We start from the raw sequence: 56,971 nt of genomic DNA, 5'->3' as shown, positions 1-56,971 counted from the left end.
GGATTTTACGAATGACTGGTCGACCTTGATGATGGAAACCGGCAGGGCATCAAGGTATTGCAGCGAAGAATAGCCGGTGCCGAAATCATCGATGGACAGGGTTATATTGGCGTTGGGCAGGCGTGTCAGTTCGCGTACGGTGCGTTCAATGTCGAGCATGAAGGCGCCTTCGGTGATTTCAAGCTCCAGCAGGGCACCGTCGATCTGATGCTTTTCCAGCAGGGCCAATACCCTATCGGCAAAGTCGGGGGACAGCAGGTTGCGGGGCGATATGTTGACGGCGACGCTTAATTGAATGCCCATGGACTGCCAGTGGGTAATCTGTGTCAGGGCGCTGTCGATGGCCCAGGCCGTCAGCTCGTCAATGAGGGTGCTGTGTTCGGTGCGGGGAATGAATTTCCCTGGCGGGATGAAGCCGCGTTCGGGGTGTTGCCAGCGCATCAGTGCCTCCACGCCGAGCACCGCATTGCTGAGCAGGCAGACTTTAGGCTGGTAGTGCAGTGTCAGCTGGCTGGATGCCAGGGCTGTCTTGAGTTCGGCCAGCAGCTCGAGGGTGTCCTGATTGTGGATAACATCCAGCTCCGGGCTAAAGCGTGCCCAGCGCTGTGAGCGTTCGGCGGCACGGCGCAGTGCGATTTCGGCCTGGCGCAGACAGGTTTCCGGATTTTCATTCCGGCTCGCAAGCGTGGTATAGCCTGTGCTGATATCAGCGTGAATCAGCAGGGTGTCGAAACGAAACGGCAGGTTAAATTCCTCGCCCATTCGAGTCAGGCGTTTTTCGATACTGCAGGCGGGTGTCGAGGTCAGGATGATCGCCAACTGATGGCTATTGATTCGATAGGGTCCGGTCTCTATGTCTTTCAGGGTCTGCAGGCGATAGGACAGCTGCTGGATGATTTCATCGCTGACGCCCAGGCCATAGGCGGCTTCCATTTCCAGCATGTTTTCCACGGAAATCACCGCCAGGTAGCTATGTCTGAAGTTCTGATTGCTGCAAGTGGTTGCGTTCAGGTGGGTGATCAATGCCTGACGGTTAGGCAGCTCGCTGCTGCGGTCGTGGTGCATGAGCCACTGGATGTGGCCCATGTAGCGCTGCACACAGTCCCTGGCGGTGCCGCAGAAGAGTCCCGCCAGGACGAAAAAGCCGCTGCGGTAAAGCCAGTTGATGGTTTTCTGGGCTTCACCTGTTGTGACATCAATGGGCATCAGTGGGCCCAGTACAAGCCCCGCCAGAGCGCCGGTAAGAGCGCCGATAGGGGCGCCGTAGATAAAGCCGCCCAGCAGAATCACCAGATACATGGAGTGTGCGTAGACGTACTTTACACCGCCGGTAAGGTACACAAGGGCATAGACAGCGGTCATGAGCAGTGCCAGCAACGGGATCGCGGCGAGTCGGATCTGTGCCTGATGTTGCTGCATCCAGGTGAGTAGTCTGGGGGGTGGGGGAGCACCCTGCTCGCGCTCGGAGAGGGCGTGATTTGATCGGTCAGTTGGCGGGTTAGTGAAAAAGCGGTGGCTGACGTTCATAACTTCCTGTTATCGCGCTAAGTGCGGGGCAATCTGAGCTAATTCCAAGTTGGGTTAGGGTTATGGGCATGCAGTGTAGTCGATTTGAACGGCCGGCGCCGAATGCCTGGCCAGCGGTATCCTGTATCCGCGGGCTTGTCAGTCGTCATCCTTGTCGGACTGCTGTTCATAGTAGCTGTCTTCGTAATAAATGCCGCGGATTTGCAGGCGGCGTTCGACCCAGCGGTTATACAGCTTCCAGATAAAGAAGCCCGGTATCATGACCGTTGCTATGCCGAGCATCAGTCCGGCACCGGCGTGGGAGGGTGGCACCAGGTTGATGACCCAGTCGAGGACGCCGAGCTGTTTGAACAGGACGTACCAGAGGCCGAGGAACAGCAGGCCCAGGGCGGTGGCGATGTGGTGCAGCAGTTTGGTTCTGGCTGGGGACATGGTTGGCCTGATCGGTGGCGTTAATGCTGGTAGCGATGAATGCGCAGACTGGCAAGAAAGGGTTCGGGGTCTATACGTGCATCCGAGCGTTCGGCGCGCTGGCGACCGTGGGGCGGCTCAAGCTCTGGTCTGTTGTGCTCCGGCAGGGCAGCGTCCGGCGCCAGCGGGAACAGTAGCGGCAGTGGACAGTTGCGGGCCTGGCGCTGCCAGCCCTGATCGGTTTTCCAGCCGATATTGGCGCGCATCACCGGTACCTGGGTCTGGAGTTGCGCCAGCGGCGTCTCCGGGCTCAGGGGCGACAGGCGTGCCAGCTGAATTTGCACATGGGGCTGGCTTTGATCGAGCTTGAGCAGCAACTGCATCGCATCGCCCGCTGTCAGGCGGCGTATGCTGCGCCCGCTACTGTACCAGTTGAAGCCGATGCGAGTGGGCGTGCGCTCCAGTATGGGCACCTGGCGATAGCACTGTTTGAGATGAATACGGCCCAGCCCCTGGTTGTTGAGCAGTTCGCCCAGCAGGCTGCTGCGATGGGCCAGTTGGGTTGGCAGCTGGCGCAGATGCTCTGCGTTCAGGCGGCTGGCGGCCAGCTGGAAGGCGGCCTTGTGCTGGTTCAGTGCATGGGCGCTGGCGAGCAGCGCCTCATCGGCACCGATCAGGCCATGGCGACTGCGGGTGCAGCGCCCGTCCTGGCCATCCTTGTACCAGATATCCGCCATCAGGGAGCAGGCGAAATCCCGCTCGCTGATACTGTGCTCAGTGTCGCGCCGGGGTATCCACAGGGCTCGATCACTCTGGCGCAGCTGGGTGCAGAATCGGGCCAGGCTAGTGTTCAGCTGGTCGAATGCCTCCAGCAGTTCGCTGGCGAGGGGCTGGCTGACGGGGACGGGTGTTTCAGTCATCGACGTTGAGCTGGCGCTGACGTTCCCGCGCCTGGGCTTCCAGAATGAAGCGGGCCAGCAGGGTGCGGCAGCTTTCCGGCATCTTGAAGAACTCGATACCTATCTGGTAACCGCCGTCGATGGCTTCGTTGCGCTGTACGCTGGCGTAAAGCAGCAGGCCCAGCAGGCTTTCCGGGAAGACCAGCTTGAGTGCCAGGTACTGCCCCAGCGGCAGGTTGTCGTCGCAGTCGAAGGACAAGCCGCCTTCACTGAGATTGATATTGTGCATGCGCAGCGAGCCGGTGTCCTTGAGCTCCTCTGATACCAGGCTGCGGGCGATGCGATTGATCTTGGTGTCCAGCAGCTTGAGGTAGGCCGATACTTCGGGCTGTTTTTCGCCGATCTTGCGTAGCAGGTGGCCGGTATCGGTATCCATGGCCTGCAGTTCGCTGAGCAGCAGAAAGTGGGACGACACGTCGAACTGGTAGGGGCGGGCACTGTCCACGACTTCGGCTTCGGGTACCAGCTTGTACTCGATTGCGACCTGGTGCTCGATACGATAAAACTGGCGCCGATCCTGGTCCATGCAAGGCTCTCCTCGGGTTTTTTCTGCTTCGCAGAATAACAACATTGCGCTGATTTTGTTAGAGTAAATCCCCCCTCTATGGTTTAATCCCGCGCATGTTCAGACCATTCTCTCTTTACGTTGGCCTGCGTTATACCGGCGCCAAGCGTAGCAATCATTTTATATCTTTTATCTCCCTGGTTTCGATGCTCGGGCTGATGCTCGGTGTCGCCGCGCTGATCCTGGTGCTGTCCGTGATGAACGGATTTGACCGCGAGCTCAAACAGCGCATCCTGGGGATGGTGCCCCACGCCACCATTGCCGGCTACGGCGAGTCGCTGCAGTCCTGGCGCACAGTTGCCGACGATATTGCGCGCCAGCCCGGAGTGCTGGGTACTGCGCCCTACATTCAGGCCCAGGGCATGCTGACCCAGGGTGGCAGCGTGCACGGTGTTCAGGTGACCGGCATCGATCCGGTACGTGAGAATCAGGTATCGATTATTGGCGATCATATGCGCGAGGGCAGCCTGGCGGCGCTGGGCAATCAGCGTTTTGGCATCGTTCTCGGTGCCATACTGGCACGATCCCTGGGCGTAGGTAGCGGCGACAAGGTGACTCTGGTATTGCCGGAAGCCTCGGTCAGCGTGGCCGGTGTCGTGCCGCGCATGAAGCGCTTTACGGTGGTGGGCGTGTTCGAGGTGGGTGCTGAGCTGGATGCGAATCTCGCCTATATCAGCCTTGAGGATGCCGCCGTCATCACGCGTCAGGGGGATGGCGTGGATGGTATCCGACTGCGGTTTGACGATCTGTTCGATGCTCCGACCGCCGTGCGCCAGATTGCGTCCGGCCTTAACGGACCCTATCTGGTCAGCGACTGGACCCGTTCCCACGGCAATCTGTTCCAGGCCATTCAGATGGAAAAGCGCATGATCGGCCTGCTGCTGTTTCTGATCGTGTTTGTGGCGGCGTTCAATATAGTGTCAACCCTGGTTATGGTGGTGACAGACAAGAAGGCGGATATCGCCATTTTGCGCACCCTGGGGGCGACGTCCGGGCGCATCATGCGCATATTCATGGTGCAGGGCTGCCTTATAGGCGCCATCGGTACCCTGCTGGGTACGGGACTTGGGGTTTTGCTGGCTCTGACCGTCACAGATCTGGTGGCCTGGATGGAGCGCGTGCTGGGCATTCAGTTTCTTTCCGCCGATGTCTATTTCATCAGCTATCTGCCCTCGCAGCTGCAGTGGGACGATGTCACGCTGATCTGCAGTGCGGCACTGACCATCGGTTTTCTCGCGACCCTGTATCCGGCCTGGCGCGCGTCCCGTACCGAGCCTGCGGAGGCACTGCGCTATGAGTAACTGGGTGATGAGCGCACAGAATATCGCCAAGGCGTACAGCGAGGGCGGTACTTCCTTGCAGGTGCTCGAGAATGTGCAGCTGCAGATCGCGCGCGGCGAACGGGTGGCGATTATCGGCAGCTCGGGTTCTGGCAAGAGTACGCTGATGAATATACTGGGCGGCCTTGACCGTCCGAGCAGCGGCAGTGTCGAGGTGGGCGGAGAGGATCTCTACGCCGTGGCGGAACGTCAGCGCTGCGATATCCGCAATCGGGTGCTGGGCTTTGTCTATCAGTTCCACCATTTGCTGCCGGAATTCAATGCGCTGGAAAATACCGCCATGCCGCTGCTGATCCGTGGCACGCCGGTGCGCGAAGCCGCCGCCGCGGCTGCCCGGGTGCTGCAGGCTGTGGGTCTGGGCAAGCGTTTGAAGCATCGCCCGGCGCAGCTCAGTGGTGGCGAGCGTCAGCGCGTTGCTATCGCCCGGGCGCTGGTGGCGGAGCCCGCCTGCGTGCTGATGGATGAGCCGACGGGCAACCTGGATCGTAATACGGCGGCGGAAGTGCAGGCGCTGATGGATGAGATGAATCAGCGGACCGGCGTGTCCTTTATCGTGGTAACCCACGACCTGGAGCTGGCCTCGCGCATGGATCGCAAGCTGGAACTGCGTGACGGCAGCCTTTTTCCCGCCTGATTGCCTGGCATCTCGTCGGGCTCTGTGCCCGGCATAAAAAACGACAGCCTGTGCTGTCGTTTTTTATGCGCGCTCGGTAGCGCTCTGCGATCGGATGAGGGGGCGGTTACTTGCGGTTCTTGCGTTCCTGGCGGCGTTTTTTCCAGCTATGGAGAACATGGCGAATCCAGAACAGCTGTACCGCGGCATAACCCAGTAAGGAAAACACCAGGCCGCAGAGCAGCGAGCCGAGCAGCAGTGGCCACCACACAGCGGATATTTCGGCACCCAGGCTGTGCAGGGAAAACTCGAACACTACCGGCTTTAGCGGTGCGCCCAGTATCTGCGAGCCGACCAGGTAGGTGAAATAGAACACCGGTGGCATGGTCAGCGGGTTGGTCAGCCAGACAAGGCCGACGGATATCGGCAGGTTCGAGCGGGCCAGAACCGCGATGATGGCCGCGACGAGCATTTGCAGTGGAATGGGCAGGAAGGCGCAGAAAATACCCACCATGGCGGCGCGTGAAACGGACTTGCGGGTCAGGTGAAACAGGTTGGGGTCATGAATATGGTCGCCGAGCCAGCTCAAGGTTCGGTGGGTGCGAAACCGGTGCTCGTCGGGCATGTACTTCTTGATCAGCTTGCGAGGCATAGGTGTCGCACTTTGGTTGCAGTCTCTGAGGGGTTCTATTATGCATTCAGGTCTAACGTAAGCCAACCCGACAGGATCAAGGATGATCTACTACGTCACGGGAATTTTGCTCGCGGCCCTGTTGCCGCAACTGCCCGCTGGTTATCTGCTGGTGGTTTTGTGTCCGTTGCTGCTGTACCACCGCTGGCGCAGGCAAATCCTGCCGCTCTGGCTGGGCTTTTTGCTGGCCGTTACCTATGGTCACTGGCAGCTGTGGCACCGTCTGGATGTGCAGCAGGCAGGCGCCGATCTGCGCCTTGGCGGCGAGGTGGTCGGGCTGCCGGACGTCGCGGGCGAGGTGCAGCGGTTTGAGCTGCGGGTGTTGTCGCAGCAGGGTACCCGGCTGCGCCGCGTGCGCCTGAGTGCCTACGGCACGCTGCCACTGTTGCTGCCGGGTGACCGGGTGACGCTCAGTGTGCGCCTGAAGCCGCCTCACAGTCTGTGGAATCCGGGTGGCTTTGATTATGAACTCTGGGCGCTAATGCGCGATGTCGATGCTGTCGGCTATGTGCGTGAGTTGCATGGGCAGCAGCCGCGGCGCTGGACGCTTGACCGGGTGCGGGCAAATCTGGGTGCGCAGCTGTCCGAGGGCTTGCCCGATCCGGCGGTCGCGGCGCTGGCCCGGGCTTTTCTTATTGGTGACGGCTCTATGCTGTCGGTGTCGGACTGGGAGCGGCTGCGTCTTACCGGTACGGTTCATCTGGTGGTTGTCAGTGGGCTGCACATTGCCATAGTGGTGGCGCTGGGCTGGGTGCTGGGACGCGGTCTGCTCTGGCTTTGTCCTGCGGGCCGGTTGAGCGCACCGGTATTGCGTCTGTTTCCGGTACTGCTGGCGCTGCTGCTCAGCGGTGGCTATGTGCTGCTGGCAGGCGCCGGCATTGCCACCCTGCGGGCCTGGATTATGGCCGCCGCACTGTTGCTGTCGGCTTTTTGTCTGCGTCAGCTGAGTCTGTGGCAACGCTGGTGGCTGGCGCTAGCCGTGGTGTTGAGTCTGCAGCCGCTGGCGGTACATGCGCCGGGGCTCTGGCTGTCGTTTGGTGCTGTAGCCATGCTACTGATCCTGGCGTCCGTGCGTGGTACTCAGGCGTTGTGGCGGCGTCTGCTGGTGGCGCAGCTGGCCATTTTCTGCCTGATGACGCCCTTCCTGCTGGGTTGGTTTGGTCAGATCTCCCTGGTGGCCCCCTTGGTTAACCTGCTTGCCATTCCACTCTTGCCGGTTCTGGTGCTGGGGCTGCTACCGGTACTGCTCGGGCTCTGGTGCGCTGTGGCGTTCCCTGGGCTCATATACTCGGCGGTGCTGGGTGGGTTGTGGCAGGGGCTGGGTGTAGTGGAGCAGGCGGTGCTGGCGCAGCGTCTGGCCGCCAGCGGGCCCATGCCGGTGCCCGCGGCGGTATTGTTGCTGCCGGCCCTGCTGGCCTCCCTGGCGCTGGTGTTGCCACTGGGATGGCGGGTGCGCGTACTGGCAGCGATGGTGTGGTCGCTGGCGCTCTTTGGCAGTGCACCTGCATCGCCTCCCGTGGGGTTTCGGGCCTGGGTGTTTGATGTCGGCCAGGGTCTCTCTGTCTGGGTGCAGGCGGGTGATCGCAGTCTGCTGTATGACACAGGCCCTGGCTATCGCAGTGGCACAGCCGCATTCGAGCGCACTGTGCTGCCCTATCTGCAACGCCGTGGCGTGCCGGCACTGGACCGGCTGGTGGTCAGTCATGCGGATAACGATCATGCCGGCGGGCGGGCGCAGGTGCTGCGCGAGCTGGCGGTTGGGCGTCTAGACTCCGGCAGTCTGCGGCTACAGCGCGAGGAAGGCTACAGTGCCTGCAGGGCGGGGCAGCAGTGGCGCTGGTCGGGGGTGATGTTTCGCTATCTTCATGGCAGTGAGGGGGCGAGCGAGAATGACCGCTCCTGCGTGTTGCTGATTGAGGTTGCGGGCTGTCGCCTGCTGCTGACCGGCGATATTGAGGCGGATGTGGAGCGGGCACTGGTGCAGGGCGGATCTCTGGCGCCGGTGACCTGGCTGGTGGCGTCTCACCATGGCAGTCGCAGTTCGTCGACTGACGCCTTTCTGACGGTGCTGCAGCCGCAGTACGGGCTCTTTAGCGCGGGCTTTCTGAATCAATACGGCCATCCGGCGCCGGAGGTGGTGGCGCGCTTTGAGCACCAGGGCGCGCGGCTGCTCAATACCGCTGATTCCGGGGCTCTGGAGCTGGTCGCGAATGCTGCCGGGGAGTGCCGTACCAGGGCCTGGCGCGGGGTGAAAAAGCGTTATTGGTCAGCGGGTTAATGACCTACTTTTGGCAGGGGAGCTATGCTAAAGTAGCCAGCATTCGAGCGGAGGGTACAGGGTGTTTGAACTTCTGAAAGCCGGTGGCTGGTTGATGATTCCGATCGTGGCATGTTCGGTGCTTTCGCTGGCGATTTGCCTGGAAAGGCTGTGGGTGTTGCGAACCTCGCGTATTGCGCCGGGTGGCTTGCTGGGCGATATCTGGGAGCAGATTCAGGGCAAAACGCTGACGCCCGCCCAAATGCGCGAAATCAAGCAGCAGAGTCCGCTGGGGCGTATCATGGTGGCCGGGCTGAATAATGCCAGGCACGGCCGCGAGGTGATGAAGGAAAGCATTCTGGAGGCTGCCAGTCAGGTGATTCACGAGCTGGAACGCTTCCTCAATCCGCTGGGAACCATTGCGGCGGTCACGCCGCTGCTGGGTTTGCTGGGCACCGTGATTGGCATGATCAAGGTATTCACCGAAATCATGGTACAGGGTACGGGGAATGCCTCGGTGCTGGCCGGTGGTATCTCCGAGGCGCTCATCACCACGGCGGCCGGTCTCTCGGTGGCAATTCCAACCCTGATTTTTCACCGCTTCTTTCAGCGCAAGGTCGATTCCCTGGTCAAGGAAATGGAGCAGGAGGCGGTCAAGCTGGTGGAAGTGGTGCATGGCGAGCGTGAAATTGATCATGTCTGATACCGCTGCCGCATTGGCCATGCCCCAACCGGAGTGCAGCGCGTGAAGTTTCAGCGACGCAGCCAGGAAGAGGTCAGTGTCAATCTGACGCCGCTCATCGATGTGGTGTTTCTGCTGCTGATCTTTTTTATGGTATCCACTACTTTTACCCGCGAAACCCATCTGCAGGTGGACCTGCCTGAAGCCAGTGGTGAACCTGGCGAGGCGTCTGAGCAGTTGCTGGAAGTGCTGATCGATGCCCAGGGGCGCTACAGCATCAACGGTCAGCCGCTGGTCAATTCCAAGCCCGATACGCTGCGCCAGGCATTGCGTCAGAGTGCCGGTGAAGAGCGTGATCGCCCGCTGCTGATTACTGCCGATGGCACCACGCCGCATCAGGCGGTGGTCACCGTCATGGATGTGGCCGGTCAACTGGGTTTTGTGCAGCTGAGCATTACCACCCGCGAACCGGGTTCTCCCTGATTGATGAATGCTTTGGTGCGGGGCTGGTATCAGGGAAGTCGCTGGCTGTGCGTGCTGCGCCCGCTGGAGTGGCTGTTCCGCCGTCTTGTGTTGCGCCGTCGGGCACAATATCTGTCCCATCCCGAGCTTGTCTGGCAGCCGCCGGTACCGCTGATCATCGTGGGTAATATTTCTGTCGGTGGTACCGGCAAAACGCCGCTGGTGCTGGCGCTGTTGCAGTGGGCGCAGGCGGCGGGCTACAGGCCCGGTGTGGTGAGTCGTGGCTACGGCTCCAATGCATCGCAGTATCCCTGTCTGGTGGTTGCGGGTACGAACGCGGCCGAGGTCGGGGATGAGCCGCTGCTGATTGTTGAGCGCAGTGGCTGCCCGCTGGTGATAGACCCGGACCGCGTTGCGGCGGCGAAGCACCTGCTGCAACAGACCGACTGTGATCTGATTATCAGTGATGATGGTCTGCAGCATTACCGCCTTGGGCGCAGCCTCGAGATCCTGGTGCTGGACAGTGAGCGCGGCCTTGGCAATGGGCGCTGTCTGCCGGAGGGGCCTTTGCGTGAGCCGCCAGAGCGTATGGATTCGGTCGATCTTGTTGTGGTGAATGGTGAAGGGGCTTTCCGGCCGGCCGGTGCCCATGTGATGCAATTGATACCGGGCGCGTTGCGGGCGCTCGATGGCAGCGCGCGGCTGCAGGCTGCAGGCTGGCCGGGTGCGCGGCGGGTACATGCGCTGGCCGGTATCGGCAATCCGCAGCGCTTCTTCGACAGTCTGCGCCGGCTGGGCTTTGATCCCATTCCCCACAGTTTTTCCGACCATCATGCTTTCAGTGCCGAGGACCTTGAGTTCGGGGATGATCTGGCGCTGATCATGACGGAAAAGGATGCGGTGAAGTGCCGTAATCTGGCACCGGCGAACAGCTGGTATCTGCCGGTGGAGGCACAGCTGGATGCGGCATTTGAATCTGCACTGGCGACGCAGTTAAATAGACAAGACTCCTCAGGGCCCGGACTCCGGGTGTCTGATGCTATTTCAGGTGAGAGACAATGATGGATAAGAAACTGCTCGATATTCTGGTGTGTCCGGTGTCCAAGGCGTCGCTGCATTATCACAGGGAAACGGACGAGCTGTTCTGCAGTGCAAGCGGCCTGGCGTACCCGATTCGTGATGGCATTCCGGTGATGCTGGAAACCGAAGCGCGCAAGCTGACCGAAGCGGAGCGCGATGCACTGAAAAAGCAGGTGCGCCCATGAGCTTCACAGTTATCATTCCGGCCCGTTTCGGCTCCACCCGTTTCCCCGGTAAGCCGCTGGCCGCTATCGCCGGCAAATCGATGATTCAGCATGTCTATGAACGCGCCTGTTTAAGCGATGCCACACGGGTGCTGGTAGCCACTGATGATGCGCGTATTGCTGATGCGGCCCGCGGCTTTGGTGCTGAGGTGTGCATGACCTCGCCGGATCATCCCTCCGGCACCGACCGTTTGCAGGAAGTGGTGGCGAGCCTTGGCATGGCGGATGACGAGATCGTCGTCAATGTGCAGGGTGATGAGCCGCTGATTCCACCTGCAATCATCAACCAGGTGGCGGCCAACCTGGCGGCCAACCCCCAGGCGGGTATCGCGACCCTGTCGGAGCCGGTGGAGGACATCGCCGGGCTGCTGAACCCCAATGTGGTCAAGGTGGTGACGGATCGCTTTGGTATGGCGCTCTATTTCAGCCGTGCGACCATACCCTGGCCGCGGGATGCCTTCGCCACTGTTGCCGGCCGTGAGCAGGTGCCGGCGGGATTCGAGTGGCAGCGCCATATCGGTATCTATGGTTACCGGGTGCAGCTGCTGAATGATTTTGTGCAGTGGCCCCCGGCTGCGGTGGAAAACACCGAATGCCTGGAGCAGTTGCGGGCATTGTGGAACGGGGCGCGCATTCATGTGGCCGTGGCTGCAGAATTGCCGCCGCCGGGCGTGGATACGCCCGAGGATCTTGAACGCTTGCGAACCTTGCTCGGGGTCTGATCCGTCTGGATCGTCGGGGCTAGTCCTTCTGTGGGTGCGGCTGCATCAGCGGTGCCTGCATCAGGGGTAGCAGCAGCAGGGCGGCCAGGGTCACCCAGATCATGATCTGGAAATCCTGCAGGTAGGCCAGTATCTGTGCCTCGCGTGTTACGGTGGCGTTCAGGGCGCTGAGCCCAGTCGGGCTCTCAAGGCTCCAGATGCCGCTGTCGATGGCCTGCTGCAATGGCAGGCTGAAGTCCGTGATATAGGATGCGAAGGCGGCGTGATTGGCCTGGGTGTTGTGGGCCAGCAGGGTGACCATCCAGGCAATGCCGATACTGCTGCCGATGTTGCGCATCAGGCTGAACAGCGCCGTGCCCTCGTTGCGAAATGCCGGCGCCAGGGTGGCGAAGGCCAGGGTGCTGAGCGGGACAAACACAAAGCCCAGTCCCAGTCCCTGAACGATGCCCGTGCGCACCAGTTCCCACTGGCTTATGTCCGGCGTAAAGAACGTCATTTCCCACAGCGAATAGCTGATCAACACCAGTCCCAGCGCAATTTTGTAGCGATTGTCCGTGCCCTGCAGGCGCCCGGCCAGCAGCATGGCAAGCATGGTGCCTATGCCCCGTGGCGCCAGCAGCAGCCCGGTGGTCATGACCGGGTAGCCTGACAGGTGCTGCAAAAAGGGTGGCAGCAGCGCCATGGTTGCCAGCAGGATAATGCCGACGGCGAAGATCATGATCAGCCCGACGCTGAAATTGCGATCGCGAAAAATGCCGGGGCTGATGAAGGGCTGTGCCGCCGTGCAGCTGTGGACCACAAACAGGTAGCCGCAGAGCGCTGCCAGCGAAAGTTCGAGCATGATTTCGGGCGAGCTGAGCCAGCCAAGGAGTTCGCCCCGATCAAGGGCCATCTGCAGTGCGGCTATGGCGAGGCCGAGAAAGGCAAATCCCAGCAGGTCGAAGCGACGCTTGCGATCGATTGGGGATTCGTCGAGAAACAGTAGCAGGCCCAACCAGGCCAGAATGCCGAACGGCAGGTTGATATAGAACACCCAGCGCCAGCTGTAGTATTCGGTGAGATAACCGCCAAGCGTCGGTCCCAGTATGGGGCCGACCATCACGCCGACCCCCCACATGGCCATGGCTGAACCGTGCTTTTGGGGTGGGTGGCTGTCCAGCAGTACCGCCTGGGACAGTGGTACCAGGGCGGCGCCGAAAATTCCCTGCAGCAGGCGGAACAGCACCATCTGATCCAGGTTCTGGGCAGCACCGCAGAGCATGGAGGTCAGGGTAAAGCCGATGATCGAGCCACTGAACAGGCGTTTGCGCCCAAAGCGTGCAGCCATGAAGCCGGTCAGCGGCATGAAGATCGCCGCACCCACGATGTAGGACGTCAGTACCCAGGAAATCTGGTCCTGGGTCGCCGACAGGCTGCCCTGCATATTGGGCAGGGCGACGTTGGCGATGGTCGTGTCCAGTGCCTGCATGATGGTGGCGAGCATCACCGTCAGGGTAATCAGGCCAGTGCGTTGTCCGACTGGACTCAAGAGCAGGCCCCTTGCAGTCGGCAGGTGCCGGTGTCCACCTGGATCAGGGCGCTGAGTCCGGCGCGCAGTTCGTCGCCGGGATTCTCGAGCTGGATGCGCACCGGCACGCGCTGGGGAATCTTGACCCAGTTGCCGGTGGCATTCTGTGCCGGAATGACGGCAAACTCGGCACCGGTTGCCGGGCTCAGGCTGTCGACCGAGCCCTGCCATTGCTGGTCGGGGAAACTGTCGAAATTGATGCGTACCGGCTGTCCGGGGGCAATCTTGGCCAGATCAGCCTCGATGAAGTTGGCTTCAATCCAGAGTCTGTTACCGATCAGAATCGCGGCTATTTTTCCACGCTCCAGAAATTGTCCGGGCTTGGGCAGCTGGCTGATATGACCGTCCATTGGGGCACGGATGGCGGTCTGTTCCAGGGCGCGCTGTGCCTGCTGCAGCTCGGCCTTGGCAATCCGATAGTCGGGGTGGTCCTCGATCGGGGTATCGGGCCCGCCAGCCAGTTCATCGGCAATACGCTGCAGCTCGAGTTTCAGTGCCACCTCGCGCTGACGCGCCATGTCGGCATTGTGACGTGCTTCATCCAGGCGGGCGCGGGATATCGCCCCCTTGCGGGCCAGGTCCTCCTGGCGGTCGGCTTCGCGCTGCCAGTAATCAAGGTCCGTGCGGGCCAGGTTGATTTGAGCCTGTTTTTCGGCATGGCCGCTGCGCCTTGCCTGGATGTCGGCGGTGACGGCGGCCAGCTGTGCCTGGGCGCGGTGCAGCGAGGTCTGAAATTCTGTGGCATCCAGTTGAAACAGCAGATCGCCTTTGCTGACGGCGGCGTTGTCGCGAACGTTCAGTTCGAGCACCGTGCCCGAAACTTCGCTGCTGATCGGGGCCTTGTCGGCCTTGAGGTAAGCGTTGTCTGTTTCGAGGTAGCGGCCGCCGCGCAGATAAAGCAGGCTGGCGATGGCGACGGCCAGCAGCGGTATGACCACCATCAGCAGGGTTCGCAGGCTGATGCCGGCAAATCGGCGGCGCGGTGGTGGGGTGTTGTCGGTTTGGGGGAGCCTTGTGGTCACAGGTTCAGTCTCTCAGGTTGGCTGGGGCTCTGCGGTAGCGCTGGCGGCTGTCTGGCCGCCGGACAGGTTGCTGCGTATCCGTGCCAGGGATGACGCCAGTTCCTCACGCTGGGGAGCGTCCAGGTCTTCCATCATCTGTTCGTAAATGACGGCGCCAATCTGGAGAATCTGCTGCAGTGGGCTTTGTGCGGCAGCGGTTGTGTGCAGCCGGTAGGCGCGTCTGTCTGCGGGGTCAGCGCGTCGCTCTACCAGTTGCTGTTGCTGCAGCTGGTCGATCAGTCGGGCCAGGGTAATAGGCTGGATCTCCATCAGTTCGGCCAGCTCGACCTGGCGTAATCCCGGATAGCGGCTGATGTTGATCAGTGCCCGGGCCTGGGCGTAGGTCAGCTCGCTGTGATCAAGCTGTTGCTGAAAGCGCTGGCGCATCAGGCGGCCGATGTCGGCGAGCAAAAAGCACGGGTTGGTGTCGTGATTCATGGTAAGTACTGCATATAGTAAGTAATGCTTATTATATGTATCGGGTATCGATCTGCAAGGGGAGGCCGGGTTTGTGTCCCGGCGTGGCGCCGGTGAACACCTGGCTGTGCCTCGGTGCCCGGGTTAAAGGCCGTCGTTGTGCTGGCGTGGCGGGGCCTCAGCCGGTAGCATAGGCGCCTGTAATATTCAGTCGTAATCAGGGTCGCAATGAGCTATCAGGTGCTGGCGCGCAAATGGCGCCCGAAGCGTTTTCAGGAAATGGTGGGTCAGGAGCATGTGCTGAAGGCGCTGGTCAATGCGCTGGATGATGACCGCCTGCATCATGCCTACCTTTTTACCGGCACGCGGGGTGTGGGCAAGACCTCCATAGCACGGCTCTTTGCCAAATCGCTGAACTGCGAAAAGGGTGTATCGTCCGACCCCTGCGGCCAGTGCAGTGCCTGTCGCGAGATTGCCGAAGGGCGTTTCGTAGATCTGATTGAAGTCGACGCGGCCTCTCGTACCAAGGTGGAGGATACCCGCGAACTGCTTGAAAATGTGCAGTACGCGCCGACCCACGGGCGCTACAAGGTGTATCTCATCGATGAGGTGCACATGCTGTCGACCCACTCTTTCAATGCCTTGCTGAAAACGCTGGAAGAGCCGCCTCCCCATGTGAAATTCCTGCTGGCCACGACCGACCCGCAAAAACTGCCGGTCACCATCCTGTCGCGCTGCCTGCAGTTCAATCTCAAGAATATGATTCCCGAGCGCATCGTCGAGCACTTGCGCTTTGTGCTGGGGGAAGAAAAGATCCCGTTCGAGGAGGCTGCGCTCTGGCTGCTGGCGCGCTCCGCCGACGGATCCATGCGCGATGGCATGAGCCTGACCGATCAGGCGATCGCCTTCGGTGCCGGCAAAATTACCACGCTTGATGTCCAGACCATGCTCGGCAGCATCGATCAGCTGCTGGTGAGCCGGCTGGTGGAATGCCTGTCGGCCCGGGATGCGAAGGCGTTGCTGGCGGCGGTGGCGGATCTGGCGCAGTTCTCACCCGATTATGCCAGTGTGCTCGGGGACATGATCAGCCTGTTGCACCGTGTTGCCATCGCCCAGGTGCTGCCCGATGCGGCGGATAACAGCCTGGGGGATCGCGAGCAGATACTGGCGCTGTCCCGCACCTTGACGGCTGAAGATGTGCAGCTGTATTACCAGATTGCCTTGCTGGGGCGGCGAGATCTGCCTTATGTGCCGGACGCCCGGGAAGGCCTGGAAATGGTGTTGTTGCGCATGCTGGCTTTCCGACCGGCGGATGCGCCTGCGGGGCCAGGGCCTGTTTCCAGTGCGACCGCGAATGCCGGTGTAAATGCCAGTGCCAGTGCCGGGGCGTCGCCGACGTCGCCTGTAGCGGACGCTCAGGTTGCCAGTGTGCCGGCCGTTCGGCCTGCTGTCCGGGATGCGGCCAGTGAGTCTGTGGTTGTGCGCGCTGAGCAGGTTTCCGTTGCGCCGCTGGTTGCCGCTCCAGCGCAGGCACCAGAGCCCCCAAGGGCTGCTGCTGTTGATCCTGTAGCTGCACCTGCGTCTGAAAGTTCACCGCAGCAGGCATCTGCCATGTCGGCTGCGGTGATGCCGGATGGGCCGCCCGAGTACGACGAGTCGGATATTCCCGGCGGATACGATCAGGAAGATGCGGATCTGGCGTTCATGGGAGTAGCGCCGCCAAAAAAGCCTGAATCCGCTGCTGCCACAGGGCCGCAGTCGGCGGCTCAGAGCGCTGTCGCGCCTGTTGCTGCATCTGGGGCTGGCATTGCGCGATCTGAGCCTGCATCCTTGCAGGCACCGAGCCCCGCTGCGCCGCAGGCGTCTGTCCAGCCTCAGTCTCCCTCTGCGTCAGTGCCGGTGCCGGCGTTGCTGCCAGTTCAGGTTGCTCCGGTGCAGGCCAGACCGCCCGTCGCGGCGCAGGAGGGGGCTCAGTTATTGACGCTGGATTCGCTAGAGCCCGATGACTGGGTTGTGCTCTGCGCCGGTCTTGGGCTGGGGGGGATGACTGAGAGTCTGGCGGTGAATTTGTCGCTAGAGTCGGTGCAGGGGCAAAGTCTGCGGTTTTACTATACCGCGCAGCAGCAGGCGCTGCTGAATGAAATCCAGCGCGAGCGTATCACCAAGGCGCTGTGTGATTATTTTGGGATGCCGCTTGAGGTAGAATTCGAATGTGCCGCCCAGGGGCGCGAAACGCCGCATCAGTTCGCCCAGCGCCAGCGCGAGTTGCGCCAGGCGCGGGCTGTTGAGGCGATTGAGCAGGATCCGCTGGTGCAGGACATTCTGAAACAGTTTGATGCTCAGATTGAAATCGATACCGTAGTACCGCTCGAACCGAATTGATTTGCAGAGGCGAAATACGATGATGAAGAACATGGGTGGCCTGATGAAGCAGGCGCAGAAAATGCAGGAAGACATGCAGCGCGTGCAGGAAGAGGTGGCGCGTGCAGAGGTGGCCGGTGAGTCCGGCGCAGGTCTGGTCAAGATCGTCATGAATGGTCGCCACGACGTCAAGTCGGTTGCCATTGATGACAGCCTGATGGAAGAAGAGAAAGAGATCCTGGAAGATCTGATCGCGGCGGCCGTCAACGACGCCGTGCGCAAGGTTGAGACCAATACCAAGGATCAGATGTCCAAAGTCACGGCCGGCATGCAGTTGCCGCCGGGCTTCAAGATGCCGTTCTAACTGCAATGTCGTTCAGTCCCCTGATACAGCAGTTGATCAAATCCTTGCGCTGTTTGCCCGGTGTCGGCCCCAAGTCAGCGCAGCGCATGGCCCTGTATCTGCTTGAGCATGATCGCCCGGCAGCCCTGGGGCTGGCCGCTTCGCTGCAGGAAGCGGTGGAGCGGGTCGGTGAATGCCAGTGCTGCCGGACCCTGTCGGAAGAATCCCCCTGTGGTATCTGTGCGTCGAGCAGTCGTGATCGCTCGGTGCTCTGTGTGCTTGAGTCGCCGGTCGATATGCTGGCTATCGAGCAGACGGGTGGCTTCGGGGGCTATTATTTTGTCCTCAAGGGGCATCTGTCGCCTATCGATGGCGTCGGTCCCGATGATCTGGGTATCGATGCACTTGTCGAGCGGCTGCGTGGCGGTGAGGTGCAGGAAGTGATACTGGCCACCAATCCCACGGTTGAAGGTGAGGCGACGGCGCACTATATCGCCGAACAGGTGCGCGAGCTGGGTGTCCGGGTGAGCCGTATTGCCCATGGTGTGCCTGTGGGTGGAGAGCTTGAGTTTATCGATGGCGGTACTCTGGCGCATGCGCTGGCGGGTCGACGTTCCCTGAATTGAGGTAGGCATGGCGCACGAAAATGGATATGACTGGCAGGAGCTCGAGCGTGCTGCGCAGGAGCCGGTGTGGGTCTGTAGCGATGAGTCGCTGGCGCAGCTGTGCGAGTACTGGCGCACGCTGCCCATGGTCGCGCTGGATACCGAGTTTCAGCGGGTGGATACCTTTTATCCGATAGCCGGGCTGATTCAGCTGGCGGATGATCGTGGCTGTTATCTGATTGACCCGCTGGCCATTACGGATTTCTCGCCGTTGCTGGCGCTCTTTGTTGAGCCTTCGGTGCTCAAGGTGCTGCACGCCAGTACGGAAGATCTGGAGTTGTTTCAGTATCTGTTTGGCGTTTTGCCCAGTCCGTTGTTCGATACCCAGGTTGCCGGCGGCTTTGTCGGCTGGGGCTTTACTGTCGGTCTGCAGCGCATGCTGGAGAATGCTCTCGGTGTGCAGGTAGGCAAGGGCGAAACTACATCGGACTGGCTGCAGCGTCCGCTGACACAACGCCAGGAGCAGTACGCGGCGCTGGATGTGGCTTATTTGCCGGCAATCTGTCGCATGCAGATGGCGGAGCTTGAGCGGCGGGGCATGACGTCCTGGTTGCAGGAAGAAATGCTGGCGTTGCTGGCCAACGCGCCTGATGCCGATGTAACCGGCACGCGGTACTATTTGCGCTTTAGTCAGATGGCGGCGCTGCCTCCCTACAAGGTGGCGGCCTTGCGTGATTTGACTGCCTGGCGTGAGCAGCAGTGCCGCTTGCGCAATGTGCCCCGTAACCGGGTGCTGCGCAATCAGACATTGCTCGATATTATTAGCCGCTGGCCGCGCACCACGCTTGAGCTGTCCCGTGTACCGGAGCTGAAGCGGCGGATTCTGCGTGAAGACGGCGAAACCATGCTGGATTTTTTGCGCGATGCCGCCGCCGCCCCCCAGGCGCAATCGGTTGAGCCGATCCCAAGGCCGCTGCCTGTGATCTGGAATACGCGCCTCAAGCGTTTGAAGCTTCTGGGGCGTGAACGTGCCGAAGCGCTGGATATGGCGCCTGAGTTGTTGTTGCGCAGGCGTGACATTGAGGCACTGATACGTACCGGCAGTGATGAGGGTGCAAACTATGCGCTACCGCCGGGGCTGCAGGGATGGCGCCAGGAAGTGATAGGCGACGACCTGCTGGCGCAGTTGCGTCGGTTTGAGCAATAGCGCCAGTTTGAACAGAGATGAGAGTTGATATGAAGATTTGCAGTATTTACAAAAGTTCGCGCAAGGACGAGATGTACCTTTACGTCGAAAAGCGTGAGCTGCTCACGCGTGTGCCTGAGGCGCTTATCACAATGTTTGGTACGCCGGTGCATCTGATGGATATGCCGGTCAAGCCCGGGCGCAAGCTGGCGCGTATCGATGTCGAGAAGATGCTGGCGGGCATCGCGGAAAATGGTTACTACCTGCAGATGCCGCCGCCCAGGGAAGACTACATGCTTGATCTGTATCCGGATCGTCCTGAAACCGGAGTGCGCTAGGTGGCTCAGGAAGTTTTCTGGCGCAGCAAGTCACTGGAAGAGATGACGTCCGATGAGTGGGAGTCGCTCTGCGACGGCTGCGCGCTCTGCTGTCTGCACAAGATCGAGGATGAGGATACCCATGAGGTGTTCTACACCTCAGTCGTCTGTCATCTGCTTGATCTGGAAACACGGCGCTGCACCCAGTATGAGAAGCGCTGCTCGCTGGTGCCATCCTGCGTCAAACTGCGCCCGGAGGATGTGAAGGAGTTTCACTGGCTGCCCAGAACCTGTGCCTACCGGCTGGTTCATGAAGGCAAGGATCTGCCGGACTGGCATCCGCTGATCAGCGGTCGGGCTGAATCCGTGGCCGAGGCTGAAGCGTCTGTGCTGAGTTGGTATGAGGTTAAGGATAATCAGATCAGTGAAGATGACTTTGTCGACTACGTTATTGAATAGACGTTATCGAATAGTCTGGCGGTGACGGGCTTGTTAACGGAAAGGGGCGCTGCGGCGCTCTTTTTTGTGGCTGCTGTTTGAGGTTGGTGTCTGAAGTTGATGTTTGGGGGTGTTGCGAAAGCAGCAGCTGCTCGAGGGTTTGTGTGGGCACTCGCGAACGGGTTTGATGGGCATAAAAAAGGAGCGCCGAAGCGCTCCTTTTTTGCCAAACGATAGAGTATCGCTTAGTTGTTTTTCAGCATCTGCTGTTTGATCAGCTCACCGATGGTGGTCGGACCAGCGACTTCAACTTCCTGGTTGCGCACAGAGTTGATGGCTGCTTTTTCTTCAGCCTGATCTTTGGCGCGGATAGAAAGGTTGATGGCGCGGTTGCGACGGTCAACGTTGGTGATCTTGGCCTCAACCTTGTCACCGACTTTCAGTACGGTAGTGGCGTCGTCGATGCGCTCAGCGCTCAGCTCGGACACTTTCAGTACTGCGTCGATACCTTCAGCCAGCTCGATAACGGCAGCTTTGGCTTCAACAGACTTGACGACACCGTTGACGATGGTGCCCTTGTCATTGGCTGCCACGTATTCGCTGAACGGATCGCTTTCCAGCTGCTTGATACCCAGCGAGATGCGTTCTTTTTCTGCGTCGATGGACAGGATGACAGCTTCAACCTCTTCGCCTTTCTTGAACTGGCGCAGGGCGGCTTCAGCATCGGCTTCCCAGGTGATGTCAGACATGTGAACCAGGCCATCAAGGTCGTTATCCAGACCTACGAAGATACCGAAGTCAGTGATGGTCTTGATGGTACCGGAAGCGCGGTCGCCAGCAGCGTGCTGCTCAGCGAAGGAAACCCACGGATTGCCGGTGCACTGCTTGATGCCCAGGGAGATGCGGCGACGCTCTTCGTCCACATCCAGTATCATCACTTCGACTTCGTCGCCGATCTGCACGACTTTGGACGGGTGGATGTTCTTGTTGGTCCAGGACATTTCGGAAACGTGTACCAGGCCTTCAACACCGTCTTCGATCGAGGCAAAGCAGCCGTAATCGGTGAGGTTGGTGATGCGTGCAGGTACTTTGCTGCCGGACGGGTAGCGGGACTTGATAGCTTCCCACGGATCTTCGCTCAGCTGTTTCAGACCCAGCGAGATACGGCCAGTTTCCTGGTCGAACTTGATGATCTTGACAGAGATCTCGTCGCCCGGGTTCAGCATTTCGCTCGGGTGAGAGATGCGCTTCCACGCCATGTCAGTGATGTGCAGCAGGCCATCAACGCCGCCCAGATCAATGAAGGCGCCGTAGTTGGTCAGGTTCTTGACGTAACCCTTAACCACCTGGCCTTCTTGCAGTGCAGCCAGCAGCTCGTCGCGTTGAGCGCTGTTGGCTTCCTGCAGGACCGCACGACGCGAAACAACGATGTTGTTGCGCTTGGGATCCAGCTTGATCAGTTTGAATTCAAGTTCCTTGCCTTCCAGGTGGTCGACATCGCGTACGGGACGCACGTCAACCAGGGAGCCCGGCAGGAAGCCCTGAATGTTGTTGATGCTGACAGTGAAGCCGCCCTTGACCTTGCCGCTGATGTAACCGGTAACGGTTTCTTCGGCTTCGAATTTGGTCTGCAGTACTTCCCAGGCTTCAGCGCGTTTGGCTTTTTCACGGGACAGGCGGGTTTCACCGAAACCGTCTTCTACCGCTTCCAGAGCGACCTTAACCGTGTCACCGATCTTGATTTCAAGTTCGTTGTTATCGTTAAGAAACTGTACGCGCGGGATAACGGCTTCGGATTTGAGACCTGCGTTAACAGTAACCCAGTCGCTGTCGATGTCGACAACTTCACCCATTACGAGGGTGCCCGGAGTCATATCTACGTTTAGCAGGGATTCTTCAAATAGTTCAGCAAAGCTTTCGCTCATGAATAGGTCCTATGGTAAGTCGGCGACCCGTTTAGGAATAGGGCGGCGCGAACTTTCTATACCGTCAGCTGTATAGGTCAGATTAATCATAAAGCGGCGACGGTCTCCGTTGCTGACGGGACACCGATTTGCCGCAATAAGGGAGCCATATTGTACAGCTAATGTGCCTGTTAAGATAGCGTTCGGGTGCCTGTTGTCGTTATAATTGGTTTCAGTTTCAAACCCCAGCAGAGTGCTTACCAGGATTACATGACAAAAACCGATATAGAAGCTCAGATCGCAAAGTTGCAAGAGCTAGAAGCCAGCATTACCGAAAGCAAGCGCGAGCGCATTGAAGAACTTGCCAGCGAGCGTGCCCGCAAGTCTGAAGAATTTGCCGCAGAGCTGCGCGAAAAAGCGCGCCTCAAGCAGGAACGCGAGCAGCAGCGCCAGGAAGACCTTGCCCGTATTCAGGAAGAGCAGAAAGCCGAAGCGGCGCGCAAGCGCGAAGCCAAGGAAGCTGCCAAGCGCGAGCGTGTTGAAGCTCAGCGTGCTGAAGCGCGTGCGCGTCTGGCCAAGAAAAGCTGAAGCGGCTCGTCTAGAGCAGGGTGTCGAGTGACTGGCGTAGCGCCAGCTGACACGGCTTGATGACCGTTAAAAGATCCTGGCGCAGTGCTGTCGAAAGCAGGGATCTGTCGTTCGTCCTCAGATACTGTGCCAGCATGCGCTCTTCGAGGCTGCTGTTTGCAGCAACCTCGACGGCATCCCCGGTACAGAAAGCGTAGCCCGGCAAATAGTCGTTCATGATGCGGTCATGCTCAGCCTGATCCAGCATGAGTCTTTTTTGCTGTGCAAAACGCCGGTATTCCTGCGCGGATGCTATCGCCATGATGTCTATTTGCAGGTCGGAGAAGCGATCTGCGTCAGGCAGTCTTCTCAGGTATGATCTCAGGTCGGTCTCGACCTGAGAGATCTTCTGGTCGAAATTTTTTGGTGCGAAATACTCGTTGAGTTGCCTGTATTCCTGCAGCGACTTGACCTGTTCCTGCGCTGAGTCCAGCTGTGCCTGCAAGGTCTGATTGGCTAGCGTCAGCTTTTCCTTTTCTTCAGTCAGGTTGTAGATCAGCTGCTGTACCGGTGTGGGCGTAGAGCTTTGCATGCGTGCCTTGAGCTGTTCGCTGCTCGGTGCCTGGTTCAGGCCAGTGCCAGGGGTGCCGGCATTGGAATAGCCGAGTTGCTCAAGCTCTAGCTGGGTGGACGCATGTTGTGACTGGATTTTGCGGTAGGTGAAATAGCCGCCACTCGCCAGTGCTGCAATCAGCACTGACGCGCCGGTCAGGATCAGTATCTGGCGGCTGGGTTTGGCCATGGTGGAGTCTTATTCCTTGGCGGAGGCCGTATAGCGGAACGTCAGATCTACCATGTCCAGCAGGATGCGGCCGGTTTCTTCCAGCTGTGCTGTGGATTCTGGGCTGATGGGGCGTCCCTGCTCATCTTTTTTCAGTTCGTCTTCCAGTTCCGTCAGTGCGGTGAGCGGCGGCTGCTGCTTGAGGGTGCGGCGCCGGTTCTGAGCATCAAGCTGCCACTGTTCGGCTTCGTCGCGCTCCCTGCGCAGGACAGTTTCGTTCAGCGGGATGGTCTTGTCCTTGGCGGCTTCCGCCAGGTGTTCGACTTGTTCGCGCATGAAAATGAAGTCCGGATCGGTCTGGACCCGTTTCAGGTGGCGCTGGTTGAGTTCATCGAGGAAGTTGTCGACGCCAATGAACTTGCCATGGCGTACTTCCCGCACCTGATCCCAGGGCAGGGCGCCTTCGAGTGCGCTTTCGCCGATATCCTTTTCGTTATACAGGCTTGGCAGCGTGATGTCGGGCACGACGCCCTTGTGCTGGGTACTGTCGCCGGAAATGCGGTAGAACTTGGCGTGCGTCATTTTGAGCTGGCCGTGACGCAGGGCGTGCAGCGACTGCACGGTGCCCTTGCCGAAGGTCTGGCTGCCGACGACAGCGCCGCGGCGATAGTCCTGAATAGCACCGGCAAAAATTTCCGATGCCGAAGCGCTGAGGCGGTTGACCAGAACGGCCAGTGGGCCGTTGTAGGCCACGTCGGCATCATAATCGCCGAGGATGTCGATGCGACCATTGGGGTCGCGAATCTGTACCGTGGGGCCGCGGCTGATAAAGAGGCCGACCAGTTCGTTGGCTTCACGCAGCGAGCCGCCACCGTTATCACGCAGGTCGATCACTAGCCCCTGAATGCCTTCCTCGGTGAGTTCCTTGATGAGTTTCTCGACATCGCGGGTGGTGCTTTTGTAATTTGGGTCGCCGCTTTGCAGGGCGGCAAAATCAATATAGAAAGCCGGAATCTCGATCACGCCAAGACGATAGTTCTGACCCTGGTAGTCGAGTTCCATGATGCGTTTCTGGGCGGCCTGTTCTTCAAGTTTGACCTTGCTGCGCACGATACGCACTTCCTTGCGCTTCTGGCGGTCGTTGCTGCCGGCGGGGTCGACCTGCAGGCGCACAACGGTATCGGCCGGACCGCGTATCTTGTCGACAACGTCGTCCAGGCGCCAGCCGACGATATCGACCATTTCGCCATCATCGCCCTGGGCCACGGCCACGATGGTATCGGAGGCCTTCAGCTGGCCGGTCTTGTCGGCAGGCCCGGACGGTACCAGGCGTACGATCTTGGTGAATTCGTCATCGCTTTGCAGTACCGCACCGATGCCTTCCAGTGACAGACTCATGTTGATCTGAAAGTTTTCCGAGTTGCGCGGCGAGAAATACTGGGTGTGAGGGTCATAACCCTTGGATACGGCATTGATGTAAGTCTGGAAGACGTCTTCACTTTTCATCTGTTCGGCGCGGTGCAGCTGGTAGCGGTAGCGCTTGAGCAGGGTTTCGGTCGTATCGGCCAGATTCTTGTCCGCCAGTTTCAGGCTAAGGGCGGCATTTTTGAGGCGTTTGCGCCACAGCTTGTCCATTTCCTCCTGGGTCTTGATCCAGTTGGCGTTGGTGCGATCTATGTCCAGGGTTTCATCAAAGTCGAACTGTACGCCGTCCAGGCCGCTTTCCAGTTCGGCGATCATGAAGGTCAGGCGTTCATGCATGCGCTGCTGGTAGCGGTTGAAGATGTCGTAGGCGTCCTTGAGTTCTCCGGCCTGGATGCTGTCATCCAGGGTGGTGCTCAGGGGCTTGAATTCGGCAACATCGCTGGCGTAAAAATAGCTTTTGCTGGGGTCGAGGTCTTCGAGATACTGATCCAGCAGCTGGCTGGAGAAGCTGTCGTCTATGGTGACCTTGTTGTAATGTTCGCGCGTAAGAGAGTCGAGAATATCGAGTGTGGTTTGTCGATGAATCGCCTCGGGCGCAAGTACTTCGGGCGCGGTGCTGCTGGCGTTCGCGCTTTGCAGCAGAAATGACAGCGCCAGGGTCGGAAGCAGAAAAAGAGTTCGATTGAGCATATCGGTTCGGTGCGTCCCAGTAGGCCAGGTAGTTGAGTCTTCAGACAGGCTAATAGCCTGGCAAGTTCAACCAGTACAGGTTACAGAGTGTAGTCATCGCGTGTCCTAATGTAAAATCAAGCGTTTACGGCGCTAGCAGGGTGAGTTTCAGATGCAAATAAGAGCAGTAAGGTTGGCGCTTTTGGTCGTGATGGGGGCTGCGCTGATAGGGTGTGGCGATGACTCTGAGGAGGCAGCATTTCGCGCCGAGTTGGTCGACAAGGCACGTAATGATGACAATCAGCGCGCCGGTCAGTCATTTCTGGCGAGCAACGCTCAGGTTGAGGGGGTTGTGACGCTGCCCTCGGGCTTGCAGTATCGCGTACTGGTGCCGGGCTCCGGCGCTATGCCGGGTGCTACCAGTACGGTGCGGGTAAATTATGAAGGCATGCTCATCGATGGCACTGTGTTTGACAGCTCCTATGCCAGGGGCGAGCCGGTGAGTTTTCCGCTGAACCGGGTTATACCGGGCTGGACCCAGGGGTTGCAGCTGATGCGCGAGGGCGCGCAGTGGATGCTTTATTTGCCGTCTGAGCTGGCGTACGGCATGTCGAGCCCGACGCCGAGCATAGCGCCGAATTCGGCGTTGATATTCAAGGTCGAACTGCTTGCGGTTGAGTCGTCGCAGTAGTCGTAATCGCATTAAGCAGGGGTAGAAGGATGCAGCAATTTAATCAGCAGCTGATGGATTTTCTGGGCGCCTCACGCACGCCCTATCATGCGGTGGCGCAGATGGTTGAGCGTCTTGAGCATGCGGGCTTTGCAGGTTTGCAGGAGCGGGATGCCTGGAGTCTCGAGCAGGGCGGGCGCTATTTTACCACCCGTAATGGCTCATCCATTATTGCCTGGGTTATGCCGAATGCGGCCAAGCTTGAGGAGTCAGGTCTGCGCATGGTGGGGGCGCACACGGATTCTCCCTGTCTCAAGGTCAAGCCTGCGCCTGAGCTGCACCGCAACGGATACCTGCAGCTGGGTGTCGAGGTCTATGGCGGTGCTCTGCTGAATCCCTGGTTTGATCGCGATCTGTCGATTGCAGGGCGGGTCAGTTACCGTCGGGCTGACGGGGTGCTGGATCAGGCGTTGCTGGATTTCGACCGTCCGGTTGCAGTGATACCCAGTCTGGCCATTCATCTGGACAGGGAGGTGCATACCGCTCGCACCATTAATGCGCAGACCTATCTGCCGGTGATACTGGGGCAGGCGGGGGATAAACTGGATTTCAGGGGGCTGCTCAAGCGGGAGCTGGAGGCGCAGGGAGTATCCGGGATTGATCAGGTACTGGATTATGACCTGTCACTTTATGATACCCAGGCGCCGGCTTTGCTGGGGCTTGATTCTGAATTCCTGTTGTCGGCGCGTCTGGATAATCTGTTAAGCTGCTTTGTTGGTCTGGATGCATTGCTGGGCAGTAATACCGAACAGGGCGCTCTGCTGGTCTGTAACGATCATGAAGAGGTGGGCAGTATGAGCGCGGCGGGCGCTCAGGGCCCCATGCTGGCCCACGTGCTCGAACGCTTGCTGCCAGAGCCCGAGGCGCGGCAGCGGATGCTGGCTCGCTCCATGCTGATTTCTGCGGACAATGCCCACGGGGTGCACCCCAACTTTGCCGACCGTCACGATGGTAATCACGGGCCCTTGCTTAACGCAGGCCCTGTTATCAAGGTCAATGCCAACCAGCGTTACGCGACGACCAGCGAGACGAGTTCGATATTCCGTGATCTGGCGGCACAGGAAGAGGTTCCGGTGCAGTCCTTTGTCGTGCGTACCGACATGGCCTGCGGCAGTACCATTGGTCCAATTACTGCGGCGGAAATTGGAGTCAGGGCGCTGGATATAGGCGTGCCGCAGTTTGCCATGCACTCTATCCGGGAAATGGCGGGTGCGAGGGACTCCTGGAACCTGTCGCGGGTGCTGCGCCGCTTTTATGTGCAGACGTCGCTGGGTGGCTGAGGCAATAATGACGGCGTCAATTGCCAGGCAGGGGCTTCGGCATTTGGCCTGGCAAATTCGCCGATGTCTGCGATAGGGTATGCCGCATTAAGTGGATTCAGTTTGCCCGTGATGGTCAGGATTTGTGAGGTGCTGCGCGTTATTGCTGGGGGCTTGTGTGGAGGGCTTGCGGTGCAGGCAATGCGTTGTAAGGATGCGACGCGGTCACAGTGAGTTACTGCGTGCGTTATTGCATGGCTGTGCATATTTATGAAAATGTGCAGTGAGAGGCTGCACAAATAACGAGCTTTAGAGCTGGGGTGTCTGCAGTCCGGGGTGTCCGGATCGAGTGTGTTGCGTTTTCATGCAGCGCCGCCCGGTGTTTCTGTCTTGGGGCTTTGCTGCATGATTGCTGACATCGGATTAACGTCCGAGCAGGGATTCGAGGTTCTGAGTGCGCTTGAACTTGAACAGGTTCAGTGCGGCAGTGAAGACGGCCTTGATCTTCTGCTTGGTTTCTTCGCGGCTCTTCAGGGCGCGGGCGGCTTCGAATTCGCGCGCCATGCGCATGAAGTATTCCTGTTCGCTTTCGCGACGGTTCTTGTTCTGGCTGGTGGAGAAGTCGAACGGATAGTATTGAATCTGCATGATGTTTCCTTCTGTATGGTATGCACCTTGGTGGTGCTTGATCTGTCTGTGCGCACTGTTTTGGCGCGCATCTGTTTAGGCGTGCAGATTATCCAGAGTTGGTCCCGGCGGCAAACGATGCTTTCTCAGCTCATTGATGAAATATTCTGTTCAATCTATGTTATTCAGGGCGGCGGCTAGTTGCCGGAGCTACTTCGCCTGCGCGGTAATGGTTGTCCTGGGCGTTTTCTGTGCTCAATTTTTGTGCTGAGGGTATTTCATGGACGGAATTATGAATCTGGCGGTGCTCGCGATCTTTATTCCAACCTTTTTCTTTGTCTCTATTACGCCGGGCATGTGCATGACGCTGGCGCTGACCATGGGGATGAGTATTGGGTTGCGCCGCACCCTCTGGATGATGCTGGGTGAGCTCATGGGTGTGGGTTTGGTGGCCGGTGCTTCGGTGCTGGGCGTCGCAGCCATCCTGCTGCAGTATCCGGCGTTGTTCGATTTGCTGCGCCTGGGTGGCGGTGCCTATCTGGCCTATATAGGCGTGCAGATGTGGCGCTCGAAAGGGCGAATGGCGCTATCTGCGTCGGGTGCGACCCATGACGTGACGGCAATTGAGCTTGCGCTGCAGGGCTTTGTCACGGCCATATCCAACCCCAAGGGCTGGGCGTTTTTTATCGCGCTGCTGCCACCCTTTGTTGATCCTAACTACCGGATGGTGCCGCAACTGGCGGTGCTGCTGTGCATTATTCTGCTGATCGAGTTCTGCTGTCTGCTGATGTATGCCGCGGGCGGAAAAACTCTCAGCCGCTTTTTGCAGCGCAGCTCGAATATTCGCCTGATGAACCGTGTGGCGGGGTCGCTCATGCTCGGTGTTGCGGTATGGCTGGCGTTTGGCTAGGCCGTCCGAGAATGCGGGCCGTAGCGAATGTTCACCGGCGTTGTGGCGAAGGGGGGCGCCGGGCCGGGGCATCACCTGCGATCGCTTATCGGCGGTAGGCATCCAGCCGGGAGTCAAACTCCCGTAAGCCTTGTCCGAGCAGGTTATTGGACGGGCGGCAGGCGACCCCATAGGCCCACTGTCTGAGCTTTTCCCGCAGGGACTGCTGCCTGGGGGTTATTTCGCTGCTGCTGTAGGGGTGATCATAGAATATGACCTGACTGAACCTCTTGTCGGGATAAGTTGCCAGCTGCAGTCCGGCTTCACTGATCTGTATTTCGACCTGACGCTCCTGGGCGGGCAGTGGCGCAGGTCGGACCCGGGACCAATCCATTGACAGCGACTGGTGATAGAAGATCACCAGGGAGCGGGTGGACCAGAATGAACTGGCCGGGCCACTGTAGGGGTCCAGCCATCTCAGGTCATCGTCAAAAACCCCCTGGGTCGGTCGCCCCAGACGTACCCCTCCCTGCTGGATGAAGTAACGCCAGCAACTGTCCAGAGCAGTTAGTGCCATGCCGGAGGGGAACTCAAGGGGGTTGAGTTCGGCGGCCATCAGCAGTGGGGCTGGGGTGGCCATGCGGTAACATAGGCTGCGGCCGAAAAGGACGACCCCATGGTCGCTAAAGAGGTATTGGTACCAAGCCCCGTATTGCCGGACTGAATCGTGGATGAAGTGCGGATCAAACTGGGGGTCGATCTTGTCCAGCCAATAGAGGCTGTAGTGGAAAGCCCAGGCATTGTACAGGTCGACCATACCGCCCTCGCCATCGACAAAGCAGCCGTTGCCCCGGTAGAACGATTTGATCCTCCGGTAGCGGCTGGCACTGGTAAAACGGTGGCTGGCGTCGAGTGCTTCGACGATCTTGTCCACCAGGATTACGAACAGGTGCCAATTGTTGTCGGCGGTCTGTTTGCCGATGACCTGTTTCAGCCAGGCCAGGACCCGTTGTCGTTGTGTATCGGCAAGTTGCTGCCACAGACTGTCCCGTATAAGCCAGACGGCCAGGGCTATATCCCCCGCCTCGCAGATCAGGGTGGAGCGGTGGCCTATATCCCCCCAATAGCCGGAGTGATCCGGATCAGTACCGTTGACCAGCGCGCGAAGAATCTGCACGTCCATTGCCGCTCGCAGCTTTGAGTCAGCCAGGGGGGCGTTACGGTAGGCCGCCCAGAGCGGCAGCAGCCGCGTCACTCCCTCGATACCGTCGTTGCGTGCCCCGTAGATGCTGCCGGCACCCGGGTAGTAAGCCAGGGTGCCGGTATTGTGCAGATAGTGCTGGTGGGCGTCCCAGAAGTAATGAATCAGGGTTTCGAAGCTTGAGCAGGGATCACTGCTCGGGCCGGCAAAGTGGGTTTTCAGCAGATCATCCTGACCACGGAAAGGGGATTTGCCGAACAGCTTTCGATGCCAGAGCTGCTTGTGCATGCGGGCGATCTTCTCCAGGTCGCGCCTGTGGATCATGCCGGTGAGCGATCCTGGTGCAGTTTCACCAGGCAGCGGACGATGAACTTGTAGCTACTGAAGCTCAAGGGGGCCTTTCGCCGGGCGATATTGAAGGCTTTCAGCGCCCTGCGATACCACCCGGCCAGGAAAAGTTCATAGCCGTATTCGAACCAGACATTGTAAAACAGCCGGTTGAGTTTGCCCTGACTGATGGAGCGGCCATCACGGCTGCTTGTCCCGTGGGTACACAGGTTGTGCTCCATAATTTCGGCCCGGTAATTACGCAGGTGGGGCTTGTGAGAGATGCTTTCCTCGTTCTTGCGGTAATAGGCGTAGTTACTCTCCAGTTGGGCGATACGGGTGTGGTGCGCCAGTTGCAGCCAGAAGTCGTAATCCTGCCCGCGCCTGAAGTCGGGATTGAAACGGACCTTTTCGAGCACCTCAACGCGAACGAGGGCGGCAATGATGTGGTACCAGGAACACTCGAACAGGGTATGGTAAACCCACCCGGACATTGCCTCGTTGATCACCGGCTCAGAAGTACTGTCCACAGGAACGGCCGATTTCAGTTTGAAGTGCTGGTCCACGTGTTGGAAGCGGCCAGTCGCGACCCCGTACTCCGGATGCTCCTCCAGAAAACGGACTTGCTGGTGCAGCCGGTCAGGGGACCACAGATCATCGCCGTCATTGAACGCTATGTAACGCCCTTTGGCCTGTTCGATGCCGGTATTGCGAGCCACTGCCGACCCCGAATTCGGTTGGTAAAAATAATGGACCTGGCCACCGAAGCTTTCCACTACCTGCCGGGAATGGTCACTGCTGCCGTCATCGACAACGATAATCTCCTTGTTCGGGTAGCTTTGGTCAACGACGCTCTGAATGCATTCGCCAATGTACTTCTCACCGTTGTACACGGGAATGATGATCGAAACCAAGGGGAGGTCGTTGTGCATCCTGTCATCCCGTCTGGAATCATGCGTAATGATTCAGGGTGATCAAATAGGGGCTTGCTGTATCGACAGACGTTAGTACAGTTTACTTTTGTATCAATATCAAGCTCAGGGAGCAGCAGGGCCGGCACAAGCGCAATCGCTCTTTGCTTACCACGGGGTAGCCCAGACGGGCTTCCCTTTTTCGACGGACCTGATCGGAGGAGTGGTCACCCTGGATCCAGGATAAGCCAGTCTCTTCGCTGCCGCTTCTCCGACAGGCCCCGGCAAGCCTTCAAACGGTGTCCTGATACCCGCTTGCGCTGGAAGCCAGAAATCGATCGGGACCTATTCGCAGTTTCTCTGTTATAGACAGCGGTTCCAAACAAACTTATTTTTCATAAGCTCGAAGTGTAAATAGTTATCTTTAAAATTAGCCATTGCGGATAGGCGGAGTTTTTTTGGATGGTTTTCTCACTAACTCATCAAATGCATCAATAAATGCTTGAGAGACATATTCTGACCCAAAGGTCGATAAATGATTGTCATCGCGATAAAGTGGTGTATTTTCAAAATATACTTGGCAATAGCTGGTATTGCACAGATAACTATCAGGAGTGACTAAACCTATAGACCTTTGTTGCTTCAACTGGCGAAAAAACGCAGCAGCCTGTTCTGACCTAGCTCGATACTCCTTCAGAGTTGGCGCAATGACAGTGTTGATATCTTGGCCAGTTAAATGAGTTACAACATTAGCGGAGGGGACATCATAACCAACTTCAGGTACCGGAGTAACAATTAATACTTTTTTATTTAACTTCTGTAATTCTTCGATTGTTCTTGTTAAACCTTTCTTGAAAACTTCAAAGTTTGATAATTCGCCAGTGCCATCAGATTCCAAATCCACTAGTTGAACTGAGTTCCCTGCTTCATTTTTATAACGTGTACCTTGGGAGGATAGCGTCCATCTTGCTGCCAATATAACAATTTCAAGCGTCGGTTCAGTCGCTATATGCTTAAGAACTCTTTGATTGAAATCATTACAGGACTCTCTTCCTGATCGCTCTACACCTAACAGTGGAGGACAGGCGGAGCGCGTTGCAATTTCGCCTCTCAACCCCATATGACTTGCGCTCGAATTTACCCCTGAAGCCAAGGCTCTTGCGTGTGAATCGCCCCACAAAATAAATTTTACTTGCTCGTGTGTACTACCTAAATTGCAAAGTTCGTGATTATAACTGAATCTTTCGACCACATCCTCACAGGTATGCCAATGATGCCATTCAGGGTCTTTTGCATAAGAATCAGAGCTAACCCCCAGTCTTTTAGGATAACCTTCATTAAATACCAAAACGAGGCCGATAAATATAATAGAAATAGAAGCAATTGCTGAAGCACTGAAGAGCGTATTCTTTTCGTTAAAAAAAATCTTTTTACGAAACGGTGTTTCAATATACTTCCAGGAAAAAACCGACAGGATAAAGGTCGCGAAAATAGCCCCTATCATGACAGAGAAAGTCAATTCTTTTATGAAAAAAATTTTAGTATAGACAAGGACAGGCCAGTGCCACAGGTACAGCGAGTACGAAATAAAACCCACAAAAACTATCGGGGGTAGACTAAAAAACCTAGAGATAACTGGTCGAATACTTGTTCCGGAATAAATAATCAAGGCGGCCCCAATAGTTGGTAATAAGGCTGCCCATCCAGGAAATCGCGTGTCTTCTGAATAAAAATAAATACTATATCCAATTAATACGATGCCGAGTAGCGAGTATAGTTCGCAAAGAAATGGCTTATGAGTATTCGGTATTATTTTTATAGCCAAGAGGCTTCCAATGAATAATTCCCAAGCTCTGGCGGGAATCCAATAGAATGCGATTGACGAGTTTTTGCTTGTATATGTGATACAAATTATAATTGAAACACACAACATAAAAAACAACCATCTGAAGTAGCGTTTTTCATCTAGATTGGCAATTAAGGCTAGTAGAATTGGAAAGAAAATATAATACTGTTCCTCCACCGCCAATGACCAAGTGTGTAAAAGTGGCTTAAGTTCAGCGGGGCTGTCGAAATAACCGGACTCAAAAAAGAATAAAACATTTGATGAAAATAAAGCTGTTGCGACGGCACTTTTTCCAAGGTCAGCCAAGCTTGTTGGGGAGAGTAAAAAATATCCTGCAACCAGACTTGCTATGACAACGACTAATAACGCGGGTAATATTCGCCGAAATCGACGCTCATAGAATTTCGATATGGTGAAATTTCCTGCGTCTATATCGGACACGATAATCGTTGTTATCAGGTAACCAGAGATCACAAAAAATATATCGACTCCGACATATCCACCACTGAACATGGAAATTCCAAAGTGATAAAAAATCACTGACAAAACCGCCAAGGCTCTTAGACCATCTATGTCAGGCCTGTATTTTTGTGGCATCAATTTTTCCTTGCTAGTTTTGTCAACTAAGCAGAATCTGCGTTGATCTCCAGTGCGCTATAATAGCCTTAGCCGTAGGCTCTTCACGCGTTAAAATATGTTTTGTTATTCAATAATTTACCTCTCAGGTGCTGGGGACTCAACCCTCTTGGATTGCTGGGTAAGATCATACCGCTGCTTCGTAACCGATGTCCTAATAAGTTTCACAACTACTGTTGAACGTCACGATAGCGCCACTTACTCGATGTAGTTTAGCCCAATAGAAAAACATTCCATCTTTGGGAAGTGGATGCGCGTAATAAGGATAGCGCCACGCCAGCGTGGGCACCTCATCCCGGCAGGTACAATAAAGGTGCAGATGTATGCTGTGTCTCATTACATGTACTCAAGCGCGGTAGCGGTCTCGCAGATCCAGACTGGTTTCGATGCGAAAACCTTGCTGACTGTCTCTTATCTGCGACGCTGTACCAGCGCGGGCGGTTGATTGAACCGAATGACTCAGCGAAGCAGGACGGCGACGCCAACGGCGCAGCAAGAAGGGACGCTCGTTAGCCGTTGAGACGGCGAAAAAAGTGGCGGTAGAGTGGTTAGTGGGGCCAGCGGGGATCGGCTATCGATGCAGGGACCCAGCGGCACGAGAGTGTCAGCCTGTGCCTGGGAGGACTGGAAAGCCGGGCACGAATTGACCAAAAAATCGCTATGTACACTGGATAAAATCTTGCTATTGGTTGTACCTGTGTCCCACGAATACCTGACTATCGTAACAGGGAGAATAATATTGTGGCTGGACTAATCAATCGACTGGCAACCTCACTCAAGCTCGATCTGCTTTGGGATAAGCTTGTGGGTCACGGCCTCTATCTGCATGCAATCCGCAATCCAGACATATTATCCCATCTGCAAAATCAGGCGCAGCGTCACTATGCTGACCAGTTGGCTAGCTGGCCGTTCAGCAAGGGATCCGGGATCCGCATCAGTGGCGCGGCGCATATTGAATATCCGAGGGGGTTGGTGGTCGGGAATAACGTGCATATTGACGAAGGCTGTTACCTGGATGCGCGCGGAGGAATATGTATCGGTGACAACACCCATATCAGCCGTAATGTAACGATCTGCAGCAGTCATCCGCGTTTCGAGGGGGATGCTCTTCCCTACGATAATATGCAGGTCGACAAGCCAGTGACTATCGGTAGAAATGTCTGGATTGATATGAATGTCACTATCGTGCCCGGTGTTACCATCGGCGAGGGCGCCGTCATCCGTGTCGGTGCGGTCGTCAGTGAAGACGTCCCGGCATTGGCGATTGTCAGCAGTGGGGCAGCAGTAATTAGCAACACTCGCGAAATATCCCGTTATAAGCAACTGGAACAACAGCGGCGCTGGGCAGGTAACGGTGGCAATTTGCTGACGGAAAAAGCCAAGTTTGCATTCGGTTGTACAGCTGAACAACTGGGCGAGAAAATGTTCTTTGTGCTGGGGACAGGACGGAGCGGCAGTACGGCTATCGCCAAAAACCTGAATCGTTATGCAGGCATCATTTGTCAGCATGAACCAAAATTATCGCTTGTGGCACTATCTACAAATTACAGTCATCGCGAAATCAGTCTCGAGCAAGTCAAGCAGGAATTGATGATGCTGTATTGTGAGCAGTATACATTTCCTGATTTAGTTTACGGGGAATCAGACCAAAAACTCTCTAATCTGGTGCCTGTTTTGCACGATATTCTGCCTAATGCAAAATTTATCTGGTTGCTGCGAAACCCCGTCGATACTATAAACTCCACGTTTTCTCGGGGCTGGTTCTCGGATAACGACCTTTATCCCACTCAAGTGCAGCAGGAAACGTATACCGAAAATTACAAACCGATGTACTCCCAGTATCGGCTGCATGCCGACAAAGCTGGCTTGATGACTGCACAAGAATGGCGGGATATGTCGCCTTTTTCACGTAACTGCTGGTATTGGAGTTACTGGAACGAGATGATTGAATCTCATTTTAAAGCGCTTCCGGATGGGCAGGGTCTGTTGGTTAGACTGGAAGATCTGCAATTTCAGATGCCGGAGATACTGCGCTTTCTCAGTTTGCCTTTTGATGTATCGTTGGAAGTACAGCAAGCCAATAAAGCTGTATATATACTATCGACTCAAAGCGACTGGTCAGCCGATATGCAGGCTGATTTCGATCGTATTTGTCTGCCGAATTACCGTCGTTGGTACGATCTGGAACAGTAATCTTTGCCGGAAAATTTGCAGCCAAAAAAATTGGAGCAACCCGTTATCCTTGGTTCTGCCTGGCTTCCTCCCCGGACCCATAAGTGCGTGCCGTTATTCTCCATTTTCGTAGCCGTTTTCAGCGAATAAAAGTGCTTCGCTGCCATCCGTCAGGTTTCTGGCCTGAATGAGTTGATGTGCTCATCGCATTGCTGCGACAGGCGCTGAAAAAGGGATGCCGCTTGTCCATCCAGAGCTGCAACTCATTTGTTGCACTGCCCGGCTCCTGCTAGGATAGCGCTGCCCGATGACAGCCTCCAAACACGGCGAGGGCGCCGGTTCTCCGACTCTGGCCAGGATAGTTGCGCGTACGCTGGCGCTCGCTGTCAGCGAAGACCGGCTATCGCTTCATGCCGCGCGCCCTTATTGTCAGAAGGTGCGGGGGCTACTCGCGTTTTTCTTAGTGTAGTCTCGCGTCCAGAGGGCGAACACATCAAGCCGTGGCGCCAAATAGGCCGGCAGGACTCGCATTAAGCTGATTCCATGTTGCGGTAGACTGCTGCCGTACTATGCTGTCTGTGTGTTTTGGTAAGTAGCTTGTGGTTTAGGTTAGACGTTTTGGATTAGATAAAAACACGAGCTGAGTAGACATCCACGTCATGGAGCGGGGGACAGAAAATTGATCGCTCACCTCATAAAATTTCTTGGCGTAGGTGCATTCGCTACGCTGTTGCAATATGTCATTCTGATTGCCCAAGTCGAACTCTTTGCGATTGACGCAGTCCTCGCGTCCTGTATTGGTTTTGCTATCAGTGCCATCTTCAATTATCTGCTGAACTACTACCTGACATTCAATAGCTCGGAGCGTCACAGCGTCGCAGCCCTGCGGTTCAGTATGGTGGTGAGCGTCGGGCTTATCCTCAATGCGACACTGATGTTTGTATTGCACACAAAAATCGGTATGCAATACCTCATCGCACAAATTATAGCCACGCTGGTGGTGCTCTGCTTTAATTTCCTGGCCCACCGGAATTGGACCTATAAAGCGACCTCAGACTGAAGACACAACTATGACACTACCCAAGTTAAACATTGTCGTTCCCTGTTATAACGAGGAAGAAGTGCTTCCTGAAACGGTAAAGCAGTTAGGTGGCTTGCTGACTGATCTGATCGATAAGGGCAAAGTCGGTCCGCAGAGCAAGTTATTAATGGTAGATGACGGCAGCAGGGACGCAACCTGGGAACAAATTGCCGGCTTTGCTGAGCAGTATGAATGGGTCGGCGGTATCAAGCTTTCGCGCAACCGGGGGCACCAAAACGCGCTGCTTGCGGGGCTGCAGATTGCCGATGGCGATGCCGTGGTCAGTATCGATGCCGACCTGCAGGATGATATCCGGGTGATTGAAACGATGGTTGACCGCTACCACCAAGGCTATGAGGTGATCTATGGAGTGCGTGACGATCGATCCACCGATAGCTTTTTTAAGCGTTTCTCCGCGGAATTCTATTACAGGGTGCTTGCGCTCATGGGCGTGGAGATTATATTCAATCATGCCGACTATCGGCTGCTCAGCCGACGCGCACTTGATGCACTCAAGGCACACGATGAGGTCAATCTGTTCCTGCGCGGAATTGTTCCCACGTTGGGCTATAAATCCTGTCAGGTTCCCTATCAACGCAGTGAACGCTTTGCCGGCGAGTCAAAATATCCGCTCAGAAAAATGCTGGCACTGGCCTTCGATGGTGTCACTTCTTTTTCGGCGGTGCCATTGCGACTGATCGCCCTGTTGGGCATTTTGATGTTTGTGGCGAGTATCGGTATTTCTATCTGGGCGTTGTGGGTCAAATTTTTTTCTGACACTGCAGTCCCAGGTTGGACATCTTCTGTCCTGCCCATGTATTTTCTGGGTGGAATTCAACTCCTAAGTCTTGGCGTTGTGGGTGAATATGTTGCCAAGATATATATGGAAATCAAGCGAAGACCGCGTTATTTTATTGAGGAAATTTTGTAGGATGCTGGTTGAATTAAGCTCAATATTAACGAGCAGGTAATACTGTAAATATGGATAGAGTGTTAATCTTTAGCGGGAACGATTTTTTTTGTTTTATTAGTTTGAGTCAACCTTTGTAACACAATGGAGGAACAAATCATCAGGTAAGGCATAGCTGCATGATGGTAACGTATTTGACCGGTAAATACGGCTGCCAGTAGAGTCACAAAAATGGGCATGCAAAATAGCAGTCCGGCCCTCATTAATGGTGACTCACGCAGTATTATTGCCTTTGCCACCAAGACTGCACATATTGCACTAAAAAACACTATCACGGCATAATAGATCTGGTTAATGACCTGACTCGCTCGCACTGCAAAGGTGGCGTTTGGGTACTGCCGATCAAAACTCCAAAAGCCATCCGTATCCTTGAGCCATAAATTGAAAGCCTTTTTTGGCATCCATGCCAACCATTCACCGGTATTGTCAGCGATCCAGTTTTTGGCAACCTCCTTCTGTCGCCGATTCAACTCCACCTGCCGCTCGACTCGTTGTTCCCAGGGAATCCCCAACTGTTCAAAAACCGGCGTGTGCTGGTAATCAAAATGATCGCCCGTTACCTGGTCGTTTGCGCCGAGTATCAGGGCGGTGCCCCCATTGGTCGATACCAAAACAAACTCACCCAGCACGGCGTAGTTTCTGGCCGACCAGGGCAAAACGACCAACAGCAGCACTAAATACACCACAGCACCTGCCTGCAGGGCTTGCTTCCAACGATAGGCGGGGTACACAATCCCCAGCGCAAGTACAGCCCCCAGGGGAAAGGCAATCGTCTGTGGCTTAACGAGTGTCGCCACACCAAATACACAACCGCAGATCGCTAACAGCCAAACTTTTTCTCGGCCCTTGATCAACAGCATAAGCGCCAACATGGAAAGCGCAGCGTAGGTCGTTTCCGAATTTGCCGCGCCGTGATAAGCAATGTGATTAGGATAAAAGACATAAGCCAGCAGAGCCACTCTCGCTACCCACTCGTTGTGGGGCAGCTCCCGGGCAAACCAGATGATCAGCCACATGATCAAAGCGGCAGAGAGGGTATTGATTGCCAAGATCGCTACGGGCTGCGAGCCAAATACGGCCAGCGATCCGGCCATGATCGCTGGCCAGCCAATGGGCCAATAGGCCGTCGGATGGCCGCCTTCCTGGTACCCCATGCCCGACAAGAGTTCGCGGGCGCGGGCAAGGTACCAGGCGGCATCGGAGACTGGTTCAATGGGAGCAAGCAGAGCCACAGAAATCCGTATCGTCAGGCCGATTGCAATACAAGCTGGAATAAAGAGTGGGTGGTACAAGACGCGCTGAAAACTTCCCGTCGATGCAGTCGCTGAGTTCGTGGTCAATGACATGTCTCCCTTATGCCTGATTTACCAGCGGTCGATCGAATGAGAGCTTGCTAGCTCGGTAAGTCTAGCTTCGGTAACGAAACTCTGCCATGCATGCAGATCAGATACTCCTTTATTTTTCTGCGAAGTGAAAAAGATTTCTTGTTAATTTTTGCTTTGAAAATGCGGTTTGTATAGCAGTGTCTTATCATCCACAAACAGTATTACGCCCAGTTCGGGAATCGCTGCCGGTACCGGCATTTCGTATTTTCCCCAGGGTGGACGATAGTCAATAACGGACTGATATTGGTTGGTTTTACTGTTGAACTCATACAGTAATCCTTGGTGAAAGATCAGATAAAGTCCGGTGTTGGGGTCCACCACCACTTGGCCGTGCCTGATGGTCATGTCAAAAGGAAGGTCTTCCTGCCGGGTAACTTGGCCATTTCGCTTCAGTGTGACCACGCTTCGACTATCATTGCCAGCGATAAAGATCATCTCATCCAGTTTTGGATTGTAATGTGCAATCGCGTGATAGCCTGAAAAAGGCAAAGTGGTAAACATTTCCCAAGTGTTGCTGTCGGGCCTTAATAGGTTGAGTGGGAATGCTGTTTTACTTCTGATCGGTCGGGTTTCGTGTGATAACAAGCCAAGTCCAGGGAAATACTCGATTGTCATGCGACTTCCCCCTTCGATACGGGTCCAGGTTCCGTCTTGCAAGTGATAGGCGTAGGTATAGCCTCCTAAAGAGGATACATAGAATATACCGTGATCCGCATCTAGTGCATTACGCCCGTACACGTGTCCGAAACCGGTTTTACGGGTGTCTTTAAAGGTGCCCTGGCCCGAGGTATTCCAGCCAAAGGGGCCCGAAAGGATGCGCCATTGATTGCTGTCCTCAGAGTAGGCAATAAATTTGTTTTGCAAGCGAAAACCCATAAACAGGAACTGCCGGGTTTTGGAATCCCATTTCCCATCGTCCGTCCAGCCGGCAATGTGGTGCCAAACTTCCTTGCCCGAATCACGGTGACCGACAAAAACCCGCATAAGTTTGTTGGGCCTTTTGGCCTTGAGTTCAGCCCACTCGCCCGGCTTCATATCATGGGCCAGTTTGGAGAGTTCTGATTCCTCAGCGGATGCCGTCGCAGTAAACAATCCAGCACTGGCCTGATCGTTATCGATGACGAGCCCGTTTATAAGCAAGCTGCTGATGACTAGAGTTAACAAGCTACGTGCGTTCATCGGGAACCTTTCGCTTTTACGCTCTGAGTGGACGTCATTTTGGTAGTAAATCGAATCCGGGTGATATGTCTGGCATCGGGTTTAGTCCGGCTGCCTGACGACTTTCGAACAGGGTATTGTTATGGGACTCTTCCTCAATAGTGCTATCGCCTATTTCCTGTTCCAGCAGGTTATTGTCGCCTTTGCTGACTATGATGTTGTTGCTCAGGGACAGGTGCTCAAGTCCGGTACGCCAGGTGAACAAGCGGTTTTTGTTGGCTTCGGGCGTATCCCGGTCAAAGACGATCAGGCTATCCCGTATGTCGATATCCCCATCCAGCAAACCTTGACGGCAGTTCTGGGGTGTTTCGACACCGACGGAAATCAGGTCCTGGTTGTCGGTAAGTGAGCTGCTTTGAAGCACAGAACTGCTTACCTGGAGGCTTCCTCCGCAGGAGAGGTCTATTACACGACTGTGATTACTTTGTAAGCCCAGCAATTGACTGTTGGTGACCGTCGTGGATTTGGCCCGTGATTTGAGCAGGTGCCCTAGATGTAGTGACCTTTGTAGTCGGGAGTTGACGATATTCAGGTCGTCTATGGCTCCCGCATAAATGATATGGCTTAAGCCTTTGTGCTTGTAGTAGCCGATATCTTCAAAAACGCTGTCCTTTATGCTGAGCCTGCCGCCGCGGTTGTCGGTCATGACCCCGATGGCGGTCTTGCGAATCGTGACGTTTTCCAGGCTGACATTAAAATTGACACCGGTTATGCGGATACCCGCCAGGTTGCCGGTTTGTGCCGCTCCGATTTCGGCGTTGCCTTCGAAGTTGCGTATTGTGACCAGGCTTCCATCTGTGCTGACAATGTTCAGCAGCCCCTTGCTGCCAGAGACTTCCATCAGTTCTACACCCTCGAGATCCAACGTCAGGGGCTTGTCAATGCGCAGACCATAGGGATACAGCCCTGCCGGCAATTTCAACGTCGAATTTTCTTCTGCCCGGTCAACTATTTTTTGAATATTGATATCCGAGAGCTGGCGGCCGAGTTTCGAATCGTCCGGATGCTTGTATATCCAGATGCCGTGGTTGTAACTGGAAATACCGGCAAAATAGTTGTTGCCCAGATGAACCCACTTGCCATAGACCCGTCCTTTCATGCCCCCGTAGGGCCCATTTTCAGCCCAGTTGATGGTACGCCATACCGGGGATGGATCATCGGGATTGAACATGAAAAGGCGGGTGGTGCCATCCCAAATGACAATATAACCGTGCTGATCAAATGCCAGGGACTTACCGGTTCTCATCGGCAGCTTGATGTCCAGCATGATCCTGCCGGAGCTATCGAGGGCAACCAGGCTGTCAAGGTAGACACTCCAGATCCATTTCCGGTGTGAATCATAGACGGCGTTGCCACCTCGACTCTTGTGGTCGTCGTGGAAGAGATGCGGGTCTTGCAGTTGACCGTTTTTATCCTGGTTAACCTTGAACAACTGTTCGTAGCTGCCCAGTATCAGTGTGCCGTCCGGTAACTGAACACTCCTGGCCTTGGGCCAAGTATAGTCACCGATACGCCTCCAGCTCAGGGGCGCCAGGCCATTACGGGTTTCGGATTCCGAGGGATTGAATTCATATTGGTGGAGATCGCTTCCGTCCTGCAAAAAGGTATCCTGGGTGGCATTGTCGTCGTCCCTGATTTGGGCGCCGTTGGCCGGCTGGCCGGCCAGTAATATCATCGTGCCTGTGGTGCGATTGAACAGGAGTCCATCGTTAATGTAAGAGGCCGGCGGTACAGTGCGAATATCCGGGATCCAGAAGCGGCGTTTTTTGAAGGTGGTCCAGTGATCCAGGGGGCTGGGGTTGGTGAGTCTTTTCCAGCTACCGTCCGTTAATGAAAAGCGGTAGACCTCGTTACCACCGTAATCCCTGCCGCCGCCACCCATAAAATAAAACGTCTTATTGTCGCTATCCCATGCGGCGCTGCTCCAGGCGATGAGTACGGCTTTGGGTCCCAGTGAGTGTTGGATACGGCGCTGCTTGGCGGGCCAGACATTGCCGATACCGGGGTTATCCTGGCTTACTCGGAGTTCGCACCAACCAGCATCCAGGTCCTTTAAGACGGCCATGCAGTCGGCCAGGTTTCTGCCGGTTTGGGCGTCGCTGCTCTGGACGGTCTGTGTTGTTTGGCCAGGTAAATCATCACTGCCAACCAGGTTCATGGCCAGTAATACAACGATGATCAAGCTAGCGCCGAGTAAAGTGGTTCTCATGCCATTTGGTGCCCAGATGATTCATTCTGCTAGTTCATGACAGAGTCTAGTCGCTAATCAGGCTACCCACTTTGGCGGCTTGAGGCATCGGCTACTGTGGAACGCGAATGCCGTCAGGTGTTCGCCTGCACTGGCAATGATCATCTGGGTCCTTGGCGGCCAGGAGCTTGAAGGTTAAGGGGGGCTACTGTGTGCCTGGCGGGCATTCGTTTCCATGAAATAAGGACGGCCCGTCGCTATGGCGCTCAGCGCGGACGGCGTAGCCGTCCTATAATCCAGGTTCTGGATATATATCCATGGATTGATCATGCAATAACGTCAAGCCCGCAGGCCAAACCCTTGCAAGCTGAACCCATGCCGGACGCTGGCCCGGCAGGACAAATACGCTGTTTTGCCGGCGTCTGCCGGCGTCTGCCGGCGTCTGCCGGCTGTGTACCACCAGGGGCAACGCCACAGCTTCTGCTACCGGGATCTGAACCTGTCGAAGATAGCCGAATTTAGGATATGAGCCGTACCCAACATTAGAAGCCGGAACAGAAGCCGAATGAACAATGCCCTACATCCATGACAACTTTGCCAGTTTCAAGGGGCTCGTGCGCCTGCTGCTCACAGAGACGGGAGCCCGTGTTGGTCTGGACGATGAATACCGGCAGGTCGATTTCGCCAGGGTGGAGCGTCTGGTATTTGTCTGTCTCGGGAATATCTGCCGAAGTCCCTTTGGGGAATACGTAGCCCACCGACACGGTATCCCCAGCGCAGGTTTCGGCTTGTCGACGACCACCGGTGTGCCGGCCTTCGACCTCGGCGTGGAAACGGCGCTTGAGCGAGGGGTGGACATGCGTTCACACCTGACCACGGATCTTACCGACTTCAATGTGCTGGATACGGATCTGTTGCTGGTGATGGAGTTGCGCCACGCACACCTGCTCAAAGCCAGGCTGGGCGAAAGCCGTGCGCAAATTGCGCTGCTTGGGAACTGGGCCCGGCCCAGACGGTTACATATTCATGATCCTCATATGCATGGCAAGGCCTATTTCGAACATTGTTACGCCGTTATCGAGAATGCTACTGAGAACCTGATCAAACAGTACCTGGCTCACCGGTTGTTCAGGCCAAGAGAGTGACCTTAACGGCGCATCAATTTGCGCGCCATGGCGATCCAGTCGGCCAACAAGGGTTTGGGATCTGACAGGCTGAAGATGTAATAGCGCATCCTGGGATTGAAATAGCCGCCGATGAAACAGGCTACCTCTTTGAATGGGCTGAACTTCAGACTTCGGTCCCTTATCTTCTGTGGTTGAAAGATGATGCGAATCAAACGCTTGAGCTCGATCAGGGTATTGCGGCACTGGATGTCATCCCGCACCGGTTCGATTGCCAAGGGCACTTGCCCCAGCCCCAGCACCTGGTAGCTGTACCAGCCGAAGGGCGCATTGGAGTGGTACGCCAGTGGCAGGCTTCCCCAGAACCGTCCATTGATCTCCATCAGCACCGCGCGGTCATTATGTTCATCGTATCGGTATTCCACCATCGCAGGGCCTTCCCAGTCGAGCAGTCGCAGCAAGGCGATGGATTTCTCCTGCAGTGCACGGTGTTGATCAAGCGGGACACCCGCACAGAGTGACGAGAATCCGCCTTCGGGAGGCCATTCGTGGATGCGTCTATGCTGAAAGCGCAACAGGGCCTTACCCCGGTGCATAAAGAAAAACTGGCCCAGGCCGTAACCTGGGCAGTATGCCTGAATCATCGGAAACCGGCCCAGCGGCGCGTAGCGCCCGAGCTGCTCGGCCAGCTCATCGGCGTTTTGGCAGTAGATAATCTTCTCGATCGCGAGCCCGTGGCGCCGGCTGTCCTGCATCACCTCATGGGGGTTGCGCCATTTCAGGATCACCGGGTAGCTGAGCGAAGGGGCAAGGGCGGAAAGCTCCGTCAGATCATCGATGGCGTGGCTTTCGGGCGACAGGATGCCAACCTGGGCCGCAACGCTGGCGGTGCCCTGCTTGTCGAGCACCCTGTCGATGGTCGCCTGACTGGGAATCAGCGGTGTCAGCCCCTCGAGGCGGTCGCGACAGCGATTGAGGAACAGAATATCGGTCTCGGACACGCAGAGCAGGAAGCGGGCGCCCGTGGTCCTGGCGACCCGGTTGAGAAACTCGATCTGCTGTGTTTCATCGCCCCCTGGCCAGAGGAAACCCTCCCGCGCATAGCGTGACCGCAGCCCGATCGAGCCTCTTGAGCGCCCGATAGCGACCACGTAACAGTTTCGGCGGCCCAGCTCCCGTATCAGGGACAGGCCGATCTGGGTATCGGTGCCGAGAATAATGACTTTGTCCTGCGCATCTTTCATAGCGGGGGATATCGAACCTTTAGTGTGGGTCAGTAGGCCCATACCCAATCGTTGATCCGGTTGTGGAGTTTGCGGCCGATACTGAACACCGAGGGGATCTGCACGAACGGCTGCTCCAGCTCCGATTCAAGCCAGGCTGTCCGTTGGTTGGCAAAGTTGACGGCGACAAAATCCTGTTCGTATCGGTTGATGAACTGACACAACTTTTCCAGGCGCCTCTGGTTGACTCGGTTACGTGTCACCCGGGTGTATCTGAAGTCCGATTTCTTGATGAATTCAAACGGATGGGTCAGCAGTATGACCTGCTCAACGCCGGCTCTGCGTGCAGCCCAAAGCAAATGCCGCATCTCCGGCCAGGAGCAACTGGTGATCTGCAGTGACTTCTTGTGGGCGCCAAAGAGGTTGCTGTCCCGGTAGGTAAACACCGGCAGTTCCATGACACCCTGTATTCGCCGCCGGCCTGAGTCCAGTTGCAGCTCCGGCTCGCCAGGTCGGAAAATGCCCAGGGCTATATTGGATGCCATGGGGATGCCAGCTTCGGACATGGCACGATAGACGTTGAGATCGGCGCGCAGGCTCCCAGTGCGCAGCGCGAAGGGGCGGTGCCCGGCCCAGCGCTCATAGATATCGGCGCAGACGGTGATGACGCGCAGTATCTCCTCGTACCTGCGCCCATCACAGTTATCGTGGCGGGGGAACTGCTCGCGGCCCTGGGCAAAGCTCAGCCAGACGGGATGGATATGCATCTGGGTGTCCAGACCGGCTGCCTGCAGCTGCCTCACAACGCTGCGCATTGGTTCGTCGCCGAAGTAGAAGTAGTTGGCGCACTCGACAAAGAAGGTGGCGGTAATCTTGTAGCGGGTAAGGGTGTCGAGAAGGAACTCAAGGCCCTGTCGCTTGTTCCGGTCATGGCCATAGATGACCGGCTCGGCCAAAGGTGCATAACGTTCCGGATCTTGAAAGTGGCCGGCAATGCTGAATTCGGTATCAACCGTGATACAGATCTGTGTCCGTGTCTGCATGGTCAGGGACTCTGTTCGGTTGCGCCGGCGAGGCTAGGGTTTTCGCTGCACCGATTTACAATGTACTTGAACTTGCCATTTTGTTCCACGGTGATGGCGGCAGTGCGCTGAATAGCAATCTCGGCATCGCCGCCGACTACATCGAGAAGTCTCGCCCTGAGGCCAGACTGGTCGGGCTGCGCGCCGTCGCGGCACACCAGCTTGAGTTCAAACTGGCGGGGGCTGTGCTGGATGAATTGGAATTGGGCGACAGCCGCGTCTTCCCGGACAATGTTACCGATGTAGGCGCCGTGAACCGGGGAGCCGTCCGTGGCGCGGAGCAGGTCGTTGGCGCGACCTATCACGTCTGTCAATATGGGCAGCTGGCGTCCACAGGCGCAGGGTTCAGTGGAGAGAATTCCGATATCACCGGTACGGTAACGGATCATCGGGAAGGCTCGGGTGGCCATGTGGGTAACGACGATCTCACCCGATGTTCCAACGGCAACGGGGTTCTGCTGATCATCAAGAATTTCGACGACAATGTCCTCGGCACTGAGGTGCAGGCGTCCTTGCGGGCATTCATGGGCGATAAAGCCTGCATCGCGACTGCCGTAGCCATTCGCTACGGGGGCTTTGAATACGTGCTCTATCAGCTGCCGCTGATGATCGTAGAGCTTTTCCGCCGTGCAAAATATGACCTTGAGGGAGCCGGCGTCATAGCAACGTTTCTGTTGCAGGGCGGCCTCGGCCAGGAGCGACAGAATCGAAGGGTAGCCGTAGATCATGGCGGGGCTATAGGCCTGGAGGCGGTCGAACAGGGCCATGAGTGCATCGCCTCGCAGATGTCTGGCGGGGAACAGGCGCGATCGTATCAGTCGATCACGGATCTGCCTGGCCAGACCCTGAGCACCGAGTTCGATGTCCGAGCCCCAGACAACGGCTTCGGGGTCGCCGATATCCAGGCCCCACCAGCGGGTTGCCCGCCATTTGGCGGCGATATCGTGGCTGATTCGCTCCTTGCCGATGGCGAATTCCAGTGGCTGGCCGCTGGACCCGGAGGTCTTCATAAACCTCACAGGCTGATCGGAACGGGAGAGCAGCTGGTCTCGATTCGCACGGATCAGCTCCTTGGTCAGGCAGGGGATGCGCAAGAGGATCTCCGGCTCGCCAAAGCTGGCAGGCGAGAGTCCGCGGGCTCTGAACTGGTCGGCATAATACGGGTTGATGGCATTCACGTCGGTCAGGAAGTTCTGCAGCCGTGTGTGACAACGGGCCTGCAGCACATCCCGGGTAAACCATTGGCTTTCTTCCAGGGTCTTTCTCAGCCGCACGCTGTCGTGGCCCTTGAGCCTTTCGTGCAGGGGGAACAGGCAATCGGCGACCAGCCGGGTGTAAAGGGCTCGCGTCATGACTCAGGTACGCCCGAGATTATGATCATGGCTTCTGCTCCCGGTCGCCGCAGCTGACTGTTGCTGGTAAAGGTGATGATAGCGCTCGGCCATGGTTGCAAGGCTGAAATGCTGCTCCGCCCGTAAGCGGCTGTTATTACCCTGCATGCGCAGCAATTGCGGGTTCTCGATATACTGCCAAAGCGCCTCGGTAAGCTCTTCGACGTTGTCGTTTGCGGTGATCTGGCCATTGAATCCGGGCTCTACCAGTTCTCTCGCGCCACCAACATCGGTGCTGATGACCGCCAGGCCTGAAGCCATGGACTCGAGAATGGTGTTGGATATTCCTTCAGCGAAGGACGGCTGGACGTAAAGTGACAGGCCGGACATGACTTCTGGAATATTGTCACTGGCGCCGGGCAGGGAAACCCGTTCCTCGATGTTAAGGGATCTGACCTGCGCCACCAGTTGCTGGCGGCAGGGGCCCTCGCCAACGATGATGAGGCGTAACCGGTCGCGGCGATTACCTGCCTTGTGCAGCAACTGTGCGAAGGCCCGAATCAGCAACTGGTGATTCTTGACCCTGGCCAGGCGTCCAATCGAGCCGATGACCCACCTCTCTTCCGTCAGTGGCGCTACTTTTGCAGGGCGCCTGGGCTGAAACCGGCTGATATCGACACCGTTGCAGATGCGTTCGATGCGCTTGGGCGAGATACCCACCCGCCCGGTGAGATAACTTTCGGTTTCAGCCGAAAGGGCGACGTAGCGGCTGATGAGGGGGCTGAACAGTTTACGGATGAGCGCTGGCTTCATGCGGATCTTGGCGTCCTCCGAGTCCCAGCCGTGTTCGCCGTGTATCCGGACAGGCACGCCGGCCAGCCAGGCGATCGCCTGGCACTCGAGGGTATTCAGGTTTCGGGTATGGACGATGTCCGGGCGAAGCTCTCGAAGCAGGCCGTAAAGGCGCTTGAGGTAGCTGATATCCTTACCGGGGGCTTTGTCCAGCGTGTGGATGGAGACGTCGTCGGCCCGAATCCTGCCGAAAAACTCGGGGTTGTAGCCCGACAGGCAGAGAATGGTGTGTCGATAACCGGCGCTGGGAAGACAATTGAGAACATTAACGATGCCGTTTTCCAGGCCACCGATGTCAAACCGGAATACGATATGGCAGATATGCATCGATGCGGTCCATTCTGTCTAGGAGGCTAAAAAGGCTTGCCGGTGTTTAGAGATTAGTCTGGATGATGGCTTTTCGTTGCCAGACCGGCCAATACTTGACTGTCCCCGACGGCCTCCGTCGATGCCGGTTGCTGCACGTCACTATCGAAAGCGTTCATTTTTTCGTCTCAATGACTTGCTGGTAGGTGCTTAACAGGTCCCGTTTCACCGAGTCCCAATGAAATCGACGGCTAAATTCCAGCCCGGTGGATTTCAGTCGGTCCCGCAGATCATCATCTTCGAGTACACGCAGGGTGGCCGCGGCCAGCGCGGCGGGGTCATCCAGGTCCACCAGTAGCGCCGTTTCCCCGTCAGTGACCAGCTGAGGAATGCCGCCGGCACGGGTGGAAACCACGGGCAGGGCGCTGCCAAGGGCTTCGATGATGGAATTGGGCGAGTTATCCACCCGACTGGGGTTGAGCAGAAGATCGGCCTGTCGGTACAGCTCGGCCACCTCCTGAGGCGCCAGCCGGCCGCGGAACTCAACCCGATCATTCACCCCCAGGTCCTCAGCCAGGCGCTGGAGCGCGGCCCGCTCAGGGCCTGAGCCGGCGATTAGCAGCCGAACCCCGGGAAACCGCGCCTGCACGACGGGCAGTGCCTGCAAGGCCAAATCGATGCCATAGATCAGCTCCAGGTTACGGGTAATGAGCAGGACCGGTCCAGGGGAGGCGGGTGAAGCCCTGGGTTTTGCCGGGTCGGCTGGGGTAAAACGGGCCGGGTCCAGCGTATTGGGGATGATGCGTGCCGATAGTTGGTGTCTGGCGAACACCTCGGCAAGAAATGCCGAAGGCACTACACAGGCGCTGGCACGGCGCAGCGTGGGTCTGATCCAGCGCCAGTCGCGGTCGAAGAACGCCGCGGCGTTACCCCCACGGTAGTTGACGACAATTGGCGTCCCTCGCAGGTAAGCGACCCAGATTGCGGGGGTTGCGAACAGGTACCAGGACCATCCCGAGTTGGCCATCAGGTGAACCACGTCGGGGCCTCCAAGCTTGCACCAAAGCACGCGAAGGTAGGACAACAGGCGAAACAGCGCCCGCAGGCCCCGCCAGCGGCCAATCCATGCCGGGCGGTAGGGCGGGTTGACGGCGACCAGTGTGACCTGGGCTCCCTCTTGTTCCAGCAGGCGGCAGAGCTCCGCCGTCTGGCTGGCCATTCCCCCGGCGGGTGGAGGTACCGGGCCTATTACACAGATGCGAAGGGCATCAAACGCCATCAATTGCGCAAGCCCCCGCAACAGCCGCGTAAATGCGTTGGTATCGACCTACGCTTGCGACCCAGTTGCGCTCCTGTTCGACAAACTCGCGCCCTCGAGCCACCAGGCTTTCGTAGGAGGCAGTGTTGAGGAACATCGATTCGATGGCGTTTGCCAGAGCTGCCGGATTGTTGGCGGCGAACAGGTAGCCGTTCTCCCCGTGGGTTATCAGCTCCTTGTGCCCCCCTACGTCGGAGGCCAGTACCGGCTTACCCTGTGCCATGGCTTCCATGGGTTTGAGGGGGGTCACCAGTTCCGTCAGACGCATGGATTTGCGGGGATAGACCAGCGCGTCGAGCACACTGTAATAGCTGGCGACCTGCTGGTGGGGCACTCGCCCTGTAAAGATGATCCGGTCGTTGACGCCCAGGTCACAGGCCAGTTGTTTGAGAAAGGCTTCCTGGGGGCCACCGCCGACCAGAAACACCCGCAGGTTCGGCAGGGCGGCACTTAGCTGGTCGACGGCCTGAATCAAAATATCCAGGCCTTCGTATTCGTAAAAGGAACCGATAAAGCCGATTACAGGCTGGTCATTCAAACCATGCAATTGAAGAATTTCCGCGGACTTTCCGGTCAGCAGCGGAAACTGCTCCAGATCGACTGCGTTGGGAATGGTGGTGATGCGTTGTGCCGGGACTCCCCTGGCGATGATATCTTGCCGAAGACCCTGGCAGATGCAGGTCACAGCATCGGCGCGTTTGAGTACATGGGTTTCAAGCGCTCGGGTGAGGCGGTAGCGTATGCCGCCTTCGGAGCTGGTGCCAAGATTGACGGCGGCGTCCTCCCAGAATGCCCGCACCTCGTAAACCAGTGGCAGGCCGGCTTTTCGCGCGGCCTGCAGGGCGGCAATCCCGTTGAGGGCCGGCGAGTGGGCGTGGATGATATCCGGCCTTTCCCAATCAATAACCTCCGCGATCTTGCGGCTCAATACCGGAATGATGGCCAATTGATTGACAAAGGGTACTGCTTTTAGCCAACCGGGGATGTCTTCACAGCGGTAGAAGTCCAGACCCTCCACCTGCTCTTTTGACGCGGCGGCGCTTCCCTGTTTGGGGCTGGTAAGGTGACAGGTTTGCAGTCCCTGAGCGCGCTGGTTTTCCAGGATTGCACGACTGCGAAACGTATAGCCGCTGTGCAAGGGAATGGAATGGTCAAAAATGTGCAGTATCTTCATGCAGCGGCTACCTGGTCGCCGGTCATCGAGCGCCTGATGCTGGCCTCGAACATCAGCAACGCCCAAAGCGTAACGCTGTGATCGCTCGTTCCGCGGATATGTTCGTCGGCGAGGCGCTCCAGTGTCTTCTGATTAAATATTCCCAGGGTCTGCAGATGCCCCCGCAGAATGCGTTGGCGCAGGGTGTCGGCCAGAGGGCCACGTATCCAGCGGGCGACGGGCACACCAAATCCCATCTTGGGTCTGTAGAGCACGTTGCGCGGCAGGTGTGGTTCCAGCGCGCGCTTGAATATGTGCTTGCCCTCTCTGCGGTGCAGTTTCAGGTGTGCGGGAATGCGGTTGGCCCAGCCCAAAAATTCGTGATCCAGGAGTGGCACCCGCACTTCCAGGCTGTGGGCCATGCTGGCGCGATCTACCTTGGTGAGGATGTCGCCGGGCAGGTAGGTCTTCATATCCAGATACTGGATCAGCGACAGCGGGTCGTCGCCATCGAACTGCTGTTGATAGCCTTCGAACACCTCCAGGGGACGGTAACCGTTCAGTCGCTTGTTGAATTCGGGCGTGAACAGCTGCTTGAATACCGGCTCCGGCGTGAAGGATACACTGTGCAGGTAAGCGGCCAGCGCCTCGCGCTGCAGGGCCTGGAACGTCGACTTGGCACGCAGATACCTGGGCGCCCGGTCCAGTTTGGGGTAGTAGTTGCCCAGCAGGCCGAACACCGGCTGGCGAATCGCCGACGGGACCAGGCCGCGGATACGCTCCTCGAGCAGATGCCAGCGGTAGCGGCGATAGCCCGCGAACAGCTCGTCACCGCCGTCGCCGGACAGGCAAACCGTTACCCGCTTTTTGGCCTGCTCGCAGACCCGGTAGGTCGGGATCGCCGAGCTGTCGGCGTAGGGCTCGTCGTAGAGGCCTGATAGGGTGTCGAGCAGGCCGAAATCGTCCACCGCCACCTGGTGCTCCTGGTGATTGGTCTGGTAGCGCTCGGCCACCTGGCGTGCGAATTCGGTTTCGTTGAAGCTGGGAACATCGAAACCGATGGAACAGGTGTTGACCGGCTGCTGCATCAGCCCGGCCATCAGGGCAACCACGGCACTGGAGTCGACCCCGCCGGAGAGGAAGGCGCCGATCGGTACCTCGGAGATCAGACGGATCCCAACCGCCTCGCGCAGCCGCTCGATCAGCTCCTCATCGAGTTGCCGTTGGTCGCGGACCTGAAAGGGGTCGGCAAAGCTGGCGTCCCAGTACTGCTCGATAGTGGGTTGAGTCTGGCCCCGTTCCAGCAGCAGCGTATGGCCCGGTGGCAGTTTATGGACACCGGCCAAGATCGACTTGGGATCGGGGATGTAGCCAAAGGTGAAGTAGTCGGCAATGGCGCGGGCGTCGAGCTGGCGGTCGAGCTGTGGCAGACACTGCAGTGCCTTTAGCTCGGAGGCAAAGGCCAGCTGGCGGCCATTGATCAGGCTGTAGTAGAGCGGTTTGATTCCCAGCCGGTCGCGGGCGATGAAGAGTTGCTCGCTGTTCTTATCCCAGATGGCAAAGGCGAACATGCCGCGCAGTCTCTTGACGCACGCCTTGCCCCAGACCTTCCAGGCTTGCAGGATGACCTCGGTGTCCGAGTGGGTGCGAAATCCAGCGCCGAGACCTATGAGCTCTTCACGCAGGGATGCAAAGTTGTAGATCTCGCCGTTGAAGACGATGACCGCGTTGTTCTCGACGTTGACCAGCGGCTGCTGGCCGCTGGCGATGTCAATGATGGACAGGCGTCGGTGGGCCAATCCCAGAGGGCCGGCAATATAGGTGTCGCCGGCGTCCGGCCCGCGGTGGATCTGGATGTCGTTCATTTGTTGTAGCTGTCCGGCGTCGACCGGTTGGAAATCCAGATTAAGCAGTCCAGCGATTCCGCACATAAAGGCTCCTTAATCCGAGGCTAGGTGTGAGGCGTGGTCAAGGCCTCGGTATCTTGCCACCCAAGTATCCAGGCCGCCGGTGCCGAAGCGGCTTTGGATATGGGCGATATGGGTGATATCGGTGATAGGGCAGGAGATTTTCATGTTGCGGCGCCTTCCAGCAAGGTCGACAGCGGGCCCAGTGTTTTTTCCCAGCCGAACTGGTTGACCACCCAGGCTCTGTTGGCCGTGTTGTTCCCGGGGTATTGCCGCTCCAGCAGGCGGTTACAGGCGCTGGTGAAGTCGTCGGGTGAGTCGGCGATCTCGAGGCAGAGATCAGAGTGGTGATGAATCCCCTCCATGGCCATGGAGGTGGCCACGATCGGCTTGCCCATGGCCATGGCTTCCAGCACCTTGTTCTGAATGCCTCGAGCAATTTGCAGGGGGGCCACCACCAGTTCTGCGTGGTGCAAATAGGGCCGAACGTCCAGCACACGCCCGGTTACATGGACCCCTGGCAAGCGCTCGAGCGCGCGGGTTTCTGCCGTGGGGCTGCCGCCGACGATATAAAAATTAAGGTCAGGGTACAGTTGTTTTAATCTGGGCCACACCTGCTGACAAAACCAGCCTGTGGCGTCGATATTGGCCCAGTAATCCATAGCCCCGGTAAACACCAGGTAGGGGCTTTGACAGCAGATTTCCGGGGCGTCAAAACCTGCCGACGGATTGAAGTAGCGCGTATCGACGCCGTTTAGCAGGTGGACCACCTTGGACGCCAGGGAGGCGGGAAGCTGGTTGCAGAACAGGCGCGCCTCTTCGTTGGAGACGAACACGCAGGTGTCGAAAATCTGGGCAATTCGATTTTCATAACGGCGCAGAGTACGGTGCTCGCGCAGGTAAACCCACCGGGCGAGGCCGTGTTTTTTATCTGCGTACTGCGCCCATTTGTCGGAATCCACATCCACGAAATCGATCACGCGTTTCAGGTGGGAGAAACGCTTCCCTTCCAGGTACTGCGCCATCGATGAGGAGAACACCAGCGCGCGCCGGATGGCGTGCTGCTCGATCGTTCGAGTGACCCACTGCTGCATCTGTGAAGTTCGATAGTAGGGAAGGGTGATCGGCTTGCCGCGGGTCAAGGCTTCAAGTCCCTTGAAATAGCGCGAAGACTTTTTGAGCGGTACGCAGTTAACAGATTCGCAGAACGGTAGCAGTTTATCGGCGTGCTCCCAGTCCAGAGGGTCATCGACGAAACAGCCGAGATGCACCTTGTACTGCCTGGCAAGCGCCTGCAGCAGATGATAGGAGCGGATCTTATCGCCCTTGTTGGGTGGATAAGGAATGCGGTGGACCAGAAAGACAATATGCTCCATTTCCCCTGATTCCTTAGCCCGATGCCTGACTCTTATTTCTCTAGTGCTGGAGTTTGTGCCGCCAGCGGTGTGGAGCCCGCATTCTCCTGTTTACGTGAGTTACGCGAAGGTCAGACCGGCAGTGTACTGTGCCGCCAACGCTTGGTTGCGCGGCACGAATCAGTCTAGGCTATGGACTGCCTGCGTGCAAAAATGCAGTTGTCCCGCCATGCTTAGACGAGGTCGGGCAAGATTCGGGGTAACCTGTACAACAGGGAGTTTCTGTGTGGACATCAATTTCAAAAGATCGATGCAAAACAGCTCCCGACAGCGGCGGGTACATTGCGCCGGGGCCCTGATTGCTGCGCTGGCCTACATGGCGCTGCTTCATCGGTTGTCGTCGATTCCGGGCAAGGTGGAATCGCCAGGGGCTGTAGATCTTGTCTACTTTGCCTTGACGCCTGCGATTCAGAACCTGCTACATATCCCTGCTTTCGCGGTGTTGGCAGTACTTTGGCGCCATGCGCTGCCGAAAACGGCCGGGGGGGCCGTCGCGGTGCTGCTGCTGACGGGCGGGTATGGGGCTTACGATGAGTGGTTCCAGCTGGGGATTCCCGGGCGTTATGGCAGCCTGGCCGATTGGGCGCTGGACCTGTTTGGTGCACTGCTGGGAATCGCACTCTACCGTTACCTGTTCGTGCGCGCGCAAAGCCCCGGCCATGGATAATGGCCTAATACTTTGTTGACTCCTGAACCGTCGCCTATGCTTTGCTTCAGGCCTGAGTTCCATGCCGATAGTCAATGAAGGATAGAATATGGTACCCGTCATTTTCCCCGGCGGATCCGGAGCCCGGCTTTGGCCGCTTTCCAGCAAGCAGTACTCCAAGCAACTTTCCCCCGCTACGACTGGCCAAGCCAGACAGGCTGCTAGCATCAATAGTCCTGCGACAGACCGCCGAGAAAACGCCGACAATCGTCAAATAGCCTCTACAGGAGGTCGTCGCGGTGATAAAAGATCCGATTAAGATACTGCTGGTGTTTGGTACCCGCCCTGAAGCGATCAAGATGGCGCCGGTGGTGCAGGCACTGCAAGCGGACGCACGGTTTGAGGCCAGGGTTTGCGTTACCGCCCAGCACCGGCAGATGCTGGATCAGGTCCTGGCGCTGTTCCAGATTATTCCGGATTATGACCTGAATATCATGCAACCCGGGCAGAGCCTGACCGAAGTGACCTGCGCCGTGCTGAGTGGCTTAGACCCCGTGTTACAGGCCTTTGGGCCGGCCAGGGTCCTGGTGCATGGTGATACGACCACGACGCTGGCCACCAGCCTGGCCGCCTACTATCGACAGATTCCCGTCGGGCATGTCGAAGCCGGGCTGCGCACCGGTGACCTTTACTCGCCCTGGCCGGAAGAAGCGAATCGCAAGCTGACCGGCGCCCTTAGCGACCTGCATTTCGCGCCCACCGAGATGGCCCAGGCCAATCTGCTGCGAGAAGGCATAGCACAGACCCGTATCAGGGTCACCGGCAATACCGTGATAGACGCGCTGCTCGCTGTCCAGCGGAAACTCAGGCGAGATGCACAGTTACGGGTGCAGATACAACAGCAGTTCCCTTTTCTAAACCCGGCTGAGAGTGACGGTGACGGAGGCCCTGATGGTAAAAGAATCATCCTGGTGACCGGTCATCGCCGGGAAAGCTTCGGTGGGGGATTTGAACGAATCTGTAGTGCGCTGGGCGAGCTGGCAGGCCGTGATGATGTCGAGATTGTCTATCCGGTACACCTGAATCCTCAGGTGCGGGAACCGGTGTATCGCCTTCTGAGCGGCAAGAAGAATGTCCACCTGATCGAGCCCCTCGAGTACCTGCCCTTTGTTTTCCTGATGAGTCGGGCCCATATCATTTTGACCGACTCTGGTGGGGTTCAGGAAGAAGCGCCGTCACTGGGCAAGCCGGTGCTGGTGATGCGCGACACAACTGAAAGACCGGAAGCGGTCAACGCCGGGACGGTCAGGCTGGTCGGCACCGACATTGACCGGATCATGACCGAAACCTGCACGCTGCTCGATGATGAGCACGCCTACCGGGCGATGAGTTTCGCCCATAACCCCTACGGGGATGGGAAAGCCAGTGAACGTATTTGCCAGACGATCGTCGATGCTCACGGCCAAACGCTAAAAAGCTCGCTTTGATGGGGTCTGTATACCTTTAACCTGAAGAGGCATCGTGATGAGCAACGAAGCAGATGAGACATTTAACACTGTATCTGTGGTGGGGCTGGGCTATATAGGCCTGCCGACAGCGGCCGTTCTGGCGTCGCGAGGACTTCAGGTGATCGGCATCGACGTTTCCGAGCATGCCATAGAGACCATCAATGCCGGTAAAATCCACATTGTCGAGCCGGATCTGGATATCGTTGTCCGTAGCGTGGTCTCGACCGGTAATCTCAAGGCCACGCTGGTGCCGCAAGCGGCCGAGGCTTTTATTATCGCCGTACCCACGCCCTTTACAGAGGGCCATCAACCGGACCTCAGCTTCATCAAAGCCGCCGCTGAAACCATTGCTCCGGTTTTGCAACCCGGCAACCTGGTGATCCTCGAATCGACCTCCCCGGTTGGCACCACGGAGCAGCTGGCCGGCTGGTTGGCGCACTGTCGGGAAGACCTCTCCTTTCCCCAGCAGCAGGGTGAAAAGGCCGATATCAA

At 57.2% G+C, this 56,971-nt stretch carries 52 protein-coding genes (2 of these 52 only partly in view); 26 read left to right on the top strand and 26 right to left on the bottom strand.

All coding sequences use genetic code 11. From position 1 onward, the window contains the following. The 4 genes from MRS74_RS04775 to MRS74_RS04760 form a co-directional block, all read right to left on the bottom strand. Window positions 1-1,419: the 5' portion of a putative bifunctional diguanylate cyclase/phosphodiesterase gene (locus MRS74_RS04775; protein WP_254579142.1), read on the bottom strand. Its footprint begins 228 nt before the window's first position; 1,419 of the gene's 1,647 nt are visible here — the first part of the coding sequence; it begins with the start codon at window positions 1,417-1,419; its stop codon lies beyond the left edge, outside the window. 246 nt (window positions 1,420-1,665) lie between these two features. Further along, the gene (locus MRS74_RS04770) at window positions 1,666-1,959 is read right to left on the bottom strand and encodes a hypothetical protein (RefSeq protein WP_254579141.1); all 294 of its coding nucleotides are present in this window, start codon (window positions 1,957-1,959) and stop codon (window positions 1,666-1,668) included. A gap of 20 nt (window positions 1,960-1,979) precedes the next feature. Next, complete coding sequence (locus tag MRS74_RS04765) at window positions 1,980-2,858, bottom strand: DNA replication terminus site-binding protein (protein WP_254579140.1); 879 nt, start codon at window positions 2,856-2,858, stop codon at window positions 1,980-1,982. Next, the gene (locus MRS74_RS04760; protein WP_254579139.1) at window positions 2,851-3,423 is read right to left on the bottom strand and encodes a PilZ domain-containing protein; all 573 of its coding nucleotides are present in this window, start codon (window positions 3,421-3,423) and stop codon (window positions 2,851-2,853) included. Before MRS74_RS04760 ends, MRS74_RS04765 begins: the two co-directional genes overlap by 8 nt. 95 nt (window positions 3,424-3,518) lie before the next feature. On the opposite strand from MRS74_RS04760, the gene MRS74_RS04755 reads away from it, so the two are divergent. Together MRS74_RS04755 and lolD are read left to right on the top strand one after the other, a co-directional pair. After that, window positions 3,519-4,763 (top strand): lipoprotein-releasing ABC transporter permease subunit, encoded by a 1,245-nt coding sequence (locus tag MRS74_RS04755; protein WP_254579138.1) that lies wholly within the window; start codon window positions 3,519-3,521, stop codon window positions 4,761-4,763. Beyond that, window positions 4,756-5,436, top strand: a complete 681-nt coding sequence (lolD, locus tag MRS74_RS04750; RefSeq protein ID WP_254579137.1) for a lipoprotein-releasing ABC transporter ATP-binding protein LolD — start codon at window positions 4,756-4,758, stop codon at window positions 5,434-5,436. The genes MRS74_RS04755 and lolD overlap by 8 nt, the downstream gene beginning before the upstream one ends. A gap of 106 nt (window positions 5,437-5,542) precedes the next feature. Here the strand turns inward: lolD and MRS74_RS04745 are convergent, their stop codons facing one another. Next, entirely contained in the window at window positions 5,543-6,067 is a 525-nt protein-coding gene (locus tag MRS74_RS04745; protein WP_254579136.1) for a DUF2062 domain-containing protein, read from the bottom strand. An 82-nt stretch (window positions 6,068-6,149) separates the two neighbouring features. Between MRS74_RS04745 and MRS74_RS04740 the strand changes: the two genes are divergently transcribed. From MRS74_RS04740 to kdsB, 6 genes are all read left to right on the top strand, one after another. Beyond that, window positions 6,150-8,384: a DNA internalization-related competence protein ComEC/Rec2 gene (locus tag MRS74_RS04740; RefSeq protein WP_254579135.1), complete on the top strand. Its 2,235-nt coding sequence runs from the start codon at window positions 6,150-6,152 to the stop codon at window positions 8,382-8,384. Between the two features lie 61 nt (window positions 8,385-8,445). After that, window positions 8,446-9,066, top strand: coding sequence for a MotA/TolQ/ExbB proton channel family protein (locus MRS74_RS04735; RefSeq protein ID WP_254579134.1), 621 nt, complete (start codon window positions 8,446-8,448; stop codon window positions 9,064-9,066). Between the two features lie 42 nt (window positions 9,067-9,108). Further along, a complete protein-coding gene (locus tag MRS74_RS04730) occupies window positions 9,109-9,528 on the top strand; it encodes an ExbD/TolR family protein (protein ID WP_254579133.1) in 420 nt (139 codons plus the stop codon). Window positions 9,529-9,531: 3 nt separating this feature from the next. After that, the gene (lpxK, locus tag MRS74_RS04725) at window positions 9,532-10,569 is read left to right on the top strand and encodes a tetraacyldisaccharide 4'-kinase (protein WP_254579132.1); all 1,038 of its coding nucleotides are present in this window, start codon (window positions 9,532-9,534) and stop codon (window positions 10,567-10,569) included. Further along, window positions 10,566-10,772 (top strand): Trm112 family protein, encoded by a 207-nt coding sequence (locus tag MRS74_RS04720; protein WP_254579131.1) that lies wholly within the window; start codon window positions 10,566-10,568, stop codon window positions 10,770-10,772. Before lpxK ends, MRS74_RS04720 begins: the two co-directional genes overlap by 4 nt. After that, complete coding sequence (gene kdsB / locus MRS74_RS04715) at window positions 10,769-11,533, top strand: 3-deoxy-manno-octulosonate cytidylyltransferase (protein WP_254579130.1); 765 nt, start codon at window positions 10,769-10,771, stop codon at window positions 11,531-11,533. Before MRS74_RS04720 ends, kdsB begins: the two co-directional genes overlap by 4 nt. 19 nt (window positions 11,534-11,552) lie before the next feature. Here the strand turns inward: kdsB and MRS74_RS04710 are convergent, their stop codons facing one another. Genes MRS74_RS04710 through MRS74_RS04700 form a run of 3 tightly spaced genes read right to left on the bottom strand, consistent with a single transcriptional unit; the run spans window position 11,553 to window position 14,599 of the window. Then, entirely contained in the window at window positions 11,553-13,061 is a 1,509-nt protein-coding gene (locus tag MRS74_RS04710) for a DHA2 family efflux MFS transporter permease subunit (protein ID WP_254579129.1), read from the bottom strand. Beyond that, on the bottom strand, window positions 13,058-14,122 hold the full coding sequence (locus MRS74_RS04705; protein WP_254579128.1) for an HlyD family secretion protein: 1,065 nt from the start codon (window positions 14,120-14,122) through the stop codon (window positions 13,058-13,060). Before MRS74_RS04705 ends, MRS74_RS04710 begins: the two co-directional genes overlap by 4 nt. A 12-nt stretch (window positions 14,123-14,134) precedes the next feature. Further along, window positions 14,135-14,599, bottom strand: coding sequence for a MarR family winged helix-turn-helix transcriptional regulator (locus MRS74_RS04700; RefSeq protein WP_254579127.1), 465 nt, complete (start codon window positions 14,597-14,599; stop codon window positions 14,135-14,137). A 207-nt stretch (window positions 14,600-14,806) separates the two neighbouring features. On the opposite strand from MRS74_RS04700, the gene dnaX reads away from it, so the two are divergent. The 6 genes from dnaX to MRS74_RS04670 are packed head-to-tail and all read left to right on the top strand — an operon-like array spanning window position 14,807 to window position 19,849. Continuing rightward, entirely contained in the window at window positions 14,807-16,960 is a 2,154-nt protein-coding gene (gene dnaX, locus MRS74_RS04695; RefSeq protein WP_254579126.1) for a DNA polymerase III subunit gamma/tau, read from the top strand. A gap of 19 nt (window positions 16,961-16,979) precedes the next feature. Further along, window positions 16,980-17,303, top strand: a complete 324-nt coding sequence (locus MRS74_RS04690) for a YbaB/EbfC family nucleoid-associated protein (RefSeq protein ID WP_254579125.1) — start codon at window positions 16,980-16,982, stop codon at window positions 17,301-17,303. 5 nt (window positions 17,304-17,308) lie between these two features. After that, entirely contained in the window at window positions 17,309-17,908 is a 600-nt protein-coding gene (gene recR, locus MRS74_RS04685; RefSeq protein WP_254579124.1) for a recombination mediator RecR, read from the top strand. A gap of 7 nt (window positions 17,909-17,915) precedes the next feature. Continuing rightward, the gene (gene rnd, locus MRS74_RS04680; protein WP_254579123.1) at window positions 17,916-19,094 is read left to right on the top strand and encodes a ribonuclease D; all 1,179 of its coding nucleotides are present in this window, start codon (window positions 17,916-17,918) and stop codon (window positions 19,092-19,094) included. A gap of 29 nt (window positions 19,095-19,123) precedes the next feature. Continuing rightward, on the top strand, window positions 19,124-19,411 hold the full coding sequence (locus MRS74_RS04675) for a YcgL domain-containing protein (protein WP_254579122.1): 288 nt from the start codon (window positions 19,124-19,126) through the stop codon (window positions 19,409-19,411). After that, a complete protein-coding gene (locus MRS74_RS04670) occupies window positions 19,412-19,849 on the top strand; it encodes a YcgN family cysteine cluster protein (protein ID WP_254579121.1) in 438 nt (145 codons plus the stop codon). 224 nt (window positions 19,850-20,073) lie between these two features. On the opposite strand, the gene rpsA is transcribed toward MRS74_RS04670, so the two are convergent. Continuing rightward, on the bottom strand, window positions 20,074-21,753 hold the full coding sequence (gene rpsA, locus MRS74_RS04665; RefSeq protein ID WP_254579120.1) for a 30S ribosomal protein S1: 1,680 nt from the start codon (window positions 21,751-21,753) through the stop codon (window positions 20,074-20,076). Window positions 21,754-22,038: 285 nt separating this feature from the next. On the opposite strand from rpsA, the gene MRS74_RS04660 reads away from it, so the two are divergent. Continuing rightward, window positions 22,039-22,320: a hypothetical protein gene (locus MRS74_RS04660; protein WP_254579119.1), complete on the top strand. Its 282-nt coding sequence runs from the start codon at window positions 22,039-22,041 to the stop codon at window positions 22,318-22,320. A gap of 10 nt (window positions 22,321-22,330) precedes the next feature. Here the strand turns inward: MRS74_RS04660 and MRS74_RS04655 are convergent, their stop codons facing one another. Together MRS74_RS04655 and MRS74_RS04650 are read right to left on the bottom strand one after the other, a co-directional pair. Then, on the bottom strand, window positions 22,331-23,101 hold the full coding sequence (locus tag MRS74_RS04655; protein WP_254579118.1) for a hypothetical protein: 771 nt from the start codon (window positions 23,099-23,101) through the stop codon (window positions 22,331-22,333). A 9-nt stretch (window positions 23,102-23,110) separates the two neighbouring features. Beyond that, complete coding sequence (locus MRS74_RS04650; protein WP_254579117.1) at window positions 23,111-25,195, bottom strand: carboxy terminal-processing peptidase; 2,085 nt, start codon at window positions 25,193-25,195, stop codon at window positions 23,111-23,113. Between the two features lie 172 nt (window positions 25,196-25,367). On the opposite strand from MRS74_RS04650, the gene bamJ reads away from it, so the two are divergent. Together bamJ and MRS74_RS04640 are read left to right on the top strand one after the other, a co-directional pair. Then, complete coding sequence (gene bamJ, locus MRS74_RS04645; RefSeq protein ID WP_254579116.1) at window positions 25,368-25,865, top strand: BamJ family beta-barrel-assembly machinery protein; 498 nt, start codon at window positions 25,368-25,370, stop codon at window positions 25,863-25,865. A 29-nt stretch (window positions 25,866-25,894) separates the two neighbouring features. Continuing rightward, entirely contained in the window at window positions 25,895-27,184 is a 1,290-nt protein-coding gene (locus tag MRS74_RS04640; RefSeq protein WP_254579115.1) for a M18 family aminopeptidase, read from the top strand. 402 nt (window positions 27,185-27,586) lie between these two features. Here the strand turns inward: MRS74_RS04640 and MRS74_RS04635 are convergent, their stop codons facing one another. After that, window positions 27,587-27,811, bottom strand: coding sequence for a hypothetical protein (locus tag MRS74_RS04635; protein ID WP_254579114.1), 225 nt, complete (start codon window positions 27,809-27,811; stop codon window positions 27,587-27,589). A 271-nt stretch (window positions 27,812-28,082) separates the two neighbouring features. Here MRS74_RS04635 and MRS74_RS04630 point away from each other — a divergent pair, with 271 nt between their 5' ends. Beyond that, window positions 28,083-28,700, top strand: a complete 618-nt coding sequence (locus MRS74_RS04630; protein WP_254579265.1) for a LysE family translocator — start codon at window positions 28,083-28,085, stop codon at window positions 28,698-28,700. A gap of 85 nt (window positions 28,701-28,785) precedes the next feature. On the opposite strand, the gene MRS74_RS04625 is transcribed toward MRS74_RS04630, so the two are convergent. The 3 genes from MRS74_RS04625 to MRS74_RS04615 all read right to left on the bottom strand — a co-directional run bounded on the left by MRS74_RS04625 (window position 28,786) and on the right by MRS74_RS04615 (window position 33,561). Then, entirely contained in the window at window positions 28,786-30,204 is a 1,419-nt protein-coding gene (locus MRS74_RS04625) for a DUF2264 domain-containing protein (protein WP_254579113.1), read from the bottom strand. Next, window positions 30,201-31,139 (bottom strand): glycosyltransferase family 2 protein, encoded by a 939-nt coding sequence (locus MRS74_RS04620; RefSeq protein WP_254579112.1) that lies wholly within the window; start codon window positions 31,137-31,139, stop codon window positions 30,201-30,203. The genes MRS74_RS04625 and MRS74_RS04620 overlap by 4 nt, the downstream gene beginning before the upstream one ends. A gap of 409 nt (window positions 31,140-31,548) precedes the next feature. Further along, window positions 31,549-33,561 (bottom strand): acyltransferase family protein, encoded by a 2,013-nt coding sequence (locus MRS74_RS04615; RefSeq protein ID WP_254579111.1) that lies wholly within the window; start codon window positions 33,559-33,561, stop codon window positions 31,549-31,551. Window positions 33,562-34,341: 780 nt separating this feature from the next. Between MRS74_RS04615 and MRS74_RS04610 the strand changes: the two genes are divergently transcribed. The 3 genes from MRS74_RS04610 (at window position 34,342) to MRS74_RS04600 (ending at window position 37,784) form a co-directional block, all read left to right on the top strand. Continuing rightward, on the top strand, window positions 34,342-35,793 hold the full coding sequence (locus MRS74_RS04610) for a sulfotransferase (protein WP_254579110.1): 1,452 nt from the start codon (window positions 34,342-34,344) through the stop codon (window positions 35,791-35,793). Between the two features lie 658 nt (window positions 35,794-36,451). After that, window positions 36,452-36,832, top strand: a complete 381-nt coding sequence (locus MRS74_RS04605) for a GtrA family protein (protein WP_254579109.1) — start codon at window positions 36,452-36,454, stop codon at window positions 36,830-36,832. Window positions 36,833-36,842: 10 nt separating this feature from the next. Then, the gene (locus MRS74_RS04600) at window positions 36,843-37,784 is read left to right on the top strand and encodes a glycosyltransferase family 2 protein (RefSeq protein ID WP_254579108.1); all 942 of its coding nucleotides are present in this window, start codon (window positions 36,843-36,845) and stop codon (window positions 37,782-37,784) included. Between the two features lie 62 nt (window positions 37,785-37,846). Here MRS74_RS04600 and MRS74_RS04595 read toward each other — a convergent pair whose 3' ends face one another. The 3 genes from MRS74_RS04595 to MRS74_RS04585 form a co-directional block, all read right to left on the bottom strand. Further along, complete coding sequence (locus MRS74_RS04595) at window positions 37,847-39,163, bottom strand: glycosyltransferase family 39 protein (protein ID WP_254579107.1); 1,317 nt, start codon at window positions 39,161-39,163, stop codon at window positions 37,847-37,849. Between the two features lie 147 nt (window positions 39,164-39,310). Next, the gene (locus tag MRS74_RS04590; RefSeq protein ID WP_254579106.1) at window positions 39,311-40,387 is read right to left on the bottom strand and encodes a hypothetical protein; all 1,077 of its coding nucleotides are present in this window, start codon (window positions 40,385-40,387) and stop codon (window positions 39,311-39,313) included. A gap of 34 nt (window positions 40,388-40,421) precedes the next feature. Further along, window positions 40,422-42,608 carry a right-handed parallel beta-helix repeat-containing protein gene (locus tag MRS74_RS04585; protein WP_254579105.1) on the bottom strand — a complete coding sequence of 729 codons (2,187 nt, stop codon included), beginning with the start codon at window positions 42,606-42,608 and terminating at the stop codon, window positions 40,422-40,424. Between the two features lie 578 nt (window positions 42,609-43,186). On the opposite strand from MRS74_RS04585, the gene MRS74_RS04580 reads away from it, so the two are divergent. Further along, the gene (locus tag MRS74_RS04580) at window positions 43,187-43,759 is read left to right on the top strand and encodes an arsenate reductase/protein-tyrosine-phosphatase family protein (RefSeq protein WP_254579104.1); all 573 of its coding nucleotides are present in this window, start codon (window positions 43,187-43,189) and stop codon (window positions 43,757-43,759) included. A gap of 2 nt (window positions 43,760-43,761) precedes the next feature. Here MRS74_RS04580 and MRS74_RS04575 read toward each other — a convergent pair whose 3' ends face one another. The 8 genes from MRS74_RS04575 to MRS74_RS04540 all read right to left on the bottom strand — a co-directional run bounded on the left by MRS74_RS04575 (window position 43,762) and on the right by MRS74_RS04540 (window position 54,286). Then, window positions 43,762-44,982 carry a carboxylate--amine ligase gene (locus MRS74_RS04575; protein ID WP_254579103.1) on the bottom strand — a complete coding sequence of 407 codons (1,221 nt, stop codon included), beginning with the start codon at window positions 44,980-44,982 and terminating at the stop codon, window positions 43,762-43,764. Window positions 44,983-45,011: 29 nt separating this feature from the next. Then, window positions 45,012-46,004, bottom strand: coding sequence for a polysaccharide deacetylase family protein (locus MRS74_RS04570; RefSeq protein WP_254579102.1), 993 nt, complete (start codon window positions 46,002-46,004; stop codon window positions 45,012-45,014). 2 nt (window positions 46,005-46,006) lie between these two features. Beyond that, on the bottom strand, window positions 46,007-47,395 hold the full coding sequence (locus tag MRS74_RS04565; RefSeq protein ID WP_254579101.1) for a phenylacetate--CoA ligase family protein: 1,389 nt from the start codon (window positions 47,393-47,395) through the stop codon (window positions 46,007-46,009). 3 nt (window positions 47,396-47,398) lie between these two features. After that, entirely contained in the window at window positions 47,399-48,553 is a 1,155-nt protein-coding gene (locus MRS74_RS04560; RefSeq protein ID WP_254579100.1) for a TIGR03088 family PEP-CTERM/XrtA system glycosyltransferase, read from the bottom strand. 154 nt (window positions 48,554-48,707) lie between these two features. Continuing rightward, window positions 48,708-49,751, bottom strand: a complete 1,044-nt coding sequence (locus MRS74_RS04555) for a glycosyltransferase family 4 protein (protein WP_368671249.1) — start codon at window positions 49,749-49,751, stop codon at window positions 48,708-48,710. A 49-nt stretch (window positions 49,752-49,800) separates the two neighbouring features. Further along, the gene (locus tag MRS74_RS04550; protein WP_254579098.1) at window positions 49,801-51,024 is read right to left on the bottom strand and encodes a TIGR04063 family PEP-CTERM/XrtA system glycosyltransferase; all 1,224 of its coding nucleotides are present in this window, start codon (window positions 51,022-51,024) and stop codon (window positions 49,801-49,803) included. After that, window positions 51,021-52,934, bottom strand: a complete 1,914-nt coding sequence (locus MRS74_RS04545; RefSeq protein ID WP_254579097.1) for an XrtA/PEP-CTERM system amidotransferase — start codon at window positions 52,932-52,934, stop codon at window positions 51,021-51,023. The genes MRS74_RS04550 and MRS74_RS04545 overlap by 4 nt, the downstream gene beginning before the upstream one ends. Window positions 52,935-53,074: 140 nt before the next feature. After that, window positions 53,075-54,286 carry a TIGR03087 family PEP-CTERM/XrtA system glycosyltransferase gene (locus MRS74_RS04540; RefSeq protein WP_254579096.1) on the bottom strand — a complete coding sequence of 404 codons (1,212 nt, stop codon included), beginning with the start codon at window positions 54,284-54,286 and terminating at the stop codon, window positions 53,075-53,077. Between the two features lie 265 nt (window positions 54,287-54,551). Here MRS74_RS04540 and MRS74_RS24170 point away from each other — a divergent pair, with 265 nt between their 5' ends. The 4 genes from MRS74_RS24170 to wecC all read left to right on the top strand — a co-directional run. Next, window positions 54,552-54,992, top strand: a complete 441-nt coding sequence (locus tag MRS74_RS24170; RefSeq protein ID WP_254579095.1) for a VanZ family protein — start codon at window positions 54,552-54,554, stop codon at window positions 54,990-54,992. A gap of 88 nt (window positions 54,993-55,080) precedes the next feature. After that, window positions 55,081-55,290 carry a sugar phosphate nucleotidyltransferase gene (locus tag MRS74_RS24165; RefSeq protein WP_368671248.1) on the top strand — a complete coding sequence of 70 codons (210 nt, stop codon included), beginning with the start codon at window positions 55,081-55,083 and terminating at the stop codon, window positions 55,288-55,290. Next, complete coding sequence (gene wecB, locus MRS74_RS04530; RefSeq protein WP_368671251.1) at window positions 55,274-56,458, top strand: non-hydrolyzing UDP-N-acetylglucosamine 2-epimerase; 1,185 nt, start codon at window positions 55,274-55,276, stop codon at window positions 56,456-56,458. The genes MRS74_RS24165 and wecB overlap by 17 nt, the downstream gene beginning before the upstream one ends. A 37-nt stretch (window positions 56,459-56,495) precedes the next feature. Continuing rightward, a protein-coding gene (gene wecC / locus MRS74_RS04525) for a UDP-N-acetyl-D-mannosamine dehydrogenase (RefSeq protein ID WP_254579094.1) crosses the window boundary here: on the top strand, window positions 56,496-56,971 show its beginning. The gene runs 787 nt beyond the window's last position; 476 of the gene's 1,263 nt are visible here — the first part of the coding sequence; the start codon lies at window positions 56,496-56,498; its stop codon lies off the right edge, out of view.

Origin of the sequence: Marinobacterium sedimentorum (genome assembly GCF_024267675.1) — a bacterium.
In the GTDB taxonomy this organism is placed as follows: domain Bacteria; phylum Pseudomonadota; class Gammaproteobacteria; order Pseudomonadales; family Balneatricaceae; genus Marinobacterium_A; species Marinobacterium_A sedimentorum.
Note: the sequence above shows the minus strand (reverse complement) of the source record. Positions and strands in the feature narration are given on the sequence as shown.

What these genes read in the sequence shown, in the direction of transcription:
- MRS74_RS04770 (WP_254579141.1), bottom strand. Translation starts at nt 1,959, where the DNA reads ATGTCCCCAGCCAGAACCAAACTGCTGCACCACATCGCCACCGCCCTG.
- MRS74_RS04765 (WP_254579140.1), bottom strand. Translation starts at nt 2,858, where the DNA reads ATGACTGAAACACCCGTCCCCGTCAGCCAGCCCCTCGCCAGCGAACTG.
- MRS74_RS04760 (WP_254579139.1), bottom strand. Translation starts at nt 3,423, where the DNA reads ATGGACCAGGATCGGCGCCAGTTTTATCGTATCGAGCACCAGGTCGCA.
- MRS74_RS04755 (WP_254579138.1), top strand. Translation starts at nt 3,519, where the DNA reads ATGTTCAGACCATTCTCTCTTTACGTTGGCCTGCGTTATACCGGCGCC.
- lolD (WP_254579137.1), top strand. Translation starts at nt 4,756, where the DNA reads ATGAGTAACTGGGTGATGAGCGCACAGAATATCGCCAAGGCGTACAGC.
- MRS74_RS04745 (WP_254579136.1), bottom strand. Translation starts at nt 6,067, where the DNA reads ATGCCTCGCAAGCTGATCAAGAAGTACATGCCCGACGAGCACCGGTTT.
- MRS74_RS04740 (WP_254579135.1), top strand. Translation starts at nt 6,150, where the DNA reads ATGATCTACTACGTCACGGGAATTTTGCTCGCGGCCCTGTTGCCGCAA.
- lpxK (WP_254579132.1), top strand. Translation starts at nt 9,532, where the DNA reads ATGAATGCTTTGGTGCGGGGCTGGTATCAGGGAAGTCGCTGGCTGTGC.
- MRS74_RS04720 (WP_254579131.1), top strand. Translation starts at nt 10,566, where the DNA reads ATGATGGATAAGAAACTGCTCGATATTCTGGTGTGTCCGGTGTCCAAG.
- kdsB (WP_254579130.1), top strand. Translation starts at nt 10,769, where the DNA reads ATGAGCTTCACAGTTATCATTCCGGCCCGTTTCGGCTCCACCCGTTTC.
- MRS74_RS04700 (WP_254579127.1), bottom strand. Translation starts at nt 14,599, where the DNA reads ATGAATCACGACACCAACCCGTGCTTTTTGCTCGCCGACATCGGCCGC.
- dnaX (WP_254579126.1), top strand. Translation starts at nt 14,807, where the DNA reads ATGAGCTATCAGGTGCTGGCGCGCAAATGGCGCCCGAAGCGTTTTCAG.
- MRS74_RS04690 (WP_254579125.1), top strand. Translation starts at nt 16,980, where the DNA reads ATGATGAAGAACATGGGTGGCCTGATGAAGCAGGCGCAGAAAATGCAG.
- recR (WP_254579124.1), top strand. Translation starts at nt 17,309, where the DNA reads ATGTCGTTCAGTCCCCTGATACAGCAGTTGATCAAATCCTTGCGCTGT.
- rnd (WP_254579123.1), top strand. Translation starts at nt 17,916, where the DNA reads ATGGCGCACGAAAATGGATATGACTGGCAGGAGCTCGAGCGTGCTGCG.
- MRS74_RS04675 (WP_254579122.1), top strand. Translation starts at nt 19,124, where the DNA reads ATGAAGATTTGCAGTATTTACAAAAGTTCGCGCAAGGACGAGATGTAC.
- rpsA (WP_254579120.1), bottom strand. Translation starts at nt 21,753, where the DNA reads ATGAGCGAAAGCTTTGCTGAACTATTTGAAGAATCCCTGCTAAACGTA.
- MRS74_RS04655 (WP_254579118.1), bottom strand. Translation starts at nt 23,101, where the DNA reads ATGGCCAAACCCAGCCGCCAGATACTGATCCTGACCGGCGCGTCAGTG.
- MRS74_RS04650 (WP_254579117.1), bottom strand. Translation starts at nt 25,195, where the DNA reads ATGCTCAATCGAACTCTTTTTCTGCTTCCGACCCTGGCGCTGTCATTT.
- MRS74_RS04640 (WP_254579115.1), top strand. Translation starts at nt 25,895, where the DNA reads ATGCAGCAATTTAATCAGCAGCTGATGGATTTTCTGGGCGCCTCACGC.
- MRS74_RS04635 (WP_254579114.1), bottom strand. Translation starts at nt 27,811, where the DNA reads ATGCAGATTCAATACTATCCGTTCGACTTCTCCACCAGCCAGAACAAG.
- MRS74_RS04630 (WP_254579265.1), top strand. Translation starts at nt 28,083, where the DNA reads ATGAATCTGGCGGTGCTCGCGATCTTTATTCCAACCTTTTTCTTTGTC.
- MRS74_RS04625 (WP_254579113.1), bottom strand. Translation starts at nt 30,204, where the DNA reads ATGATCCACAGGCGCGACCTGGAGAAGATCGCCCGCATGCACAAGCAG.
- MRS74_RS04620 (WP_254579112.1), bottom strand. Translation starts at nt 31,139, where the DNA reads ATGCACAACGACCTCCCCTTGGTTTCGATCATCATTCCCGTGTACAAC.
- MRS74_RS04615 (WP_254579111.1), bottom strand. Translation starts at nt 33,561, where the DNA reads ATGCCACAAAAATACAGGCCTGACATAGATGGTCTAAGAGCCTTGGCG.
- MRS74_RS04600 (WP_254579108.1), top strand. Translation starts at nt 36,843, where the DNA reads ATGACACTACCCAAGTTAAACATTGTCGTTCCCTGTTATAACGAGGAA.
- MRS74_RS04590 (WP_254579106.1), bottom strand. Translation starts at nt 40,387, where the DNA reads ATGAACGCACGTAGCTTGTTAACTCTAGTCATCAGCAGCTTGCTTATA.
- MRS74_RS04580 (WP_254579104.1), top strand. Translation starts at nt 43,187, where the DNA reads ATGCCCTACATCCATGACAACTTTGCCAGTTTCAAGGGGCTCGTGCGC.
- MRS74_RS04575 (WP_254579103.1), bottom strand. Translation starts at nt 44,982, where the DNA reads ATGAAAGATGCGCAGGACAAAGTCATTATTCTCGGCACCGATACCCAG.
- MRS74_RS04570 (WP_254579102.1), bottom strand. Translation starts at nt 46,004, where the DNA reads ATGCAGACACGGACACAGATCTGTATCACGGTTGATACCGAATTCAGC.
- MRS74_RS04565 (WP_254579101.1), bottom strand. Translation starts at nt 47,395, where the DNA reads ATGACGCGAGCCCTTTACACCCGGCTGGTCGCCGATTGCCTGTTCCCC.
- MRS74_RS04560 (WP_254579100.1), bottom strand. Translation starts at nt 48,553, where the DNA reads ATGCATATCTGCCATATCGTATTCCGGTTTGACATCGGTGGCCTGGAA.
- MRS74_RS04555 (WP_368671249.1), bottom strand. Translation starts at nt 49,751, where the DNA reads ATGGCCAGCCAGACGGCGGAGCTCTGCCGCCTGCTGGAACAAGAGGGA.
- MRS74_RS04550 (WP_254579098.1), bottom strand. Translation starts at nt 51,024, where the DNA reads ATGAAGATACTGCACATTTTTGACCATTCCATTCCCTTGCACAGCGGC.
- MRS74_RS04545 (WP_254579097.1), bottom strand. Translation starts at nt 52,934, where the DNA reads ATGTGCGGAATCGCTGGACTGCTTAATCTGGATTTCCAACCGGTCGAC.
- MRS74_RS04540 (WP_254579096.1), bottom strand. Translation starts at nt 54,286, where the DNA reads ATGGAGCATATTGTCTTTCTGGTCCACCGCATTCCTTATCCACCCAAC.
- MRS74_RS24165 (WP_368671248.1), top strand. Translation starts at nt 55,081, where the DNA reads ATGGTACCCGTCATTTTCCCCGGCGGATCCGGAGCCCGGCTTTGGCCG.